General features: G+C 65.4%; 43 protein-coding genes (2 of these 43 only partly in view). 28 read left to right on the top strand and 15 right to left on the bottom strand.

Going from position 1 to position 57671, the window contains the following annotated elements; genetic code table 11:
• From FYJ68_RS03955 to rfbB, 3 genes are all read left to right on the top strand, one after another.
• Positions 1-810, top strand: the 3' end of a protein-coding gene (locus FYJ68_RS03955) for a glycosyltransferase family 2 protein (protein ID WP_154434173.1). The gene continues 1638 nt to the left of window position 1, outside the view; only the last 810 of its 2448 coding nucleotides appear in the window; its start codon lies beyond the left edge, outside the window; its stop codon occupies positions 808-810.
• A gap of 109 nt (positions 811-919) precedes the next feature.
• Positions 920-1822 carry a glucose-1-phosphate thymidylyltransferase RfbA gene (gene rfbA / locus FYJ68_RS03950; protein WP_154434171.1) on the top strand — a complete coding sequence of 301 codons (903 nt, stop codon included), beginning with the start codon at positions 920-922 and terminating at the stop codon, positions 1820-1822.
• A gap of 129 nt (positions 1823-1951) precedes the next feature.
• Positions 1952-3055 carry a dTDP-glucose 4,6-dehydratase gene (gene rfbB / locus FYJ68_RS03945; RefSeq protein WP_154434169.1) on the top strand — a complete coding sequence of 368 codons (1104 nt, stop codon included), beginning with the start codon at positions 1952-1954 and terminating at the stop codon, positions 3053-3055.
• Between the two features lie 730 nt (positions 3056-3785).
• Here rfbB and FYJ68_RS03940 read toward each other — a convergent pair.
• The gene (locus FYJ68_RS03940) at positions 3786-5837 is read right to left on the bottom strand and encodes a glycosyltransferase (RefSeq protein ID WP_154434167.1); all 2052 of its coding nucleotides are present in this window, start codon (positions 5835-5837) and stop codon (positions 3786-3788) included.
• A gap of 205 nt (positions 5838-6042) precedes the next feature.
• Here FYJ68_RS03940 and FYJ68_RS03935 point away from each other — a divergent pair, with 205 nt between their 5' ends.
• The 9 genes from FYJ68_RS03935 (at position 6043) to FYJ68_RS03895 (ending at position 17801) form a co-directional block, all read left to right on the top strand.
• A complete protein-coding gene (locus tag FYJ68_RS03935; RefSeq protein ID WP_154434165.1) occupies positions 6043-7938 on the top strand; it encodes a glycosyltransferase in 1896 nt (631 codons plus the stop codon).
• A gap of 104 nt (positions 7939-8042) precedes the next feature.
• A complete protein-coding gene (locus FYJ68_RS03930; RefSeq protein ID WP_154434163.1) occupies positions 8043-10073 on the top strand; it encodes a glycosyltransferase in 2031 nt (676 codons plus the stop codon).
• A gap of 122 nt (positions 10074-10195) precedes the next feature.
• A complete protein-coding gene (gene rfbC, locus FYJ68_RS03925) occupies positions 10196-10777 on the top strand; it encodes a dTDP-4-dehydrorhamnose 3,5-epimerase (protein ID WP_154434161.1) in 582 nt (193 codons plus the stop codon).
• A 53-nt stretch (positions 10778-10830) separates the two neighbouring features.
• Positions 10831-11736, top strand: coding sequence for a dTDP-4-dehydrorhamnose reductase (gene rfbD / locus FYJ68_RS03920; protein WP_154434159.1), 906 nt, complete (start codon positions 10831-10833; stop codon positions 11734-11736).
• A 107-nt stretch (positions 11737-11843) separates the two neighbouring features.
• Positions 11844-13373, top strand: a complete 1530-nt coding sequence (locus FYJ68_RS03915) for a DUF2142 domain-containing protein (RefSeq protein WP_154434157.1) — start codon at positions 11844-11846, stop codon at positions 13371-13373.
• A gap of 173 nt (positions 13374-13546) precedes the next feature.
• Positions 13547-13750, top strand: a complete 204-nt coding sequence (locus tag FYJ68_RS03910) for a cold-shock protein (protein ID WP_154434155.1) — start codon at positions 13547-13549, stop codon at positions 13748-13750.
• A 174-nt stretch (positions 13751-13924) separates the two neighbouring features.
• Positions 13925-14929, top strand: a complete 1005-nt coding sequence (locus FYJ68_RS03905) for a glycosyltransferase (protein WP_154434153.1) — start codon at positions 13925-13927, stop codon at positions 14927-14929.
• A 352-nt stretch (positions 14930-15281) separates the two neighbouring features.
• Positions 15282-16283: a glycosyltransferase family 2 protein gene (locus tag FYJ68_RS03900; protein ID WP_154434151.1), complete on the top strand. Its 1002-nt coding sequence runs from the start codon at positions 15282-15284 to the stop codon at positions 16281-16283.
• Positions 16284-16379: 96 nt separating this feature from the next.
• The gene (locus tag FYJ68_RS03895) at positions 16380-17801 is read left to right on the top strand and encodes a Sapep family Mn(2+)-dependent dipeptidase (protein WP_154434149.1); all 1422 of its coding nucleotides are present in this window, start codon (positions 16380-16382) and stop codon (positions 17799-17801) included.
• Between the two features lie 32 nt (positions 17802-17833).
• Here FYJ68_RS03895 and FYJ68_RS03890 read toward each other — a convergent pair whose 3' ends face one another.
• Positions 17834-18517: an HAD family hydrolase gene (locus tag FYJ68_RS03890; protein ID WP_154434148.1), complete on the bottom strand. Its 684-nt coding sequence runs from the start codon at positions 18515-18517 to the stop codon at positions 17834-17836.
• A 162-nt stretch (positions 18518-18679) separates the two neighbouring features.
• On the opposite strand from FYJ68_RS03890, the gene FYJ68_RS03885 reads away from it, so the two are divergent.
• The 3 genes from FYJ68_RS03885 (at position 18680) to FYJ68_RS03875 (ending at position 24212) form a co-directional block, all read left to right on the top strand.
• The gene (locus tag FYJ68_RS03885) at positions 18680-20092 is read left to right on the top strand and encodes a Sapep family Mn(2+)-dependent dipeptidase (protein ID WP_154434146.1); all 1413 of its coding nucleotides are present in this window, start codon (positions 18680-18682) and stop codon (positions 20090-20092) included.
• Between the two features lie 99 nt (positions 20093-20191).
• The gene (locus tag FYJ68_RS03880; RefSeq protein ID WP_154434144.1) at positions 20192-20608 is read left to right on the top strand and encodes a hypothetical protein; all 417 of its coding nucleotides are present in this window, start codon (positions 20192-20194) and stop codon (positions 20606-20608) included.
• 169 nt (positions 20609-20777) lie between these two features.
• A complete protein-coding gene (locus FYJ68_RS03875) occupies positions 20778-24212 on the top strand; it encodes a CotH kinase family protein (protein WP_154434142.1) in 3435 nt (1144 codons plus the stop codon).
• Between the two features lie 104 nt (positions 24213-24316).
• On the opposite strand, the gene FYJ68_RS03870 is transcribed toward FYJ68_RS03875, so the two are convergent.
• The 5 genes from FYJ68_RS03870 to serC form a co-directional block, all read right to left on the bottom strand.
• Positions 24317-26866 (bottom strand): tetratricopeptide repeat protein, encoded by a 2550-nt coding sequence (locus tag FYJ68_RS03870; RefSeq protein ID WP_154434140.1) that lies wholly within the window; start codon positions 26864-26866, stop codon positions 24317-24319.
• A 144-nt stretch (positions 26867-27010) separates the two neighbouring features.
• The gene (locus tag FYJ68_RS03865) at positions 27011-28384 is read right to left on the bottom strand and encodes a polysaccharide deacetylase family protein (protein WP_229771991.1); all 1374 of its coding nucleotides are present in this window, start codon (positions 28382-28384) and stop codon (positions 27011-27013) included.
• A gap of 1125 nt (positions 28385-29509) precedes the next feature.
• Positions 29510-30748, bottom strand: coding sequence for a DUF1015 domain-containing protein (locus FYJ68_RS03860; RefSeq protein WP_154434138.1), 1239 nt, complete (start codon positions 30746-30748; stop codon positions 29510-29512).
• Between the two features lie 103 nt (positions 30749-30851).
• Positions 30852-32039, bottom strand: a complete 1188-nt coding sequence (locus FYJ68_RS03855; RefSeq protein ID WP_154434136.1) for a phosphoglycerate dehydrogenase — start codon at positions 32037-32039, stop codon at positions 30852-30854.
• Between the two features lie 65 nt (positions 32040-32104).
• Positions 32105-33208, bottom strand: a complete 1104-nt coding sequence (gene serC, locus FYJ68_RS03850; protein ID WP_154434134.1) for a 3-phosphoserine/phosphohydroxythreonine transaminase — start codon at positions 33206-33208, stop codon at positions 32105-32107.
• Between the two features lie 197 nt (positions 33209-33405).
• Here serC and FYJ68_RS03845 point away from each other — a divergent pair, with 197 nt between their 5' ends.
• From FYJ68_RS03845 to FYJ68_RS03835, 3 genes are all read left to right on the top strand, one after another.
• On the top strand, positions 33406-34092 hold the full coding sequence (locus FYJ68_RS03845; protein WP_195837705.1) for an HAD hydrolase-like protein: 687 nt from the start codon (positions 33406-33408) through the stop codon (positions 34090-34092).
• 138 nt (positions 34093-34230) lie between these two features.
• On the top strand, positions 34231-34578 hold the full coding sequence (locus FYJ68_RS03840) for a hypothetical protein (protein WP_154434130.1): 348 nt from the start codon (positions 34231-34233) through the stop codon (positions 34576-34578).
• A gap of 15 nt (positions 34579-34593) precedes the next feature.
• On the top strand, positions 34594-36369 hold the full coding sequence (locus tag FYJ68_RS03835) for an ABC1 kinase family protein (RefSeq protein ID WP_326832213.1): 1776 nt from the start codon (positions 34594-34596) through the stop codon (positions 36367-36369).
• Between the two features lie 105 nt (positions 36370-36474).
• Here FYJ68_RS03835 and FYJ68_RS03830 read toward each other — a convergent pair whose 3' ends face one another.
• From FYJ68_RS03830 to FYJ68_RS03805, 6 genes are all read right to left on the bottom strand, one after another.
• Complete coding sequence (locus FYJ68_RS03830; RefSeq protein WP_154434128.1) at positions 36475-37602, bottom strand: GNAT family N-acetyltransferase; 1128 nt, start codon at positions 37600-37602, stop codon at positions 36475-36477.
• 65 nt (positions 37603-37667) lie between these two features.
• On the bottom strand, positions 37668-38774 hold the full coding sequence (locus tag FYJ68_RS03825) for an RlpA-like double-psi beta-barrel domain-containing protein (RefSeq protein ID WP_154434126.1): 1107 nt from the start codon (positions 38772-38774) through the stop codon (positions 37668-37670).
• Between the two features lie 20 nt (positions 38775-38794).
• Positions 38795-39475 carry a peptidylprolyl isomerase gene (locus FYJ68_RS03820; RefSeq protein WP_154434124.1) on the bottom strand — a complete coding sequence of 227 codons (681 nt, stop codon included), beginning with the start codon at positions 39473-39475 and terminating at the stop codon, positions 38795-38797.
• 348 nt (positions 39476-39823) lie between these two features.
• Positions 39824-41761 carry an ABC transporter ATP-binding protein gene (locus FYJ68_RS03815; protein ID WP_154434122.1) on the bottom strand — a complete coding sequence of 646 codons (1938 nt, stop codon included), beginning with the start codon at positions 41759-41761 and terminating at the stop codon, positions 39824-39826.
• A complete protein-coding gene (locus FYJ68_RS03810) occupies positions 41762-43576 on the bottom strand; it encodes an ABC transporter ATP-binding protein (RefSeq protein WP_326832212.1) in 1815 nt (604 codons plus the stop codon).
• Positions 43564-44055 carry a MarR family winged helix-turn-helix transcriptional regulator gene (locus FYJ68_RS03805; protein ID WP_229771990.1) on the bottom strand — a complete coding sequence of 164 codons (492 nt, stop codon included), beginning with the start codon at positions 44053-44055 and terminating at the stop codon, positions 43564-43566. Before FYJ68_RS03805 ends, FYJ68_RS03810 begins: the two co-directional genes overlap by 13 nt.
• Before the next feature lie 330 nt (positions 44056-44385).
• Here FYJ68_RS03805 and FYJ68_RS03800 point away from each other — a divergent pair, with 330 nt between their 5' ends.
• The 10 genes from FYJ68_RS03800 to FYJ68_RS09975 all read left to right on the top strand — a co-directional run bounded on the left by FYJ68_RS03800 (position 44386) and on the right by FYJ68_RS09975 (position 54238).
• Entirely contained in the window at positions 44386-45327 is a 942-nt protein-coding gene (locus FYJ68_RS03800; RefSeq protein ID WP_229771989.1) for a phosphate ABC transporter substrate-binding protein, read from the top strand.
• Positions 45328-45373: 46 nt separating this feature from the next.
• Positions 45374-46348, top strand: a complete 975-nt coding sequence (gene pstC, locus FYJ68_RS03795; protein WP_154434116.1) for a phosphate ABC transporter permease subunit PstC — start codon at positions 45374-45376, stop codon at positions 46346-46348.
• Positions 46341-47273, top strand: coding sequence for a phosphate ABC transporter permease PstA (gene pstA / locus FYJ68_RS03790; protein WP_154434114.1), 933 nt, complete (start codon positions 46341-46343; stop codon positions 47271-47273). Before pstC ends, pstA begins: the two co-directional genes overlap by 8 nt.
• Positions 47270-48037 (top strand): phosphate ABC transporter ATP-binding protein PstB, encoded by a 768-nt coding sequence (pstB, locus tag FYJ68_RS03785; protein WP_154434112.1) that lies wholly within the window; start codon positions 47270-47272, stop codon positions 48035-48037. The genes pstA and pstB (FYJ68_RS03785) overlap by 4 nt, the downstream gene beginning before the upstream one ends.
• A complete protein-coding gene (pstB, locus tag FYJ68_RS03780; RefSeq protein WP_154434110.1) occupies positions 48037-48789 on the top strand; it encodes a phosphate ABC transporter ATP-binding protein PstB in 753 nt (250 codons plus the stop codon). Before pstB (FYJ68_RS03785) ends, pstB (FYJ68_RS03780) begins: the two co-directional genes overlap by 1 nt.
• Entirely contained in the window at positions 48789-49460 is a 672-nt protein-coding gene (gene phoU, locus FYJ68_RS03775) for a phosphate signaling complex protein PhoU (RefSeq protein WP_154434108.1), read from the top strand. Before pstB (FYJ68_RS03780) ends, phoU begins: the two co-directional genes overlap by 1 nt.
• Positions 49461-49462: 2 nt before the next feature.
• Positions 49463-50140 (top strand): response regulator transcription factor, encoded by a 678-nt coding sequence (locus tag FYJ68_RS03770; RefSeq protein ID WP_154434106.1) that lies wholly within the window; start codon positions 49463-49465, stop codon positions 50138-50140.
• Positions 50141-50149: 9 nt separating this feature from the next.
• Positions 50150-51553 (top strand): sensor histidine kinase, encoded by a 1404-nt coding sequence (locus FYJ68_RS10455; RefSeq protein ID WP_154434104.1) that lies wholly within the window; start codon positions 50150-50152, stop codon positions 51551-51553.
• A gap of 134 nt (positions 51554-51687) precedes the next feature.
• Positions 51688-52164 carry a GtrA family protein gene (locus tag FYJ68_RS03760; protein ID WP_154434102.1) on the top strand — a complete coding sequence of 159 codons (477 nt, stop codon included), beginning with the start codon at positions 51688-51690 and terminating at the stop codon, positions 52162-52164.
• A gap of 787 nt (positions 52165-52951) precedes the next feature.
• Positions 52952-54238 (top strand): hypothetical protein, encoded by a 1287-nt coding sequence (locus FYJ68_RS09975; protein WP_195837704.1) that lies wholly within the window; start codon positions 52952-52954, stop codon positions 54236-54238.
• 217 nt (positions 54239-54455) lie between these two features.
• Here FYJ68_RS09975 and FYJ68_RS03750 read toward each other — a convergent pair whose 3' ends face one another.
• Positions 54456-55946 (bottom strand): alpha/beta fold hydrolase, encoded by a 1491-nt coding sequence (locus FYJ68_RS03750; protein ID WP_154434100.1) that lies wholly within the window; start codon positions 55944-55946, stop codon positions 54456-54458.
• 111 nt (positions 55947-56057) lie between these two features.
• Positions 56058-57671, bottom strand: the 3' portion of a protein-coding gene (locus tag FYJ68_RS03745) for a class I tRNA ligase family protein (protein WP_154434098.1). 423 nt of this gene lie beyond the right edge of the window; the window shows 1614 of its 2037 coding nt (coding positions 424-2037); its start codon lies beyond the right edge, outside the window; the stop codon is at positions 56058-56060.

Genomic DNA, 57671 nt, shown 5'->3' with positions numbered 1-57671 from the left:
CCCAACTATGAGATGAGGGACGTCCTGGGGCGCTGCATCGACTCCATCGTCCGGCGCACCACGTGGCCCAACTACGAGATCGTGGTGGTCGAGAACAACTCCAAGAGCGACGAGATATTCGAGTATTACCGCAAGCTCGAGAGGGACTCGCGCATCAGGGTCGTGACCTGCGACACCGAGGGAGAGTTCAACTTCTCGCGCCTGATAAACTTCGGCTTTGCCGCCGCCCGCGGCCAGTACCTGGTGATGCTCAACAACGACACCGAGGTCATCTCGCCCGATTGGGTAGAGCAGATGGTCGGTCCACTCATGTCGAGCGACATGGGTGCCGTGGGGGCCAAGCTGCTGTACCCCGACGGCTCGATACAGCATGCGGGCGTGCTCGTGGGAGGCTTCTCGGGACCCGTGGCGGCAAGCGTGAATCTACCGGGCAACGCCCCAGGGTACTACGAGTGGAACGTGCTCCCGCACAGGGCGAGCGCGGTCACCGGCGCCTGCCTCATGACCAAGCGCTCGGTCTACGACGAGGTCGGCGGGATGGACGAGCGCGAGTTCAAGGTCAACTACAACGACATCGACCTCTGCCTCAAGATCCAGGCCGCCGGCTACCACGTGCTACAGCAGAACTACGCCGTGCTCAGGCACTACGAGTCCATCTCGCGCCACGGCGGGGACTCGCGTCGCATCTCGTACAAGCTCTCGCGCGAGCTCATGGCGTTCGCTGGCCGTTGGGGCCAGGTCCTCTCCAAGCCCGACCCGTATTACAACCCCAACTTCAGGAGGGACAACTGGTACTGCGCGCTCTCGTAGGGTGCGCGTCCGTCCGCGGCGGAGAGGTGCCACAACTTCGCCCCCGCATAGGGCGTGCTGATACAATCTCTAACCGAAGCAAAGCCATCTGACCTCGGGAGGTCAAGACATGAAGGGAATCATCCTCGCTGGCGGCAGCGGGACCCGCCTGTACCCGCTCACCACCGTGACGTCGAAGCAGCTGCTCCCCGTCTACGACAAGCCCATGGTCTACTACCCGCTCTCCACGCTCATGCTCGCGGGCATCAAGGACATCCTCATCATCAGCACCCCGCACGACCTCCCCAACTTCAGGAGGCTGCTGGGCGACGGCTCCGACTACGGCGTGAGCCTCTCCTACGCCGAGCAGCCCGAGCCCAACGGCCTGGCGCAGGCCTTCGTGATCGGGCGCGAGTTCGTGGCGGGCGGCCCCTGCGCCCTGGTGCTGGGGGACAACATCTTCTACGGCAACGGCCTGGGCAGGCACCTGAGGCGTGCCGCCGCCTCCGCCGAGGCGGGCCGCGCCACCGTCTTCGGCTACCGCGTGGACGACCCCGAGCGCTTCGGCGTCGTGGAGTTCGACGCCGACTACAACGCCGTCTCCATCGAGGAGAAGCCGGAGCACCCCAAGAGCAACTACGCCGTCACGGGCCTCTACTTCTACGACTCGCGCGTGAGCGAGCTCGCCGCCGGGGTCGAGCCCTCCGCGCGAGGCGAGTACGAGATCACCGACCTCAACCGCATGTACCTGGAGGACCGCACCCTCGACGTGGTGACGCTCGGGCGCGGCTACGCCTGGCTCGACACCGGGACCATGGAGTCGCTCTACGAGGCGGGCGAGTTCGTGCGCACCGTGGAGAGGGCCCAGGACCTGCCCGTGTCCGTCCCCGAGGAGATCGCCTACGAGAACGGCTGGGTCTCCCGCGAGCGCCTGCTCGCCTGCGCCGAGCGCTACGGCAAGAGCGACTACGGCAGGCACCTGCGCATGGTCGCCGAGGGCGGCATCGTCCCCAGCGGGAAGTACGAGGACTAGGTCCCTCGAACCTCTCGGCTGACGGTGATTCCATCGAATTGCCCTGCGGCGGGGGAGGCGAGCCCCTCTCGCCCATAGACTGGTACCTGCGAAGCAATCCCAGACCCATCCCTTGGAGTGATGCATCACATGAAGACCTACCTCGTCACCGGCGGAGCCGGGTTCATTGGCTCTAACTTCGTGCTCTACATGCTGCGCAAGCACGACGACGTGAGGATCGTGAACGTCGACGCTCTGACCTATGCCGGCAACCTAGAGAACCTCACCTCCGTCCAGGACGACCCGCGCTACACCTTCGTGCACGCGGACATCCGTGACAAGGAGGCGATCTCCAAGGTCATCGCCGAGCACAAGCCGGACTACGTGATCAACTTTGCGGCCGAGAGCCACGTGGACCGTTCCATCGCCAACCCCGGCATCTTCGCGGACACCAACGTGATGGGCACGGTCAACATGCTCAACTGCTGCCGTGCCGCCTGGGACGACGGCAAGGGCGGCTTTGGCGACCACCGCTACCTGCAGGTCGGCACCGACGAGGTGTATGGCTCGCTCGCGATTCCCGACAAGGTCAACCCCGACGGGAGCCCCGCCGACCCCGAGCACACCGACTACTTCCGCGAGACCACGCCCCTCAACCCGCACAGCCCCTACAGTGCCTCCAAGACCTCCGCTGACCTCTTCGTGAAGGCCTACCACGACACCTACGGGTTCCCCGCGGTCATCACCCGCTGCTCCAACAACTACGGCCCGTACCAGTTCCCCGAGAAGCTCATCCCGCTCATGATCCACAACGCGCTGCAGCACAAGAAGCTCCCCGTGTACGGTGACGGGCTCAACGTGCGCGACTGGCTGTACGTGGATGACCACTGCAAGGCCATCGACATGGTCGCGACCGACGGCCGCCTGGGCGAGGTCTACAACGTGGGCGGGCACAACGAGCGCGCCAACATCTACATCGTCAAGACCATCATCGCCGAGGTCTCCAAGGTCACTGGCGACCCCGAGGTCAACGAGGGGCTCATCTCCCATGTGACCGACCGCAAGGGACACGACCGCCGCTACGGCATGGCCCCCGACAAGATCAAGGCCGAGCTGGGATGGTACCCCGAGACACCGTACGAGAAGGGCATCGTCAAGACCATCCGCTGGTACCTCGACAACCCCGAGTGGGTCGAGCACGTGACCTCGGGCGCCTACCAGGACTACTATCAGAAGATGTACGCCAACCGATAGCCGGTAAGGTGAGAAGAGCGACAACCGCGGGGGCGGGGCGAATCCACTGGGTTCGTCCCGCCCTTTGGTTGGCACGGGGTGCGCTCGCGGGGTCGTCGGGAATGGTTGCCTGGACGTACCGGCGCGTGGGGGACGAGGCCGAGGAGAATGGCTAAATAGGGGTCGAATTGCCAGGTGACCGGGGCTCCGGAGATGACCGCTCCCGGTTGTCTCCCAAGCGTCAGGGTCGGGAGGACTCTGCGGTACCCTCCGCTTGCCGTCAAGGTTGGAACCTTGACATGCTGCCGACTGGGCGAACGCTATCGGCCGGCGATGGGAACCGTGCGAAAGTGCTCATGGGATCGATTTGTCGCCAGTTGCCTCCACCCTCGGAGCAAGGTGGCAGCCAAAGCCCGACGTGAGCACATCCCCGTGGGAGGGAGGACGGTGCGGACCGATCCCACCCGACGTTTGACCAGGTAGGGTTTCGGATGTCTGGCTGGCATCTCGGGACGTGCCAACCTCCGCGTCATTGGGAGCCCGTACCGTTCCGAGGACCACGGAGGAGGCATCCCCCTAAGAGGGCAACCAACTGCGGAGACGCGGCTGCCTCCTCCTTCTTTGACAAATGGAAGTCCTCACATCCTGCGTTTGCGCTTGGGCATCCGGCGTGCTCGCAGGTGGTCGGCCCAATAAGCCTACATGGAAACTTCTGGCGCTTACCCGGGGACAGTCTCCCCGCGAGTCCTGCTCAGTCCTCGTCCCCGCGCAGGCGGAACAGGCCGTCCGAGGACCACGAGGCGCTGTAATACGGGTCGCGGGTGCGGAACTCCGTGGGGAACATCTTGAGCAGGCGCTCCTGCTGCCGTCCCCACGCCTTCGCCTCCTCGTCGTCGAAGGGGGCCGCAGCCGGGGGTAGGCACCGCGCCACGTGTGCCATGGGCGCTATGCAGGTGCCAAGCCCGAGCCTGCCCGCCTGGATGCAGAGGGCCACCGACCAGTTTGTCTCGTCCAGCCCGGAGACTGCGCCGCCAACGGTCTGGAAGACCTCTTGCCTAAACAGCACGCACTCTCCCGAGACCGCGCTGAGGTCGTGTGGGAGGGCTAGGTAGCCCTTGCCCGTGCCGTAGAACGACTCCAGGAAGCGCCCGATGGGAACCGCGCCCTCGCTCTGGAGGGTCATCCCCGCGCACTGGATCGTGCCGTCCGGGCAAAGGACCTTGGTTCCGGCGATGGCATGCCCCCTCCGCATGGCAAGGGAGAGGAGCTGCTCCACCAGGTCGGGGCTCTGAACCACCACGTCGCTCGCCACCACGAGGACATAGTCGCCCGTCGCCCGTGCAACGCCCTCGTTGACGCAGTCGGCATAGCCCTCTCCGAGGGTGCCGACCTGTGGGATGAGTTCCAGGTTTGGCCAGGTGAGGATGTCGCGCAACCCCTGTGCCCTGGCATCGGCAGCGGGTTGGTCCATACCCATCACGACGGCGGAGACGAGCGGGGGCTCGGGGAAGTCGAGCATGAAGCGATAGCAGTGCGGCATGGTGGGGATGCTCTCGACCTTTGCGGGGAGCCCGAGGTCGCCCAGGTGGTCCTCAATCGCAAGGCGACCAGCCTCGAACGACTCCGCCTTGGCAACCGCGGAATCCGCAGTGGAGCCGGGATGCGCGCGCCAGTGGTAGAGCACCTTGGGCACATGGCCCACGTGGCGCGCCTTGCTGCCCGCCACGAGCGTGAGGCGATGGTCCTGTGCCCCGTCGTAGCGGCTGTAGAAGCCGTCCACCAGCTCGCGTCGAATGGTCAGCATATGGCAGACGTAGTTGTTGGTCTCCTCCTGAACCAGAGACCAGTCGGACTTGAACGCGGGGCGGCGGTACGTGCCGTCCACGAGGAGGTCCTCGTCGCAGTAGATCATGTCGGTGGAGGGGTCCTCCCTCACGCGCATGGCGTACTCAAAGAGGATGTTGGGCTCCAGCACGTCGTCGTGGTCGAAGAACGCGATCCAGTCGCCCTTCGCGGCTTTGACCCCTGCCTCGGTGTTCTTGGAGATGCCCAGGTTGTGGTCAAGGGTCACGACGGTCACGCGCGCATCCGCAGCGGCGACCCTCGCGACCTCGCGGGACATGTCCGCGTCCTGGGGCGTCGAGTTGACCATCACGAGCTCCAGGCGCGGATAGGTCTGGCAAAGGACCGACTCGGCCATCTCGACCAGGTAGGGGACGGGCGTGTGATACAGCGGTACCACGATCGAGTAGAGCGGCCCGTCGTCCCAGCGGGCGGCCTCCCTCCGCTGGGCCTCAAGCTGTCGGGGGGTTGCCCGGTGAGAGCGGAACCAGGCGTCATATGCCGCGTCTGCCTCCGCCGGCGTGTAGCCCTCCAGGCTCTGGCGCGCGAGGCGCGTGAGCTCCGGCTCGCCCAGCGGAACGGACGTGCCAGGAAGGTGACCGGTCCTGTCTCCCACAACGAGAGCTCTGGGAATCCCGAGCGTGGGGGAGGGGAGCGAGAGGAGCGCGGTCAGCGAGCGCGTGCCGTCGTCCGCCTGGTCCAGGCGCATCCTCATCACCTCGGACGGGACCTCCTCGCGAAGCGAGCGGTCCGGGTACTCCAGGCGTGCGAAGGGGGCGAGGCCCGCGGGGTCCAGGTCACCGATGCCGGGGAAGCGCACCAGCACGTGCAGGTGCTCCGCCTCCAGGCTCACCGCCTGGACCGAGGCGACCTCGGGCTTTGGGTAGGCGTGCCTCCTCGCCCTGAGCACCACGCTTCTCGCCTGCCTGCCAAGTGCGGTTCCCTTGAGCCTCTGGAGCATGTGTCCCCCTCATCACGAACGCACATAACCCCCTCATCGTAGGGTGTCGCGGTTGCCGCGGCGCGCTCTTCCACCCTTGACCGCCAGATATCCATCCGCCGCCACCCTCGTTCCTACGGGGATTATTTCTTGAAAACGCCACCGCTGGGGACGAAGCCCGCCGGGCGCCTGTTAGGGTGTATGCCGAGATAACGAGGGGAGAGACATGATCAGGCACAAGCTCGCCAACATACTTCTGGACGACGCGACGCAGTTCCTCCAGCAGCCCACGCTGCTCCACAGGTCCACCTCCGCGGTCACCCGCGCCGAGGGTGACTCCTGGCTTCTGGGGCCGCATGGCACCCACGACTTCACCACCTTCTTCAACGCGCTCTCGGTGAGCAGGTGGAGGGAGTACACCATCGCACGCAACTTCCACCTCCACCTGGAGGTGCGCGGCGGCGCATTCACCCTGTCGCTCACGCATGCCAACGGCTTCAGCTGGGAGACGGAGCCGGTCGAGGGGAGCGAGCGCGAGGTACCGGCGTCGGACGAGTGGCATGCCATCGAGCTCGACCTTCCCAACGACCCCGACGACACCATCGAGGCGTTCGCAGTGTCCATCGAGGGCGACGAGGGCGTCCTTGTCCGCAACTCCTACTACTACGCCGAGGTGGACGAGGACCGGGTCCGCAATGTGGAGCTCGCCCTCTGCACCACGACCTTCAGGAAGGAGAGCTACATCAAGCGCAACGTCGACCTGGTGAAGCGGTACGTCCTGGGCTCCAAGGAGCCGGTCGCTGCTCACTTCACCCAGCACGTGGTCGACAACGGCAGGACGCTCGACGTCGAGGCGCTCCAGACCGACCGGGTGCGCATCCACCCCAATGACAACGTGGGCGGCTCGGGGGGCTATGCCCGCGGGATGATCGAGGCGCTGCGCCAGGAGCCCAGGGCCACCCACGTGCTCCTGATGGACGACGACGTGCTCGTCTCCCCCGAGAGCATCATCCGCACCTACGCGCTGCTGCAGATCGTGGACGACGAGCACGCCGACCGGTTCGTCGAGGGTGCGATGATGGACCTCTTCGAGCCCGACGTGAGGTGGGAGGACATTGGATACGTCACCTACTACGGTGACTGCGTCCCCCTCAAGCCGTCCGCCCACATGGGACAGGTGCACTCCGTTGCCACGAACGAGATGGACCAGGCACGCCCCAGCCTCCCCGGCCACGGCGACCAGGCCCAACAGTACGGCGGGTGGTGGTACTGCGTCATCCCCGTCTCGGCAATCGAGGAGAACGGCCTTCCCCTGCCCCTGTTCGTGCGATACGACGACATCGAGTACGCACTCCGCTGCAAGGCACGGTTCATGACCATGAACGGGATCTGCCTGTGGCACCCCTCGTTCGTGCGTCGCTACAGCGCCGCCGTCGAGCGCTACCAGGTCACCAGGAACGCGCTCGTGGCGCAGTACACCACTGGCGTGGCGCCCATGGCGGACTTCGTGGACCACATGCTCCACCTGGTCCAGCTGGAGCTCAAGAAGTTCAACTACACCAACGCCGAGCTCGTCCTGGACGGGTTCGAGGACTTCCTCAAGGGGCCCGCGTTCCTGGAGCAGCCCGGCAACGCCGAGCGAGCCTTCATGGCGGCGAACAGACGGGCGGAGAAGCTCGTCCCCTTTGCCGAGCTGCGCAGGCAGTGCGAGGAGCAGGGCATCGACCTCAGCGCGATCTACGAGGTCGACGGCATGAAGCGGGCCGACGCGATAGAGAGGAGGTCGTTCCCGCAGCGCCTGGAGGACTACCTGAGCTTCAACGGCCAGCGGGTCGACCTGGGGTACGTGCAGAAGGGGACCGCCGCGATCATCGACGTCGCCGGCTGGCTGTATCCCGCCGACCTCATCAGGCGCAAGGACACCATCGTCGCCGTGGACCTCGAGAACCAGCGCGGCGTCATCCGGCACCTCGACAGGGACCGCTTCAAGGCCGTCTGGGGCCGCTGGCAGGAGGACCTCAAGCGCCTCAAGGCAAACGAGGCACAGCTGCGCGAGGCGTACTCCGCCGCCGCACCGCGCATGACCTCCCGCGAGTTCTGGGAGTCCTACCTCGGGATCTAACCACGCTGCGCTTGCGGACGAGCCTGGGCGGGGCGTGTTCCGCGACGTCCCGCCCAGGCGCTATGATGTGCTTTGAACAGCCCACGTGACCCTTGGAGAACCCGATGAAGCAGCTTTCCCTCGCCGGCTACCTTGCCGAGAACCCCCTCACCGACGACGAGCTGAGGGCGGGCCACGCGCTCAGGGTGGTCACCTGCCTGAGGAGCGGAGAGGGTGCCTTCGAGGACGGTCCCAAGTCGCATTCGTGGCTCGTGCTCTCGTGCGCGCGCGGGAAGCGCCCCGCCAAGCCGGGGTGCGAGGCAATCGCCGGCGAGTCGCGCCGGGTGCGCGGCGTCGCCCACGTTCCCATGGAGCTCATGGGGACCCATTCCGTCACGGTGGGCGAGGCGGGCGGTCCCGTCACGTGGCAGGCCTGGGAGTACGTGGCCACGACCCCCCTGACCCAGGGGCGACTCCTCTTCCACGCCGGTGGGAGGTTCGCCTTCGTGGGGGGCGAGGAGCTCAGGCGCAGCATCTCCGCCTATGGGGACCTCATCGCCAACGCCTCGGTTGACCCCAGCTACCCAGACTGGCTCAAGCGTCAGCGCTCCCTGCGCGCCATGGACGAGGCACCGCAGGACGGCCCTCTCATGAGCATCGTTCTCCCCGCGTACAAGACGCCCCCCGCGCTGCTGGGGGAGGCGCTGCAGAGCGTCCTCGACCAGACGTACCAGAACTGGGAGCTCGTGGTGGTCAACGCCAGCCCGGACGACGAGGGGGTTCGGGAGGCGCTGGGCAAGGTGGACGACCCGCGCGTCCGCGTTTTGGAACAGGACAACGACGGCATCGCGGGCAACACCAACCGCGGCATCGCCGAGGCGACGGGCGACTACGTCTGCTTCCTCGACCACGACGACACGCTCGAGGCGGACGCGCTCGCCCAGTACGCGCGCGCCATCGCCGACTCCGCGGGTGAGGCGGGCCTGCTCTACTGCGACGAGGACAACATCGACGAGGACGGGACGCCACAGCTCCCCCTGCTCAAGCCCGACTACAACCCCGACCTCCTGCTGGACGACAACTACATGGTCCACTGGCTGTGCGTGCGCCGCGACTTCCTGGACGCCACCGACCGCTCCGAGGCCAGGATGGAGGGTGCCCAGGACTACGACCTGGCCCTCTCGGCGATCGACGCAGGTGCGCGTGTGGTGCACGTGCCCTACGTCCTGTACCACTGGCGCATTACGGGTGGGTCCTCCGCAAAGGACCCGCTGAGCAAGCCGTATGCGCAAGACGCGGGCGCCGAGGCCATCCGCGCCCACCTCGCCAGGCGCGGCCTGAGCGGGTCCGTCTCGCGCGGCGAGCACTTCTTCACCTACCGCGTGAACCTGGACGACCCGTCGCCCTGGCCCTCCCTCGCAGTGGTGGGCAAGAACGGGGCGTCCCGGGTCACCAAGGACGCCCTCCACGCGTACGCCCGCAATACCGGCGCCTCGGTGTGGGTGGTCGACCGAGGCGTCGAGGGGCCAGGCTACGTCCAGCGCCTGCTGGGGGAGAGGAACGGCGACCTCGTGCTGTTCGTCTCCAATCAGGTGGACCTCGCCGTCGATGACCTCAAGTCCCTCGTGCGCCTGTTCCAGCGCGAGGAGGTCTTTGCGGCGAGCCCTCGCGTGAACAGGGCGGATGGCCTCATCGACTATGCGGGCATCAAGGTCCATCCCGACGGCACCCTGGGCCACAGGTTCCGCCTTCTCCCCAAGGGGGACGGCGGGTACGTGGGGCGCACCGAGCGGCCCTACGACTGCGTCGCCCTCGACGCGGAGTGCTGCCTGGTCCGCTCCTCCGCGCTCGAGGAGCTGGGGATGAGCGACGTCTTCCTCACCATGCGCTACGCGCTCGCCGACTGCTGCGCCCGCGCGCGCGACCTGGGGCTCGTCAACGTCTACTATCCCTATGCCACCGCCACGCTCAACGTCCCCCGCCAGATGATGTGGGACGAGGGCGCCCGTGCGGAGCACGACCGTGCGTTCTTCATGGGCATGCACGGCGAGCTGCAGGACGGCGACCCGACCCAGAACCCCTCGTTCGACCCCTGGAACCTCTACGGGAGTCTCGACTGGGGCGGTGGGGCAGGCGGGTCCTGGTCCCGCGCGTAGCGGCTTGGCCTCCTTCTGGCACTGTGTTCAGTTCTTGGGGTGTCCTGGCACCTAGACGTTATGGCATAGAATGACCCTTGGCTCGCACCTGGGTCTTACGACATCAAACGTTTGGAGGACGCATGTCCCAGCCGATCACATCCGGCAACTTCACCTTCACTCCCACCTCCATCGAGGGGGTGACCATCGTGGACGTCAAGAGCTACGGCGACGCCCGCGGGTACTTCATGGAGACCTACAAGCGCCCGGACTTCGTTGCCGGTGGCATCGACGTGGACTTCGTGCAGGACAACCAGAGCGCAAGCACCCAGGGCGTGCTGCGCGGCCTTCACTTCCAGATCGAGCACCCGCAGTCCAAGCTCGTCCGCGTGGTGGAGGGCGAGGTCTTCGACGTCTGCGTTGACCTGCGTCCCGGCAGCGCCACCTTCGGCAAGTGGGAGGGTGTGACCCTCTCCGCCGAGAACCACCGACAGTTCTTCATCCCGCAAGGCTTTGCCCATGGCTTCTACGTGCTGAGCCCGACCGCGGTGTTCTGCTACAAGTGCGACGACGTGTACCACCCCAACGACGAGGGCGGCCTCATGTGGAACGATCCCAGCATCGGGGTGGAGTGGCCGCTCGTCGAGGGCGTTGAGCTCAACCTCTCCGACAAGGACACCAAGCACCCCTCCTTCGAGGAGTGGCGCAAGTCTGCCGGCCTGTAGGGCTTGCCTGGACGACAGCACGCAAGGAAAGCGGGAGAAGGGGAGACCGTCTCATGAGGATTCTTGTCACTGGTTCGCGCGGGCAGCTCGGCAACGAGCTGAGGAGGCTCATCGAGGGCGGGACCGCCGAGATCGGCCCCATTCCCGAGGGGTATCGCGACGCGCAGGTCGACTACATCGACATCGACTCGCTCGACATCTCGGACGCCGCCGCGGTCGACGCGTGGTTTGACGAGCACGGCCCCTACGACCTCGCCATCAACTGCGCGGCGTTCACCAACGTGGATGGCTGCGAGGCAAACTGGACCGGCGCGTTCAGCGCCAACGCGCTCGGCCCCATGAACCTCGCGCGCTCCTGCGCCCGCCAGGGGGCAAAGCTCGTGCACGTCTCCACCGACTACGTATTCCCTGGCAACGTGGAGGGCGAGAGGCTCGAGTCCGACGTCCCCGCGCCCATCAGCGCCTACGGTCGCACCAAGCTTGCCGGCGAGGGCCTCGCGCTCGCGAGCAACCCGCGCACCTTTGTGATGCGCACCGCGTGGCTCTATGGCTACGTGGGCAAGAACTTCGTCAAGACCATGCTGCGCCTGGCACAGAGTCACGAGTCCGTGACGGTCGTGGACGACCAGGTGGGCAACCCCACCAGCGCCAACGACCTCGCGTACGAGATCCTGACGGTCGCTGCCACGGCTGACTACGGCATCTACCACTGCACCAACGAGGGCATCTGCTCGTGGGCCGACTTCGCCGAGGCGATCTTCCGCGAGTTTGGAACCGGCACAAAGGTTGTCCGCTGCACGAGCGAGGAGTACAAGGAGATGAACCCCGCCTCCGCCGACCGCCCGCACTTCAGCGCACTCAAGAACGCGCACCTGGAGTCAGGCGTGGGCAACCGCATGAGGCCCTGGCAGGAGGCGCTCGCGAGCTATCGGGCAAACTTCGACTCGCTCGCAAACTAGGCATCACATACAATCAACTTTAAGGTTGGTGAGACCCACGGGTACGAGCACGTGGGTCTCTTCGTTGTCTGGGGGTGAACCGATTGTCGGAGTCGGAGGGTGATCACATGAGGAGAGGCGCGAGCCTCGCACAGAGGGTTGCCGAGAGCCCCGAATGGGCCTTCCTGGTCCTCTTCCTCATCGGGTCGATGTTCTGCGCCCTCGTTACTCCCGTCGGAGCTGCCTTCGACGAGCCGAGCCACATCGGACGAGTAGAGCAGATTGCCGCGGGAGATATCCTCCCGCAACGTCTTCCCGAGGAGTACCTGGGGCAGACGTTCGCGAACCCGCATCGCAGGGACTACGACTCGTACGGCGGGCTGGAGTCTCAGCACGTGCTGGAAATCGTCTTTGGCAACACGTCCAAGTTCCTGGGGACCAGTGACCCCTACACGCCCGAGGAGCTCTCCCAGCTGGGTGGCAGCGCACCATATGGAGAAGGACAAAGGATTCCCTTCCTCTTCTCCAACTCCTCCGTGAACAATCCCGTGGTCTACCTTCCCCAGCTTCTGGGCTTCCTCGTCGGCCGTGCCCTGGGGAGCGTTCGCAGCGTGGTCCTTGGCATGCGGTTTGGCGGGATTGCGTTCTTCGCCCTCGGGATGTTCCTGCTCATCAGGAATGCGCCCATGGGAAAGTGGGTGCTCTTCTACTTTGGCCTGGTTCCCGCGAATGTGGTCGCCTCGTCGACGGTCACAGCAGACACCATCACGATCCTCTGCTGCACCGCCTTCCTCGCGGCCCTGCTCTGGACCGTCTTTGCGGACGATCGGAGAAGGTCCACCCTCGCGCTTCTCTGCACCTGCACCATTATTCTTGGGCTTCTCAAGGTGACGTCGATACTGCTCCTCCTTCTGCTGCTCCTCCTCGTTCCGGGAAGGGCCGCTCGCCCCAAGCGCGACAGGATGCTCATAGCCGCAAGCGTCCTTTTGTGCCTGGTCCTCTTCGCGCTCTGGATGCGGGTGGTCTCGGGCATCAACACGGGGGTCATGTACAAGGAGGGGGTTGACCCCAAGGCGCAAATGGCATGGATCATCGCGCATCCGCTCAACTTCCTCTGGCTCAACGTAAAGAGCTTCGTGGACATGGCCTCCTTCGACTTTGGCGACCTCATCCACCTCAGTGCGCGTGCGGGAAGCGGCGACAAGTTCTTCTGCGTGATTGGCCTTTTCCTCGCGCTCTCGGCGGAGGCAATCGCATGCCGCTGCATCGCCTCCTCCCACCGCAGGGAGGCCACCTGGCTTGCCATCGCCTCTCTCGTCCTCTTCATCCTCTACTTCGGGATGACCAACACGGCCCTCTACCTGCAGTACACCGACGTGGGCGAGGGGACGATCCGCGGAGTCCAGCCCCGCTACTTCCTTCCCGTGCTGACCATGGTCCTGTACCCCATCCTGCTCCTGGTCTCCCGTGCCCTTCCCGGCGGAGGCGCACGTCCCGCGAGCGGGGATGAGGGGGAGCTCGCCCCCGAGGACGAGGGGCATGTCTCCGAGCGCGCCTACGACATGGGGTCCGGTGCGTCTCTCGCCATCGTGGGCATGGTTCTGGTCGCGGTCGGGATGGTCGAAAACGGCCTGGTCATTCTCGCTTCCATCTTCTAGACGGTGGTTCCGACGACTCCGCCATTGGCCCCAAATGCCCCTTCAGCGGATTGTTGGGCAGAAGGCTATGGCGATGGGGTAAGATAGAACACGTGACTTGGGAGCACCAAGTTACAACGTATCGCGCGCAAGCGCAGTGTTTCGCCCGATGGGCAAGAAAGAAAGGCACGTTCATGGCACAGGGTACTGTTAAGTGGTTCAACCCCGACAAGGGCTATGGCTTCATCTCTCGCGAGGATGGTGACGACCTGTTCGTCCACTACAGCGAGATCCAGATGGACGGCTTCAAGACTCTGGACGAGGGCCAGGCTGTCGAGTTCGACATCACTACCGGCCAGAATGGCAAGCTCCAGGCTTCCAACGTTCGTAAGATCTAACTAAGCGCTTGCGTGGACCCATTTGGGACTAAGCAAAACTGCTGGCCTCGCCCCTCTCGCAGGGGCGGGGCTTTTTTCTTGCCTGCAGTTATCTGATGATGATGGATCGCTTGTCCGACAGTGCAGATATACTGTTCTAGGCTTGTCAACCTGCATTTCGTCACTTGGAGAGACATGGACCAGAGCGCATCGAGGGACTACTCAAACGTCGCCGTGCTTGTCCCCTGCTATAACGAGGCGGTCACCATCGCCAAGGTCGTGGACGACTTCAGGCGCGTCCTCCCCGGTGCGACCGTATGGGTCTACGACAACAACTCCAAGGACGGCACGGGGGACATCGCGCGCGCCCACGGCGCCCGCGTGGTGCTGGAGCCGCGCCAGGGCAAGGGCAACGTCGTGAGGCAGATGTTCCGCGACATCGACGCCGACTGCTACCTCATGGTCGACGGCGACGACACCTACGAGCCCGAGGCCGCGCCCAAGCTCGTGGAGCCCATCCTCAACGGCTCCGCCGACCACGTGGTGGGCGATCGTCTCTCCAACGGCACCTATGGGGAGGAAAACGACCGCGCCTTCCACGGCTTTGGCAACAACCTGGTCCGCTGGCTCATCAAGGTGCTGTACGGCTTCGAATACACCGACGTCATGACCGGCTACCGAGCCATGTCCCGCGCGTTCGTCAAGACGTTTCCGGTCCTCTCCCCGGGCTTCGAGATCGAGACCGAGCTTTCCATCCATGCGGTGGACAAGCGTTGGCGCATCGTTCAGATCCCCATCGTGTACCGCGACCGCCCCGAGGGTTCGGAGTCAAAGCTCTCGACCTTCTCCGACGGTGCCAAGGTGCTGGGCATGATCGCGACGCTCTTCAAGGACTACAAGCCCCTCCCGTTCTTCTCCATCCTCGCTCTGATCTCGCTCGTCATCTGCCTATGCATCGGCATCCCAGTCATTGCCGAGTTCCAGGCCACGGGGCTTGTTCAGCGCTTTCCCTCCGCCTTCCTCGCGATGGCGTTTGGGATCCTTGCCGTCCTCCTCTTCTGCTGCGGACTCATCCTGGATACCGTGAACAAGGGCAACCGCCGCGACTGGGAGCTCAGGGTCGTGGGGGAGTACGAGCGCAGCGAGGCCCGGGCTCAACGAGGTGGCGAGGCGCCTGCAAACGCAGGTGCGAACGCTTGACCAGGACAATAGCCCGTTCACGCCGTCCATCACGGTGTGCTGGAAAGGGACGCCAGGGAGGGTGTGCCCGTCTGCTTCCTTGGCGTGGGGGCCAACCTTGGAGACGGCTCCGTGCTCGGAAACGGGCATCTCCTTCCTGGAGCTAGATACCTAACATCGCCCCCGGAACTGACTCCAGCATGATGGTCGCACAGGACATGCACACTCGGGGTCTTGGGATTTTGGCCCCTATGGATGGGCGGCGAGGCGAGGCGGATCGCATCTCCCTTGGCAAGGGCATGCGGTCGCCGTCAGGCTGGATTGGCGTTTGGGAAGGTATCTTCGCGATGCTTCCCCAACTGATTGGATTGAGATGGGCGGGAGAACGCAGACGGACGACCATACCCGGTTGGGTGGCGAGCGACAGAAGGGGCTCCTGAGCGTCATCGTCCCCTGCTTCAACGAGGAGAAGGCCCTCCCGTACTTCTACGCCGAGGCAACAAAGGTGCTCTCGGAGATGCCCGTGAGGTACGAGATCGTGCTCGTGGACGACGGCTCCAGGGATGGGACGCTCAGGCTGGCCAAGGAGCTCTCTGGGAGGGACCGTCACGTGAGGTACCTCTCCTTCTCCAGGAACTTCGGGAAGGAGGCGGCGATGTACGCGGGCTTCTGCAACGTTCACGGGGACTACGTCGTTGTGATGGACGCCGACCTGCAGGATCCGCCGTCGCTTCTCCCCAAGATGCTGCGAATCATACAAGGGGGGGAGTACGACAGCGTCGCTACCCGTCGCGAGAACCGCGAGGGCGAGCCTCCGGTTCGTAGCTTCTGCGCGCGCCTGTTCTATCGCATCGTCAATAGGATCTCGGACGCGGACATCGTGGACGGGGCGCGCGACTTCCGACTGATGACACGCGACATGGTCGACGCGATCGTGGCCATGGGCGAGTACAACCGGTTCTCGAAGGGAATCTTCGGGTGGGTGGGCTTCCGCACCTACTGGCTGGCATACGAGAACGTCGAGCGCGTGGCAGGGGAGACGAAGTGGAGCTTCTGGAAGCTGCTCCGCTATGCGTTGGACGGCATCATCAACTTCTCGCAGGCGCCCCTGAGCGCCGTCTCTTGGTTTGGCATCGTAATGACCTTTCTGGCAGTCATCGTCCTCATCGTGCTCGTGGTGAGGCGCCTGGTCTGGGGAGACCCCGTCGCGGGATGGGCCTCGCTTGCCTGCATCATCATCTTCATCGGAGGGCTGGAACTGTTCTGCCTGGGCATCATCGGCCAGTACGTCTCGCGCATCTTCCTCGAGACCAAGCACCGCCCGCACTTTATCGTCGAGGACTCCAACGTTGAGGACGTCAAGAAGATTCGTTAGGGCAAGAGTGGCCCTTGGCGTGGCGGGCGAGCTTTGACGAGGGGCGTCCCACCACCGAACGCAAATTATCCCTACTGGTGCTTTGGAGGTACTTACATGGGTGACGAGGAGCTCAAGCGCGAGGTCGACGACTATGTCGATGAGGTGTGGGAGGACGTGGTTGCGGACATCAGGTCCCTGGTCCGCATCCGGTCCGTGGAGGACCTCTCCCATGCTGCCCCGGGGATGCCCTGGGGGCCAAAGAGCCACGAGGCTCTCGCTCTGGGGCTCTCCATCGCCTCAAGGCTCGGCCTCGATGCCCATGACTGCGAGGGTTACCTGGGCTACGCGGACCTTGTTGGAGAGTCTGCGGGCCAGATCGCGACCATCGCGCACACGGATGTGGTTCCCGAGGGGCTTGGCTGGACCGTCGACCCCTTTGACGTGACGCGCCGCGAGGGCTTCCTGATGGGGCGCGGCGTCCTGGACGACAAGGGTCCGTTCGTCCTCTCGCTCTATGCTGCTCACTTCTTCGCCCGCCGGGTCCAGAGGACGGGGAAGAGGCTCCCCTACACGTTGCGGGTCCTCGTCGGCAACGACGAGGAGACGACCATGGGCGACGTGACCTGGTACCTCTCTCACTACGAGCAGCCCCTCTTCTGCTTCAGCCCCGATGCGGACTTCCCGCTGATCTGTGGCGAGAAGGGCGTGTTCCACGGAAGGTTCCGCCGCGAGCACGGGACGGACGGGCGCATCGTCTCGCTGGAGGGTGGCACGGTCGTGAACGCCATCCCCGGCCTTGCTACGGCGACGGTCCGCACCGATGCGAGCACCCTGCCCGCCTCCGAGGGGATCGACGTGGAGGCAATGGGCGGGGGTCTTGCCAAGCTGACCGCACACGGCAAGGGAGGCCACGCGTCCCTCCCCGAGGGGACGGTCAACGCCATCGGCATGCTTGCCACCTACCTGCTGCAGAACGGGATCTGCGACGAGGGGGAGCGAGAGTTCCTCGAGCTCGAGCGGCTGGTGTGCGCGAGCGGCCACGACGGCGACGCACTGGGGATCGCCTGCTCCAACGAGCGCTTTGGCGCCCTCACCGCCATCGGCGGGACGGTTAGTGACTCGGACGGCTTCCTGGAGCAGACCATCGACTGTCGTTACCCCGACGCGACGACGGGCGAGGGGATTGCCGCGCGCCTCTCCTCCGTCGCCGCCGACCACGGGGCGTCGTTCGAGGTCATCCAGGACAAGGTGCCCTTCTACGAGGATCCCGCCTCACCCGAGATCAGCACGCTCCTCTCAACATACGAGGAGTACTCGGGTCGCAAGACGGAGCCCCTGGTGATTGGCGGAGGCACCTACGCGCGCAAGTTCCGCAACGCCTGCGCCTTTGGGCCCCACGAGCCCGCGGAGGATGTCCCCTCCTGGGTGGGGATGGAGCACGGGCCCGACGAGGCGGTGAGCGAGGAGTCGCTCAGGCGTGCGCTCAAGATCTACATCGTGAGCATCGCGCGCCTGATGAGGCTCGACCTGGCGTAGGGGCCGTGGGCCGTGACGGGGAGAGGGGGCGCTCACCCCTCCCCGTCACCCACTGCGATATCGCGCCAGTCCTCCAGCCACAGGTCCGCCTCGCGCCGGATCTGGGCCTCGTGCTGGATGCCGTCCCCCGTGCGGACCGCGCAGGTGAGGAAGCCCGCCCCGCGCGCGGAGCGGATGCCGGGGACGATGTCCTCGAACACGATGCACGAGCCCGGCTGGTGCCCCAGGCGGTCGGCGCAGGTGAGGTAGATGTCCGGCCGATCCTTGGGGACCGGGCACTCGCGGTTTGTCACCACCACGTCAAAGAGTCGGTCCACGTGGATTGAGCGCATGGAGCGGAGCACGTCGGGGTCGTTGGTCGTGGCGAGCCCAATCGGGATCCCCCGGTCCCGCAGCGCTCGCAGGTAGGCCTCCGCCCCCGGCCTGAGCGTGGCCTGGGTCTCGTAGAGCGCGCGGCCCATGCGGTTCCACTCAAGGCAGATGTCCTCGGGCCTCTCGTCCAGGCCGTACCTGCGGACCGTGTACTCGGCCCCCGCGGCAAAGCCGAGCGTGCTCATGGCGCGCGAGTACTCGGCGTCGGGGGTCAGCCCGCGCTGCGCGAGGAATATGCGGTCGACCTGCTTCCACAGCGCCGAGGTGTCGCTCAGCGTGCCGTCAAAGTCAAACACCGCGGCCCCAAACCTGGGGGGCCATAGCCCGTCCGGTGCCTGTGCCATGCGCTTGCTCCCTTCGACGTGTACCCTCCATGGTAGGCGAGAGGGACGCCATCCGCTGCCTCTGTGCTACCTGTCGGCGGAAGGGGGAGCGCCATTTGTTTCTGGCGTGTTAACCTGTGTCCGTTTCAATAAACTACCCCATCTATGCGAAGGGAGCGTTTCATGGCAGACGAGGAGCTCAAGGCGCGCGTGCACGAGTACGTGGAGTCGGTGTGGGAGGACGTGGTCGACGACATCAGCACGCTGGTTGCCATCAGGTCCGTCGAGGACATGGGTGCAGCCCAGCCCGGCATGCCCTATGGCCCGGAGCCCTACCGTGCACTCGATGCCGCGGTCAAGATCGCGGCGAGGCTTGGCCTGGACGCGCATAACTGTGAGGGTCACATTGGGTACGCGGACGTCCCCGGTGAGTCCCCCAAGCAGATCGCCACGATCGGTCACACGGACATCGTGCCCGAGGGGACCGGCTGGCACTTCGACCCCTTCAAGGTGACGCGCAAGGACGGCTACATGATCGGTCGCGGCGTGCTCGACGACAAGGGCCCCACGGTCCTCTCGCTGTATGCCGCCAAGTTCTTTGCCGACGAGGTCGCCCGCACCGGCAAGAGGCTTCCCTACACGATCCGCTGCATCCTCGGCAACAACGAGGAGACGGACATGCGCGACGTGGAGTGGTACCTGGAGCACTACGAGCAGCCCGAGTTCCTGTTCTCGCCCGACGCGGACTTCCCGCTGATCTGCGGCGAGAAGGGCGGCTACTCTGCGACCATCACCAGCGACAGGGTCAGCGACCGCATCGTGGAGTTTGACGGAGGCACCGTGGGCAACGCGGTCGCCGGCGAGGCCTATGCCATCGTGCGTGCGGACGCGTCCGACCTGGAGAGCACCAACCGCATCGACGTCGCAGACGAGGGAGATGGCCGTGTGCGCCTGACCGCGCACGGCATTGGTGCACACGCCTCCACGCCCGAGGGCTCCATCAACGCCATCGGCCTTCTGGTCGACTACCTGTTGGAGCACGACCTGTGCGGGGAGGGCGAGCGCGACTTCCTCGTGCTTGAGAGGCATGTCTTTGGCTCCACGGACGGCTCGACGCTGGGCATTGCGGCGACGGACGATCTGTTTGACCCGCTTACCTGCATCGGCGGGACCATCCGTACCAAGGACGGCCGCTTTGAGCAGACGATCGACGCCCGCTACCCCAAGTCGATCACGTCCCAGACGATCACCCAGAGGGTGCAGGAGCTGTGCGACGCGCACCACTGCACGCTCCACGTTGACCTGGACATGGTCCCGTTCTACACGGACCCCAACGCCGAGACCATCCAGACGCTGGTGAGGACCTACAACGAGTACACGGGTCGCAACGACAAGCCCTACACCATCGGCGGTGGCACCTATGCCCGCCACTTCAAGGCCGGCGGTGCGTTTGGCCCCAACGACCCGCACTTCCCGATGCCCGACTGGGTGGGCGCGGAGCACAGCGCTGACGAGGGCTTTGAGGAGGCGCAGTTCAAGCGCGCGCTCGAGATCTATATCGTGAGCATCGCCCGTCTGATGAGGCTCAGCCTCTAGTAGGCGGGGGAGAGAGGCAGGGGGAGCCGGGCAGCCGACCGTTCGCGGTGGCGCCCGGCTCCCCTCCTCTTGCCATGCGATTAGCACGTGTTCCATAGAATGAGACGAAAATGCAATTGGATGACAATCACTTTTCAAAACTTGCCACCCGCCAGGGCGTGCCTCGGGCGTGTTCTCCGGGGCACGAGCGCCCCTGTGTTTGCCGTCGGAAGCTACCTGCTCTACTTCGTACTCTCGATCCTCATCCCCGGCACGTCGAGCATGTCCACGATCTCCATGTCCATCATGGGGCCGCTGTCCATGTCACTCGGCTTCAACCCCGCCGTCATGATCAACGTCTTCTCGGCGGCGAGCGGTGTCGTGAACTACTTCACCCCCTGCAACGGTGCCATCATGGGCGGCCTCGCACTGGCGAGGATCGAGTACCCCACCTGGATCAAGTTCGTGATGAAGGTCGTTGCCATTACCGCGGTCGTCAACATGGTCGTGCTTGCCATCGCGATGATGGTGTGCTGATGTCCCTTGCTCGATAATCCCGGCGACGAGTCGAGATGCAAGCTCCGCGGACGGTCCCTGACCGTCCGCGGATTGCGTTGTGCCGTGCCTGGAAATTCATGCACCTGCAGCTTTGGGCTGAGTTAAGTTTGTTCATTACATCTGAATGCGTCCCACGGAGGTGCCCCTCATGAAACTTCGTAGTAGTCGCGCGGCTGCCGCCGCAGGTGCTGGCCTAGCCTTCGCGCTCTCGCTCTCCGCCGCTCCCGTTGTCTCGTGGGCACAGGAGCGGCCGCTGATCGTGAGTGACTCGGTCGCCTCGACCGAGGAAGCTGTTGCGGCGGAGTCCAGCCTCGTTGTCGCAAACGACGGGGGAGCCGATTCCTCGGCGTCGGTCACGGAATCCCAAGCACCCTCTACCGGTGTGCCCAGCGCTTCGGAGGGGGCGGACGGGGTGAACTCTGGTGCCGCCTCGGGCCCTGCTTCCAACGAGAGCGACGCTCTTCTCCCCGACACCACTGAGGACGAGGGGATAACGAACCAGGGGACAGAGGCGCCTGACGTGCAGGCAGGCGAGAAGGGCGTGACTCCCAACGCCCCGAGCGTCCCCGACGGCGCCGAGGGAGACCCCACCTCGGATGCCACCACCTCAACGGAGCAGGGTGCCGACGAGTCGGCGGGCACCACCAACACGGATGAGGGTGAGACGAACCTCGGTGGGGGCGCCGTGGCCTCCGTTCCGTCGGAGACATCGGCCACGCAGCCCGATGCCTCCGGCGAGAAGGCGCAGACAGTCCAGTCCGAAAAGTCCGATGTCTCCAGGTACCAGAACCTCTATCGCCTGTACAACCCAAACAGCGGGGAGCACTTCTACACCTCCTCGCTGAGCGAGATGCTCTACCTCGCGGGGTGCGGATGGCGCTACGAGGGCGTGGGCTGGGTCGCTCCCGTGACGTCGGGGACGCCCGTCTACCGCATGTACAACCCCAATGCCGGCGACCACCACTACACCACCAACGCCGCGGAGCGGGACATGCTCCGCAACGCGGGGTGGAAGTACGAGGGCATCGGCTGGTACTCCGATGGCAGCTCGGGCACGGCGGTGTTCCGTCAGTACAACCCCAACGCGGCGTCCGGGTCGCACAACTTCACGACTTCGGCCGCGGAGCGCGGCAACCTCGTCAAGGTCGGGTGGAGCGACGAGGGAATTGCCTGGTACGGGTCTAACCATGCGACCGTCCGCTTGAGCCAGGGCAGGTGGATCGTGACCTCCGCCTGGGGCTCCCTTCAGCGGTACTGGCTCGGGCAGGACGCGACCATCGCGCGCTCGAGGCTCGTTGACCCCTCGGAGGGCTCCGGCTGGTACGCGCGCGCAACCTCGGACGGCAGCGTGGTCCGCGGAAAGTACGTGGATCGCGGCACCGGCTTCGTGTACCTTGCGAACAACGACGGAAGGCTGGAGGGGCCCGGCAGGGTGACGACCTCCGCCTACGACGGCGGCGCGCGCCACAGCTACCTCATCGACGAGACGGCCCATGCCGCCATCCCCGGCCTGCATGCCCTGGGCGACGGGACCTCTCTCACCCTGTCGGGGAGCGGTTGGCTGCTCCAGGGTGGCAGCGGCAGCTGGAACGATCAGACCTACCTGGCAGACGCCAACGCGGTGCTGGCCCCCAACCTTACCGCCACCTTCGCCACGCAGAAGGGGAAGCAGCCTCAGACCGTCCGCTCCTTCGCTGCCAACGGAAGGCTCTACGTCTTTCTCCCCTCGTACGCGTCTCTCTCTAACGTGACGCTTGGAGCCTTGCTGCAGGACGGGAGCCCCGTGAACGCCCTCGTTCGTGGCAACGGTGACTTCGTCGCCCTCGATGGGTCCGCGATCGACCTCGCAACGCTCTGCGGCGTTGACCCGTCGTCCAAGAGTGTCACGCTCTCGCTTGCGCGGGAGGGGTACGACTCGGTGTTCCAGGTCGTGGTGATGCGCTCGAGCGGCGTGGAGACGATCTTCCTCAACAGTGAGGACCCGGACGACAAGGGGCGCGCCTTCGTGGAGGCAGACCCGCATCACAACACCAAGGCAAACGTGGAGGTCGTCGCCATCGCGGACGACGGAACGGTCGTCTACTCCAAGGACAATCCTGACAAGGGCAAGTTCTCGACCGTGAAGGGCCGCGGCAACTCCACTTGGGGCGGCAAGAAGAAGCCCTACCAGATCAGCCTGAACAAGAAGGCCGACCTCCTCCAGACGGGCGAGAAGGACAACGCCCAGAAGAAGTGGATTCTCCTCGCCAACGCCAACGACGCAAGTCAGCTCCACAGCACCATCGCCTACAACCTGGCCCTGGAGCTTGGCATGGTGGGCGTGGAGTGCCGTCCCGTGGACCTCTATTACGACGGGGAGTATCGCGGGTCGTACCTCCTGACCGAGAAGGTCGAGATCAAGCCCGGTCGCGTGGACATCGACAGCCTGGAGGATCGCATCGAGGAGGCAAATCCCGACGTGGACCTGGGTTCCCTCCCCACCCGCACGGCTACCAACAAGTACGGCTACACCTACCAGTACGTGGAGGGCGTGAAGGACCCGGACGACATCTCGGGCGGGTATCTCCTAGAGATCGATAACGCCTGGTACAAGGGGGAGACCTGCTGGTTCCAGAACTCCGACCGCGTGGTCGTGGTGAAGAGCCCCGAGGTCGCCTCGAAGGATGCCATCCGCCGCATCAGCGAGGCGTACGAGGAGGCTCTGCGGAACGCGCGGGCGAACCGCTTCAACCTCAGTGGTTCCTACTCTATGGACCTCGACAGCCTGAGCAAGACCTGGCTGCTGAGCGAGTTCTGCAAGAACATCGATGCCTTCAACACCTCGACCTACCTGTACCTGGACTCTGGCAGCAAGACTTTCATGGCGCAGCCGGTGTGGGACTTCGACGGCTCCATGGGCGTCCGCACCGACTGGCCCAACTCCGACTTCAGCCGGTACGAGGACATCGTGATTCCAACCGGCAGGTGGGTGATAGGCATCCCCTCGGTCCAGCGTCGTGCGAAGGCGATCTATCGGAACGAGCTGTCCAAGCTCGTGGGCAACGTGCTTCTCTCCAACAGCGAGGATGCCGTGGGCGACGCCGGGCATCTCCACTCCCTGGCGTACTACCGTAGCCAGGTGAGCGACTCCCAGGCCATGGACAAGGTCATGTGGGGCATCTCGGTCATGCGCAACGAGGTCACGCCGTTCCACACCTGGGGACAGAACGTGGACTACCTGGCTCACTGGCTCTCGGCCCGCAACGCCTGGTTTGGGACGAACGTCTCGCACCTCGGCGACTTCAATTCCACCAACCGCACCTTCACATACGCCGGCTTTGACTATGGCCTGGTGTACGACTACGACTACTACCTGCAGATGAACCCCGACGTCGCGGCGGCGTTCCACGGCGACCCCGAGCTCACCCTCAGGCACTTCGTCGAGCACGGCATGGCGGAGGGCAGGGCCTCGAGCAGGATGTTCGACCTCGCCACGTACAAGGCCAACAACCCCGACGTGGTCGCCGCATTCGGTAGCAGGACGGCCGAGTACTACCGCCACTACTGCACCTATGGCTTCAAGGAGGCGAGAGTGGCAGTGTAGGAGGGCCCACATCACCGCGTTGGGTGAAAGGGCGCCGCCCCTGCCCGGGGATGCGGGCGGGGGCGGCGTTAGTAGCCCTTCTCTCCTTGCGCCGGCGTCGGGCCCTACTCGTCAGGCTCTCCCTCCATGGACCGGATGATGCCCATGAGGATGTCGTTGGGGGCAAACGACGCGAGGACGTGCACGAAGTTGCGCGCGACGGGGAAGACCTCCGCATCCAGCGAGGCCCGGACGCAGTCGTAGAAGACCGACGACACCCGCTCCGTGGGAGCCATGGGGATCTGGTACGACTCGAGGACCGTCTGTATCTCCTCCGCCGTCATCTCCTCGCGCAGGGTGCCATTTCCCTGTGCGGAGAGGGCGATGAGCTCCATGGCAATGACTGGGATGGCGTTGGGGAGGTAGTTCATCGCGAGCGCGTAGCACGCCTGTGCGGCCGTGACGTCGCCGTCCTGCCACATGAAGTAGCCCATGCGGTAGTAGGCGATCCCCAGGGTCTCGGGGTCGTGGGCCAGGTCGAGCATCTCCCTGAGCTGGTCCTCGGCCTCGGGCCTCTTCGAGGCGCCCTCAAGGCAGCGGACGAGGAGGAGACGTGCGTTGCGGTCGAGGGGCGCGAGCTCGCAGAGCCGGCGGGCGACATGGAGTGCCTCGTCGCCCTGGCCGCTCGCGAGCAGGCACATGGCGAGCGCGATGTTGCATTCGTAGTAGGCGTCGGGGACGAGCATAGTCGAGGCACCCGTGGGCTCCAGCAGGCGGTTGTACATGGCGCGGTCTACGTAGCTGCCAAAGTAGCGCCACACCACGGTGGGCGTGTCGCGGTAGTCCCCACGGGCGTCGATGGGCGAGAGCGCCTCGCGTGTGATGCGCGCGCCCTCGGCGTAGTCGTTCCTCTGGAGGGCCGTGCGTGCAGCCTGTGCGGCGCGGTCCAGCGCGTCTCCCACCACGAACTCCTCGCCGACCTGCTCGGCGTCCTCGATCTCGCCCGAGACCAGCTTGGCGACGCACCTCTCGGCCGCCCCGCGCACGGTCGGGTCGGGGTCATCCCCCGCGACGCTCAGGATGGTCCGCACGTTCTTCTGCGTGGCCTCCGCGTCGTCCTTGGGGGCGAACCTGCTCATGATGTCCGCCGCAACGAGCGCGCGCTTCTCGGCCTCCTCGATGGAGAGTCCGTACACTCGCTCGGTGCCCAGGGCCTTTGCCTGAGCTGCGGGAAGGCGCTTGGACGAGAGCGACACGGGGACGTATCGGTCTGGGGGACAGAAGCGGGGCTCCGAGAGCGAGAAGCCCTGGGCAACGGGGCGGAGGATGCCCTCCTCAAGGCGCATCTGGGGCACGAATGAGCGGTAGATGCTCGCGAGGTCGCGCGTGTTGGAGAGGTCGAGGCGCTCGAACCTGCCGCGGTCGAAGTCGACCGAGAGGTAGCAGCGGTGCCTGGTCGCCGTGTCGATCGTCCCCGCGACCCAGACGTGACGGATCTTCTCCGAGCTCCTGAATGCGACGGAGGCCAGAAGCAGGGCGACCCTGAGCGCATATGCGGAGGCTGCCTTGCGGCGCATCTCGCGCGAGCTCGTCACCAGGCCGACGCCGGGGACGAACATGGACGAGGGCCACACGGCCTCGGGCGTCAGCGCGACCTCGAAGGCGACGTTGCCATACGAGACGTTGGCGCGCCACTTGGCGGCGAGCCGGTAGGGGAGCTGCACCGTCTCGAGCGCGGTCGAGATCGCGCGGCGAACCGCCCACTCGCCGTCGGGCTCGTCACCGTCCTGCGTGGGAGATACCTGCGCGATGGGTGGGAGCTGCGCGCAGATGGACGCCGCGACCTCCTGGTTGAGCTTGTAGCAGTCCTCGACCGTGACCGTGGGGAGGTCGTCGTCTAAGTAGCTTGCCACGAACTGGATGGCGGTGAGTGCCGCCTCGAGCTTGAGGACCCTCAGGCGGGCGAGGTAGGGTAGCTCGCGCTGGGTCACCCTGAGGTAGGGCAGCCCGGAGGTGCTCAGGCGCACGCACCGCATGGAGGGGAGGTCCACGTCGTTGGAGAACAGGGCCGCCTCCTCAAGCACGCGGGCGGCGTAGAGCTCAGCACCCGACGGCATGGATTGGCCGTCCTTGGCGGCCTCGTCCGTCTTCCCCGTGTCTTCCGTGGGGGTGGCGGCGCGCTCGCGCGCACGCACGTCTCCCGCGAACAGCCGAAGCTCGGCGACGGGGTCCGCGGTCGAGACGAGCTTGGTCATCAGCGCGTCGAAGTCGAGCGCGGAGGGAGTGACGTCAGTGCTTGTGGCGTCGTCCCGCTCCTCCGCGGGTGCCTCGTCGTCCTTCGCGTCGGCGGGGGAGAGGGGCGTGGCCTCGTGCTTGGGGGACACCACCCGCGTGGCATCGTTGCCAGCCGTAGCCGATGCGTTGTTCGCGAACCCATCGGGACGGGGTGGGACCGCGGTGCTGTCCTTCTCCCCATCCCTCGCGCGATTGTGGCGACCGGTCGCCGCAACGCACCCGGCAGCACCGCAGGCGACCGCCAGCGCGACCGTGACCGCCTCCACGCCAAGCGCGGCAAACGCCGCCACACCCGCTATTCCACATGCCGCGGCAACCTTTGCCGCAAGGCCTATGGCCCTCTTGTGCGGGGCCCTTTCGTCGTCGTGCTCAGAACCCATGAAAACCCAATCTGCGCCATGGCTGGCGCCAGCATCTCTCGTTCTAGGTGCTTATACCCAGCATCCAGCGAGCATCGGGCGAGACAAGCCCGCCCCCGGGCTTTCGTCTGGGGGCGGGCTGCCTCACTGCCATGTCGCCTGTGGCTACTCCTCCATCTGGGTGGGCCAGACGCTGCCCTCCGGCATCGTGGCGTTGCCGCTGGCGATGTCGCTGGGGATGGAGCTGTCAGACGCCAGGAGCTCGTTCATGGTGACGAAGGTGTAGCCCTGGTCGGTGAGGGTCTGCAGGATCTTGGGGAGGGCCTCCACGTCCTGGTCGCGGTTGCCGCCGCCGTCGTGCATGAGGATGATGTCGCCCGAGGTCACACCGGTGGTGCAGTTGGAGACGATCGCGTCCACGCCCGGCCTGCGCCAGTCCTCGGAGTCCAGGTTCCAGATGATCGAGGCGGATACCAGGCCACCGGACTTGAGCCAGGTGCTCTCCTTGAACTCGCCGTAGGGCGGGCGGAAGATGGTCGTGTCGACCCCGTCGGCATCCTTGATCGACTTGAAGGTGTTGGTGAACTCCTGCTGCAGGCTCTCTGCGTCGAGGGCCGGGAGCTCCTGGTGCTTGTCGGTGTGGCTCGCGACCTGGCACCCCGCGTCCACGATCGCCTTCGACAGCTTGGGGTACTCGCGGATCTGGCTGCCCAGGTTGAAGAAGGTCGCCTTGGCGTTGTACTGGGCTAGGATCTTGAGGTACTGCTCGGTGTAGGTGCTGGGACCGTCGTCAAAGGTCAGCGCCACGAGCTTCTTCCCGTTGTCGGGCTTCACGTTGTGCAGGGTGATCACAACGTCCTGGGGCTCCTGGGTCACGGTCTCCTTCGTCTCTCCCGAGACCTTGCCCGTGGTCACGTTCTTCTTGCCCATCTTTCCCCACTGCGACACGTAGGCTACGGCGCCGTAGTCGCCCTTCATCGTGAGCTTGGGCTCGGCGTCCTCCGAGGTGGTGGTGGAGTCCTCGACCTTGTCCGCCCCATCCGAGACCTGGATGGAGTCGCCGGACTTTGCGTGGTACGAGGATATCTGATCCTGAGACAGGTCGCTTCCGTTGACCTTTGCGGAGAAGGCGCTGCCCTCGCCCTGCTTGATCACGTTCCCGTTGATCGAGACCAGGTTACCCGCCTTGGGCGAGAGGCCCTTCTGTTCGATTATCTGCTCGAGAGTGGAGCCGTTCTTGGTTTGGTACGTCTCGCCGTCGAGGGTGACCTGCACCGAGCGGTTGTGCCACATCCACGCTCCGCCCGCCGCGAGCGCGACGACGGCGGCTATCGCGATGACCGTTGCCCTGCCGCCGTGGCGCCGCGGCCGATGCGCCTTGCCCCTCGGTTCAACGGGGACGATTCTCTCTGCCCCCTGGTGCGCCTCGTGGTGAGTGGCGTGCGCATGGGAGGAGTTTGGCCCCGTCTCGCGCGGAGTCCCGCCCCGTGGCGTCCCCTTGGTCCTGTGCGTCGCTCGGGTGTCTCCGTTATGGTTCATGGGGCCCCGTTGGGTGCCCCCGTGGGAATAACCCTTCTGCATCTCTGTCCAACCTGTCGCCATTGGTGACGTGTCATGGCCGCGCATGGTCCGCAGCCTCCTGGGCATGCGCAGACGATATCCCATGGGGCAGCGGCGGACAAGGCATTTGTATGCCATCCGCCGAATCGCGCCAAAACTAACTTAAAAGTGACGGGTGCCAGTGAGCCTTTGACCGGGGGTTCCCGCCTCGGGACCGCCGCCTGCCTTCCCCGGGGGAGAGGAGCCGTCCATCTGGGCTGATGGCGTCGTTGCCACGGGCGAGGGGTGGCTTGTCGGGCGAGCTTAACCCTCAGCAGCAAAGGTGGCGATGCTCTCCCGCTGCTTGGGATGGGCCCCAAAGTCAAGGAAGGGGAGAGGGGCGGTCGATCCGGGTTCGTGGCAAACCGTCTGGTGCTGCCCCCTCCCGGGGTGGCCCACTTGCGCGGGGGCCTGGGGCCCGTGCGGTGACTCGGAGGTAAGGTCATTACAGTCTAGGAAGGGGAGCGAGCTTTCATCAGGCTTCGGCGTGCTTCGTTACATGTTGCCGTTTCTGGACCCTCTGGGGCGGGCGGGAGACCGCGTCGGCGCCTTGTCCGTGCCAGAAAGTGTGTCCTGCGTGTACTCATGGCGTGAGGTCTCTGGCATCGGGTTTGTGCAGCCGGTGCGTTTCCCCTGTTGGAAGGATGCAAAGGCCTCACGCTGCCAAAAAGTCCACCCTGTGTGTACACACGGTACGGACTTATTGGAAATGGTCATATACATGATGCTAACGCTGCTGTTGGAAAGGCAGGCTCTGAGGAGGTGGAACCCCTCCGATGCCTTCCAACAGCATGGACGCTCCCGAATGTGCTGATTCGCGGAGATATAGCTCGGCTCCATCCTCATCCCCTGTCCCGTCGTGCGTGTCCCCTCTTGGGGATTAGCCAAAGGGGATAGCCGCCCGAAGTGCCATGGGTGTCGCTATCCTTTCCGAAGCAATGCGGTCGGGCGGGAGAAGTATCAAGATGCGAAGTATGGCAGAGGAATGCCTGCGTGAGCACTCACGTCGGGAGTTTCTTGCCATTCGACCCCTGTCCTTACCGGCGTGAACTAGTTCTCGAACTCCTACTTCAGCCTGCGGATGAAGAGGCCGCTGCGCAGCTTGGGCTCGAACCATGTGGACTTGGGCGGCATCAGCTCCCCTGCGTCGCTCACCGCCATGAGCTCGTTCACCGACGTGGGGAAGAGCGAGAACGCGACGCCGTCGTCTCCCGACAGCTCCTGGAGCCTCCCGAGGCCCTCGATCCCTCCAACAAAGCGGATGCGCTCCGACGTTCGGGGGTCGTCGATTCCCAGGATGGGGGAGAGGACTCGCTCCTGCAGGATCGAGGCGTCCAGCGCGGAGACGGGGTCGCCGTCCTCGGGCAGCTCCGCGGTCAGGCGAACCGGATGCCAGGCACCACCGACGAACATGCCGAACTCGTGCCGCCCGGCGGGGGAGACGGGCTCGTCCTGCGCGGGCCCCACCTCGAACCCTGCGGCTTCGACGTCCCCTACCAGCTCGTCAACCGACCTGCCGCCGCGGTCCAGCACCACGCGGTTGTAGGCCATCACGTGGAGCTGGCTCGCGGGGAACAGTACCGCGAGGAAGGTGTCCCAGGGCCTCTCGCCTTCCTTGCCCCCATCCTTCTCCCTCAGCTCCTGGCACACACGGACGGCCGATGCCGCGCGATGGTGCCCGTCTGCGATGTAGGCGCAGGGAATCGTGGAGAAGGTCGCCCTCAGGGCCTCGACGGCGGCGGGGCGAGAGACGCGCCACACGGTCTGGCGCACGTCCTCGGCGTCGGTGAAGTCGTACAGCGGGGTCGCGGAAGAGGCCGCACCCACCAGCACGTCGATGGCGTAGTTGTCGCGGTAGGTGAGGAAGATGGGGCCGGTCTGGGCGCCCGTCGCGCGGATGTGGCGGACGCGGTCCTCCTCCTTTGTGGCGGTGGTGTTCTCGTGGCGGCGGATGGTGCCGTCCAGGTACTCGTCCACGGAGCAGGCGCACGCGATGCCGGTCTGGGCGTGACCGTCCTGCTCAAGCCGGTAGATGTAGTAGGAGGGCGTCTCGTCGTGGACGAGCGTGCCGTCGGTCGCGCGCTCGCGCATGAGGTCCGCCGCCCGCTGGTACACGTCCGGCGCGTACATGTCGTGGTCTGGCGGGAACGAGGTCTCGGGGCGGTCGATGGCGAGGAAGCTCCGGGGGTGTGCCGCAACGTAGGCCCGCGCCCCCTCGCGGTCGAACACGTCGTAGGGAAGCGAGGCAAACTCCTCCGCCCTTTCGGGCGCAGGACGCCAGCACGTCATGGGCTCTGCTCTCATGGTCTCTCCTTTGCTCGTCAGGAAGAGAGGGGACGGCGCCCGTGGTGGGCAGCCGTCCCCAATGGTAGCCAATCCTCGCGGGTGGCAGGGTGATGCGGGCCGCCTAGGCTCGGGCGGGCTTGATGACCCTGATGCGGTAGATGCCCGGGATCGAGCGCAGGCGGGCCAGAGTGCCCTCGTCCAGGGCGGAGTCGGTGTCGACCAGGGTGTAGGCGTTCTCTCCCATGGCCTCGTTGCTCATGCGCTGGATGTTGGCGCTGGAGTCCGCGAGCGCGGTCGAGATCTGGCCGATCATGTTGGGGACGTTGGCGTGGAGCGCCGCGAAGCGCCCGCCGGTCTTGCAGGGGCCCAGGTCGCAGTTGGGGTAGTTGACCGAGTTGCGGATGGTTCCGCGCTCCAGGTACTCCTTCATCTGGCTCACTGCCATGGTCGCGCAGTTCTCCTCCGCCTCGTTGGTGCAGGCGCCCATGTGGGGCGTGATGAGGGTGTGGGGCATCGTGGTGGTGCCGGGCGTAGCGAAGTCGGTGACAAAGCAGCCGAGCTTGCCCGACTCAAGGGCGGCCTTGACGTCGGCCTCGTCCACGATGTCGGCGCGCGCGTAGTTGAGGAGCATGGCGCCGTCGTTGAGGAGGGCGAGCTCCTTGGCGTTGACCATGTGGCGCGTGTCGTCCTTGGAGGGCACGTGGACCGTGAGGTAGTCGGCGCCCTTGCACAGCTCCTCCATGCTGTCCACGCGCTTGACCGCGCGGTCGAGCTGCCACGCGTGCTCGACGGAGAGGAACGGGTCGTAGCCGTAGACGTCAAGGCCCAGGTAGATGAGGGCGTTCGCGACCTTGGAGCCCACGGCGCCCAGGCCCACCACGCCGACCTTGCGGCCGATGGCCTCGTGTCCGACGAAGGCCTTCTTGTTCCTCTCGGCCCCCTTAACGATGTCCGGGTCGCCGGCGTTGGCGCGGACCCACTCCATGCCGCCCAGCGTTCCGCGCGAGTTGGCGAGCATCATGCCCACCACGAGCTCCTTCACGGCGTTGGAGTTGCCTCCGGGGGTGTTGCACACCACCACGCCGCGACGTGCGCACTCCTCGATGGGGATGTTGTTGTACCCCGCGCCCGAGCGGGCGATGATGCGGACGTTGGGCCCCAGGTCCAGGCCGTGGATGTCGGTCGCGCGCACGAGGACGGCGTCCGCCTTGTTGATGTCGTCGGTCTTCTCGTATCCCTCGCCAAGCTCGGCGATCCCGTCGCGGGTGATGGTCTTGCAGATGTTGTCCAGAACCTTGACGTAGCGCATGGCTACCTCCCTGGTGTCGTGATGTGGCTTAGTGTCTAGGTTGTGATGGGGCCGGCCTCGACCGGCTACCTAGATCGCGGGGCCACGGGGTGTGACGCCTCGAAGTCGGCCATGTAGGAGAGGAGAGCGTCCACTGCCTCGGGAGGCACCGCGTTGTAGCAGCTGGCGCGCATGCCACCGACCAGGCGGTGGCCCTTCACGTTGACGATGCCGCGCTCGGCGGCACCCTCCACGAACTCAGCGTCCAGCTCGGGCGACGGGGTTCGGAAGGTGACGTTTGCGATGGACCTGTCCGCAGGAACGACCGTGCCGTGGAAGAGCGAGCTGCCGTCCAGGTAGTCGTAGAGGGGACGCACCTTGGCCCGGTTCCTCTCCTCCATCGCCTGGAGCCCGCCCGTGTCCTCGATCCAATGGAACACCTTGCCGCACACGTAGATGGCCCAGCAGTTGGGGGTGTTGAGCATGGAGCCCTTGTCCGCCTCCACGCGGTAGTCAAGGTAGGTGGGGCAGATGTCGGCGTGGGCGGGGCCGTCCGCGATGAGGTCGTCGCGCACGATCACGATGGTGAGGCCGGCGGGGCCGGCGTTCTTCTGCACGCCAGCATAGACCAAGCCAAACCTGCTCACGTCGAGCGGAGCCGAGAGGAAGCAGCTCGAGACGTCCGCCACCAGGGGGACGCCGCCCGTCTGGGGGAACTCGCGCATCATGTTGCCAAAGACGGTCTCGTTCTGGCACACGTACACGTAGTCGAGGTCCTGGTCCACCGATGCAGGGAAGGTGGGCACGCGGTCGAACGACGTGTCCTCGCTCGATGCGATGACCACCGCATCTCCGTACTTCTTTGCCTCGCGCTGGGCCTTCTGCGACCAGTTGCCGCTCACCACGTAGCCGGCGCGCCCGTTGCGCATGAGGTTGAGGGGAATCGCCGCAAACTGCAGCGTGGCGCCACCCATGAAGAACAGCACCCGATAGTTGTCGGGGATGCCCATGAGGCGGCGGAGCGTTGCCTCGGTGTCGTCGATGATCTTCTTGAAGGGGGCGGAGCGGTGGCTCATCTCCATTACGGACATGCCCGTCCCGCGGTAGTCGAGCATCTCCGCCGCGCATTCCCTCAGCACGGTCTCGGGGAGTGCGGCCGGGCCGGCCGAGAAGTTATAGACGCGGGACATGAACCCCTCCTGAATCCGTATTATTTTTCAATCTAATACGCTATCGCTCCGATGGGATTTTCAGCCGCTCGGTAATCCGCTGTTTCTCCTCCCGTAACCTTTGCGACTCAAAGTGCTGCGGTATGGTAGCCATGCGATAGCGTATGAGAGTAGCGTATTGGGCGCCACGCGTGGCGCGCGGCGAGTGGGGAGGACGCATGTCGGGAGAGGGAACTGGGTCCGTAGTCAAGGACATCCGTGCGAGGAGGTTCGTCCTCTTCGACCTTGACGGGACGGTGACCGACACCCTCGACGGCATCGTGAGGACCGCCCGGTCAGTCCTGCGCGACTACGGGCTTCCCGAGGAGCGCCTGGTTGACGCCCCCAAGCTCGTGGGGCCTCCCTTCCCGCAGGCGTTCTCGATGGTGTTTGGCCTCTCGGAGGAGGACGCCCGCGAGGTCACCCGAAGGTACCGCGACATCTACGACAACCTGGGACCCGCCGCGTGGCCGGCGTTCCAGGGCATAGGTCAGCTCGCGAGGGACCTGCGTGCCGCTGGGCGCGTGGTTGCCACGGCGAGTTCCAAGCGCCAGGCGATGGTGGGGCACTGTCTTGCCGACAACGGTCTGGACGATGCGTTCGACCTGGTGGTGGGGCGCGTGAGCGACGGGGGAGAGACGAAGGCGCAGACCATTGCCCGCGCCCTCGACGCGCTGGGTGCCGAGCCCTCGCAGGCGGTCATGGTTGGCGACCGCTACTTCGACGTGGACGGGGCCCGTGCCAACGACGTCCCGTGCGTGGGCGTGACCTACGGGCACACGGCGCCCCGCTCGGAACTGGAGCAGGCGGGAGCCGTCGCCATCGCCGGGAGCGTCGACGAGCTGCGCCGCATCCTCCTGGGGTAAGGGTTGCGGTCACCTCGCCGCTGGCAGCGACCGGTCGGGGGCTTTGCCGCCCGGGTGCGAATCCAGCTGCGTGGGGTGGGGTACAGTAGCCCAAAGGGCAAGTCTCGCTTGCCAACGGTCTGCGAAAGGGGTTCCACCATGGCTGCAATCGATGATCTTACCGAGGGCGCGCGCAAGGCATTCCTGCTGGGCGTGGGCGCCGTCGCAATGGGCGCCGAGAAGACCCAGGGCGTGGTAAACGACCTCGTCAAGAAGGGCGAGATGACGGTCGAGCAAGGCAAGGCCATCAACGAGGAGCTCCACCGCAAGGTCTCGGAGGCCGCGGCGGACAGCTCCGACGCCGCCCTGAAGGAGAAGCTCAGGGGCATGACGCCCGAGGAGCGTGCCGCATGGGTCAAGAAGGCCCAGCAGTACGCTGACGACCTGGACGCCGAGACCGTCGAGGTCGAGGTCGACGAGACGGACGACGAGCACGCCAAGGCGTAGCCGTCTCGGAGCGCAGTGACCTTGGGAATCGGGATCGACAGGAACCCATCCGACGAGAGGGAGGAGGGGGCATCCACCGGCAGCGGGGACGCTCCCTCCCCTGACCCCTGGGCTGGTGTCCGGTTGGACGACTCCCTGGAGTGGCAGGACACCATCGGCATCTTCGGGCGTCACTCGGGAGACGACCGGGAGTACGGCATCTCGCGCAAGAGCAAGATCGCGCGCATGCGCGAGATCCTCTCCATCGCGAGCCACTACGACGTGTTCCGCGGCCTCACCCCCGTCAACTTCCGCGAGCTGCTGGAGGAGCTTGGACCAACCTTCGTGAAGGCGGGGCAGATCCTCTCCATGAGGTCAGAGATACTGCCCGAGAGCTTCTGCCAGGAGCTGACCAAGCTCAGGGCGGACGTGGAGCCCATGAGCCGCGACGTGGTGCTCGATACCCTGCGCGCGGAGTATCCCATCCCCATCGAGGACATCTTCGACGCCATCGACGACGTCCCGCTTGGGTCTGCCTCGGTCGCCCAGGTGCACAAGGCGCGCCTGATCACCGGCGAGACCGTTGCGGTGAAGGTCCAGCGCCCGCACGTGCAGGAGATCATGGCGCAGGACATCTCCATCATGATGTCGCTCGCCCGGCGTGCCCAGCGCTTTGTGGGGGACGAGCAGTTCCTTGACCTGCAGTCGGTGGTCGACGAGCTGTGGCAGTCGTTCAAGGAGGAGACGGACTTCCTGGTCGAGGCAAGGAGTCTGAAGGAGTTCCGTCGCAACAACGCCGGCTGCGCCTTCATCGACTGCCCCAAGCCCTACCCACGCTGGTGTACCCGTCATGTAGTGGTGATGGACTACGTGGAGGGCATCCCCATCGGTAACACCGCCGAGCTTCTCTCCCAGGGATACGACCTCGCAGAGATAGGCACCAAGCTGGTGGACAACTACGCCCAGCAGATGCTGGACGACGGGTTCTTCCATGCCGACCCGCACCCGGGCAACCTGGTGATTCGTGACGGGAAGATCGTGTATCTCGACCTTGGTCTGATGGGCAGGCTGTCATCACACGACCGTGCGGCGATGCGAGACATGGTGGTCGCCGTCGCCCGGCACGATTCCGCTGGGTTGGAGGCGGGGCTCCTCCGCTTCTCGGTCTCGGACGTGCGAGAGGTCGACCACGCGAGCCTACTGGCCGACCTGGACTCCATCATCGACGACTTTGGCGAGGCCGACCTGGGCGACCTGGACGTGGGAGCGTTCCTCAACTCCCTCATCAACATGGCGCGCAAGAACGGGATCGAGCTGCCGGGGACCGTCACCATGCTCGCCCGCTCGCTGGTGACGCTCGAGGGCGTGGTGGACGAGTTTCTCCCCGGCGTCTCGATCGTCCAGATCCTGCGCGACCACATCCGCGCGCACCTGACGCCCAAGGACATGGCGCGCAGCGAGGTGCGCAAGCTCGGGCGCGAGGGCTACACCGCCTCGCACTCGCTTCTCAGGGCCGCCTCGCAGGCGGACACCGCCATGAGCATGCTCACGCGCGGCCAGCTTAGGGTGGGAGTCGACCTTCCTGGCACCCGCGACCCCATGGGCGACGTGGCGCGCGCGGCAGACCGCCTGACCATGGGCATCATCGTCGCGGGCCTCTTCATTGGGTCGTCGGTTGTCTACTATGCCCGCATCGAGCCCGTCCTGTTTGGCATCCCCGTCATCGGCTTTTTGGGCTACCTCATCGCGCTGGTCCTGGGGCTCACGATCGTTCACCAGATCATGAGGGAGTCCAGGCACCGCAGGCGCTAGGGTCGCGCAGCCCTCGGCAAATAAGCGCAAGGCCGGGAAGAGCTTGGCCCCCCGGTACAACATTCGCGTGCCTGCGGGCGATTTGCCTGCGCTGCCGGATCCCCGCTAGTCTCCCCAGCCGCAGAGCCGGAGCACCGCGTCGACCGTGTTGCGCGTCTCGCGATAGATGCCTGGCAGCTTGGACTCGCGCGGGCCGGCGACGTTGAGGGTGAGCCCGGTCCCGATGCCGTCGAGCCAGTCTGCCACCGTCCCCGCCTCGGACGCTCCGCGTACCACCAGGCACGGTCGCCCGTAGGCGCGGGCAAAGCGCTCGGTCATCTCCGTGCCGCTCTTGGGCTCGAGGCCGGCGGGCGCCACGATGAGCGTCGCGTGGGAGTCCCGCACGTTCCAGGCGGTTCGCTCCACGTACCCCTCGGAGGGGCTGGGACGGAGCTCCGGATAGAGCGCCATGACGCCAGGAGCCTGGGGATAGTCCTCGGCGAGCCCGTTGGGTGGGCACCATCCGCAGATTGGCGTGCCCAGCTCGCGCGCGGCGTCGAGGCCACCGCGGTCTGCACCCGTCTGGCCGCCGGACCTGATTCGCGCGACGCGTCGGATGCCCTCTACGAGGGTTCCCGCCTGGCGCTGCTGGCGCTCGATCTCGTCGGGGCTCTGGGGGTCGGCCGCCTGGGTCTGCTCCCACTCGGACCGCGTGATGCGCTGGACGTTCTCGTCCCTCACGTTCCCCGCGGCGTCGGTCACGCCCTCGTTGCGGTGGTGAGGGGAGAGGCCCAGCCTGTCCTGCACCCTCCGGCTTCGCTCGTTGCCCTCATAGTAGGCGGCCCATACGGCGGCGAGGCCGAGCGACCTAAAGCCATAGGAGAGGACCGCGCGGCACGCCTCGGTGGCGTACCCCTCGCCCCAGAGGGGCCTTCCCAGCCAGTAGCCCAGGTCCGCCTCGTCGTCATGGATGCCGAGGGACGAGGCGTTGCCCACCCTGAGGGCTATGGCGCCGACCGGGCCTGCGTAGGGGTTTGAGCCAAGTAGAGTGATGGCCCAGCTGTTGGGGACGGCGAGGATGTCGCGGATGACGCGCCTGCTGTCCTCGGGGCTCTGGTGCGGAGGGAACCCCGCGCCCTCGCACACCATGGGGTCGCGGGCAAACCGGTACAGCGCGTCCGCGTCCTCCTCTCCCCAGGGCCTGAGGCGAAGGCGCGTGGTCTCGAGGACGGGCGTGCTGGTCTCCTGTGACATGGTCGCTCCCAACGTAAATGGCCCGCCGCAGCTGCGACGGGCCGATGCCTGGTATGTGCGTGCCGCTAGCTCACCACGCGGTAGCCGACGGTGCCCACGCCGTCAAAGCCGAGTGCGTGCGCGACGGCGGGCTGCAGGTCGATCTGCCTGTTTCCCGCATACGGCCCGCGGTCGTTCACCACCGCGCGCACGGTCCTGCCGTTGTAGGTGATCTCGATGACCGTGCCGAGGGGCATGGTCTTCATCGCGACGCCCATCGAGGTGGGGGTCACGGTGTCGCCCGAGGCGGTGGTCCCGTACATGAAGCCGTCGCCCTCGCCGTACATTGACGCCTGCACGTACTTGTAGCTCGCCGAGCTGCTTGACGAGGAGGACGAGCCACTCCCCTTGGACGAGCTCCCCGAGCTGCTGCTGGACGAACCCTTGCTGCTGCTTGACGACGAGGAGCTGCCGTTGCCGCTTGACGTGGAGGTAGAGCTGCTGGAGGACGACGAGTCGGACGAGGTGTCGGCGCTCTTGCTCGCGGCAGCCTGGAGTGCGGCGTTGGTGTCGCTGTCCTGCGTGCCCTGCGCCACGGCGGCCTCGTATGCCGCCTGCTTGGCTGCCTGGTCCTCCTTGGCCTTCTCCTCGGCGGCGGATGCGGTCTGGTCCGCCTCCTCCTTGGCCTGCTGGGTCACGCTCACCTGGGCGTCCGCCGCGGCCTTCTCGGACTCCAGGTCCTGCTTGGTCTGCTCCAGCTCCTTCTCCATGCTGTCGAGCTGCTCGATCTCGTCCAGGTTTGAGGAGGTGATGGTGGTGAAGTACTGTGCGGTGGAGAGGAACTCGCTGAACGAGTCGGACGTGAGCAGCAGCGAGATGAGGTTGGCCTGGTCCTGCTGGAACTTGTAGTGGCTGCGAATCGCCGCCGCCGCCTTCTGCTTCTGCTCGGGGAGCTGGGCCTCGAGCTCGCTGATGCGCTGGTCGTTCTCGTCGATCTTGCCCTGGAGCTCATTCGACTTGTCGACCGCCGCCTGGTAGTCCTCGCCTGCCTTGATGGCGGCGTTCTGCAGGCTCTCCAGGTCTGCCGCGTGGGCGGTCGCCGGGACGGACCAGAGCGAGAGGGCGAGCGCCGTCGCCGCTCCGATTGCTCCTGCGGCTCGCATGCCCCTTCTTGCACCCTTGTTCGCTGTCATGGCTCTCCTTGCCTTCCGCCCTAGTCCACGAGGGCAATTTTTGTGATGACGGGCTGGTCCGCCTTTGCCACGAGGCCGCTCGAGTCCTGCGGCTTCACCTTTGAGCAGATGGAGTCGACGACCTCCATGCCGCTGGTGACGCGACCAAAGGCGGCGTAGGTTCCGTCGAGGTCGGTGTCCTGCTGCTGCATGATGAAGAACTGCGAGCTGGCGGAGTCGTAGTCAGTCGCGCGCGCCATGCTGACGACGCCACGCTTGTGGAGGATGGAGTTGGCGATCCCGTTTGCGGTGAACTCGCCCTTGATCCTGCGTCCAGACCCTCCCGTGCCGTCCCCGTTGGGGTCACCGCCCTGGATCATGAAGCCGCTCACGACCCGGTGGAAGGTGAGCCCGTCGTAGAATCCGCGCTGCACGAGGTCGCAGAAGTTGCTCACCGTGATGGGCGCGGAGTCGGCGTAGAGCTCAACGTCCATGGAGCCATAGCCGCTGACCTCGATGGTGACGTGGTGCGTTCCGGACGAGAACCCGTTGTCGAGCGCCTGCGAGAGCACCTCGCCGGATGAGGGGTCCGAGGTGGAGTCCTCGCTCGCGCTGTCGATGGTGTCTGGGAATGCGGGCTCGCACGCGGCGAGCGCCAGGGTCGAGGTGGCCGCCATGGCCGCCAGGAAGGCGCGTCGTGTGATCGCTGGGCCCTGCTCCATGCATCATTCCTAACGTCGGGGACCGTAAGAGAATAAACTAACCTCGTGAAGCTCTCGTGGACTTATGCGTCTTGGCTGATCCAAGGGCCGCTCGCTGATGCTTTGATGCCTTCTGTCGAATAGACGGAGGCTTTCTATCCAATAGGTTGTTTGGGGCTCCCGTTTGGGTGCCTGGTGAAGCCGCGCCCGTCTGCACGGGGAGGGCTGGTCTCGACCCATCGCATGAGGCGCTTCCCCAAACGGGCGATGGCCGAGGGGCAGGGGAGAGACGCGCTACAAGCTGGAGCCCCCACCCCCGCGGTGTGGGGATGGGGGCTCCGTCGCCACGGGTCTCTCCGCTAGACTTTCCTACTCGAGCTCGAACGCTCCCGTGTAGAGCTGGTAGTACGTGCCCCTCTGGGCGATGAGCTCGTCGTGCGTGCCGCGCTCGATGATGCGGCCGTGGTCCAGGACGATGATCACGTTGGCGTTGCGCACGGTCGAGAGCCTGTGCGCGATCACGAACGTGGTCCTGCCATACATGAGGGCGTCCATGCCCTTCTGCACGATCTGCTCGGTGCGCGTGTCGATGCTCGAGGTCGCCTCGTCCAGGATCATGACGGGCGGGTCGGCAACGGCGGCGCGGGCGATGGAGATGAGCTGCCTCTGCCCTTGCGAGAGCTGCGCCGCGTTGTCGGTGAGCATCGTCTGGTAGCCGTCGGGCAGGCGCCTGATGAAGCTGTCCGCGCCCGCGAGCTTCGCGGCGCCGATGCACTCCTCGTCGGTCGCGTCGAGTCGGCCGTAGCGAATGTTGTCCATGACCGTGCCGGTGAAGAGGTTGGTGTCCTGCAGCACGATGCCGAGGGAGCGACGAAGGTCTGGCTTGCGGATCTTCTCGATGTTGATGCCGTCGTAGCGGATCTTGCCGTCCTCGATGTCGTAGAAGCGGTTGAGGAGGTTGGTGATGGTCGTCTTGCCCGCGCCCGTCGCGCCGACGAACGCCACCTTCTGGCCAGGCTTCGCGAACAGCGAGATGTCGTGCAGGATGGTGTGGCCGGGGTTGTAGGAGAAGTCGACGTCCACCAGGCGCACGTCCCCGGCGAGCGGGGTGTAGGTGACGGTGCCGTCGTGGTGGGGGTGCTTCCACGCCCAGCTCTCGGTGCGCTCGGGGCACTCCTCGATGTTGCCGTCAGCGCCCTTCCTCACGTTGACCAGGGTGACGTACCCCTCGTCGTGCTCAACGTCCTCGCCAAGCAGCGTGAAGATGCGCTCGGCGCCGGCGAGGCCCATGACCACGAAGTTGATCTGCTGCGAGACCTGGCCGATGGAGCCGGCGAAGCGCTTGGTGAGGCTCAGGAACGGCACCACGATGTCGATGGTGAGCGCGAGCCCGCCCAGAGAAGGGTTGGGGACCGAGTAGAGCATGAAGATGCCGCAGCAGAGGGCGATGACCACGTAGGCGAGGTTGCCCAGGTTCATGAGGATCGGGCCGAGGATGTTGCCGTACGTGTTGGCGTTGCGGGATGCCTCGAAGAGCTCCTCGTTGACGCGGTCGAACTCCTCCTGCATCTGGCGCTCGTGCGTGAAGACCTTGACGACCTTCTGGCCAGACATGGACTCCTCCGCAAAGCCCTCGGTGTGCGCCAGGGCGACCTGCTGCGCGAGGAAGTAGCGGGCGGACTTGCCGCCGATGACCCTGACCAGCCATGCCATGAAGAAGACGATGAGCATGACGACCGCCGACAGGGGCACGGAATACCACAGCATGACCACGAAGGTGGAGGCCATCTGGATTGCCATGGCGAGCAGGTTGGGAAGCGCCTGCCCGATGAGCTGCCTCAGCGAGTCGACGTCGTTGGTGTAGTACGACATGATGTCGCCGTGCTTGTTGGTGTCAAAGTACCTGATGGGCAGGTCCTCCATGTGACCGAACATCTTGTTGCGGGTCTTCATGAGGGTGCCCTGGGTCACGACTGCCGTGAGCTGGCCTTGCACTACGTTGGCGGCGACGGCGATCACGCACACGACGACCAGCCCCTGCACGATGGGGGCAATCTCCGTCAGCGCCGTGGACCAGTTGCCCGATTGCCAGTAGCGCGCCACGACGGCGAGTGCCTGCTGCATGAAGATCGCGGGCAGCGACGTGAGAATGGCCGCCGCGACGATGCAGACGATGATCACCGTGGTCATGACGGGATAGAACTCGAAGGTGAGGCCGATCGTCCTCTTGAGAACCGCCATGGGGTGTGCCGGGCCCTTGCCGCGGGTGTCCCTACCGGGGCGCCTCTCCTCTGTCTCCTTACTCATCTATTCGCCCTCCCTTCCGTTGTTTGCTTCGTTTCCGGACATCTGGACCATCTTGACGTCGTGGGACTGCTTGTTCTGGGTGATGTAGGTCTCCCGGTAGATTGCGCTCGTGCGAAGGAGCTCGTCGTGCGTCCCGATTGCGCTGATCTCGCCGCCGTCCATGACCACGATGCGGTCCGCGTCCTCGATGGAGCTGGTACGCTGGGCGATGATGATCTTGGTGGTCTCGGGGATGTAGCTGCGGAAGCCCGCCCTGATGAGCTTGTCAGTCTTGGTGTCGACGGCGCTCGTGGAGTCGTCCAGGATGAGGACCTTGGGGCGCTTCAGGAGTGCGCGGGCGATGCAGAGCCTCTGCTTCTGGCCACCCGAGACGTTGGTGCCGCCCTGCTCAATATAGGTGTCGTACTTGTCGGGCATCAGCTGGATGAACTCGTCCGCCTGCGCCAGCTTGCACGCCTCCACGAGTTCCTCGTCCGTCGCGTTCTCGTTACCCCAGCGGAGGTTCTCCTTGATGGTTCCCGAGAAGAGGACGTTGCGCTGGAGGACCATCGCCACCTGGTTGCGGAGCGTGTCGAGGTCGTACTCGCGCACGTCGTGGCCACCCACGCTCACGCTTCCCTCGGTGACGTCGTACAGGCGGTCGATGAGCTGAACGAGCGTGGACTTGGAGGAGCCGGTGCCACCGATGATGCCGATGACCTCGCCGCTCTTGATGTGCAGGTCCACGTCCTTGAGCGCCATGCGCTCTGCGTGCGAGGAGTACTCAAAGCTCACGTGGTCGAAGTCGACCGAGCCGTCGGGGACGGTGGTGAGGGGGTTCTGGGGGTTGTGGAGGTCGGGCGTCTCGACCAGCACCTCGCAGATGCGTCGCGCGCTCTCCTCAGACATGGTGATCATCACGAACACCATCGAGAACATCATGAGGCTCATGAGCATGGCGAAGCTGTAGGTGATGAGGGCGGACATCTGACCGACGTTCATGAGGGCACCGCGCGAGGTGACGATCATCTGGGAGCCAAAGTAGACGATGAACACGTACACCACGTCGATGGCGAAGGACATGAGCGGCAGGTTGAGGCCGAGGATGCGCTCGATGTGCACGAAGTCGTGGTAGAGCGTCCCCGAGGCCTTGTCGAACTTGTCCTTCTCGTAGTCCTCGCGCACGAAGGACTTGACCACGCGGATGCCGCCCACGTTTTCCTCGACCGTGTCGTTGAGGCGGTCGTACTTCTTGAAGACCGCACGGAACATGGGCATGACCTTGATGCTGATGTAGAACAGCGCGGAACCCAGCACCAGTGACGTGACGAGATAGACGAAGCCCATGGAGCCGCCGGTTATGAACGCCATGACGATGGCGAAGATGATCATCAGCGGGGCGCGGATGGCCGTTCGAATGATGGTCATGTACGACTGCTGAACGTTGTTGGTGTCGGTCGTGAGGCGGGTGACGAGCGAGCTCACGCTGAAGCGGTCGATGTTGGAAAACGAGAAGCGCTGGATCGTCTCGAACAGGTCGTGCCTCAGGTTGCGCGCGAAGCCCGTCGCCGCCACCGAGCAGGTGATGCCGGCGAGCGTCCCGCAGACGAGCGAGGCGATCGCAAGCAGTACGAGGATGATGCTGTAGTGGATGATGACGTCCATCCCCGCGCCCATCTGCAGCTGGTCGATGAACTGCGCGGTGATGAACGGGATGATGCACTCGATCGCCACCTCGCCAATGACCAGCACGGGCGTGAGCAGCGACGTCCGCTTGAACTCCCTGAGGCTCTTGCCCAGGGTCGAGACAATCTGCCTGTAGGTCAGTTCCTGCACCTCTTGCCTCCCGTCTCCTCCTGTTCGATGTGCACCCAGTGCTCGACCAGTCGGTCGAGGGTGTGGGCAAGGTCCCTCTTCTCGTCCTCGCCGAGGACCGAGAGCATGCGGCTCTCGAAGGCTTCTTTCCTGCGCGCGCATTCGATTGCCGTCTGCTTCCCCTCGGGGGTGAGCGTGACGTTGAGCTGTCGCCGATCCTGATCGGACCTCGCCCTGCTGATCAGGCCTTGGCCCTCGAGCTTAGAGAGCACCTCCGACAGCGACGCCGAGCTTATTGGCACCGTCTCCTGAAGGTAGCGCTGGGATATGGTGCCCCCGGCGCGGTAGAGCTTCACGAGAATGTTCTGCTTGCCTGCCCTGCCACCCACGTTTACGTGCAGGTAGTGGCCAAAGTAGCCAAGGTCGCTGAGAATGCGCTGATCTACAGTCTTGGATGCCTCGCGTTCGAGCAGATGCCCGCGTGACGAGTCGTTGTCCAAGTCGTCCTCCTCCCTTCCAATCGTATATAGCGCGGAAAACATTAGGTACCTAGCAATTAGATGTCAAGGTACCTTGCGAAATTGATAGTTGGATGCGCGTGGGTTGACGCTTCCCTTGCAACGGAGTCGAAACCTCATGGAGTTGCCCAAGAAATGTCACGGGAACGTAAGGTGCAGTCATGCATCGGTAAAGGACGGCCAAAGGGGCAGATGTGCCTGCGACGGCAGGATACATTGCATGCTGACACAGGGGCGTGGCTCATAAGCCGTGCAATTAAGACGAATCGCGTCCCTTCACCCTCTGAAAGGAGAACAATGTCTGGTCACAGCATGTCACGTCGTAGCTTCGTCCTGGTTGGCGCAACCCTTGCCTCGACGCTTGGTCTTGGCCTCGTTGGATGCGGCGGGAGCGGCTCCACCTCTACATCCACCGATTCCAGCGCGTCCTCTGACTCCTCCGCCTCAAGCGCAAACCTCTCCGGCAGCGTGACCGCCGTTGGCTCCACCGCACTTCAGCCGCTCGTCGAGGCTGCCGCCGAGCAGTTCATGGAGAAGAACCCCGGCGTCCAGGTGACCGTCCAGGGCGGCGGTTCCGGCCAGGGCATCACGCAGATCGCTGCGGGCTCCGTCCAGATCGGCGACTCCGACGTGTTCGCCGAGTCCAAGCTCGACAACCCGGACGACGCCAAGAAGCTCAAGGACAACCAGGTGTGCGTCGTGGGAATGGGCCCCATCGTCAACCCCGACGTCACGGTTGACGACCTCACCCTCGACCAGCTCAAGAGCATCTTCACCGGCGAGGTCACCAACTGGAAGGACCTTGGCGGCAGCGACGAGGACATCACGGTGATCAACCGCGCCTCCGGCTCCGGCACCAGGGCGACCTTCGAGGATGCCGTCCTCGGCGACACCAAGGTTCCCGACTCCTTCAAGCCCCAGGAGCAGGACTCCTCGGGTACCGTCGTCAAGATGGTCGCCTCCACGAAGGGCGCAATCTCCTACGTTGCCTTCTCCTATTACGACGAAACCACCAAGGCCCTCAAGGTGGGCGGCGTCGAGCCCAAGGAGGAGAACGTCGAGACCAACGACTGGACCATCTGGGCCTATGAGCACATGTACACCTCCACCAGCCCCGATGACGCGACCAAGGCGTTCATCGACTACATGCTCTCCGACGACGTCCAGGGATCCCTTGTCGAGCAGACGGGCTACATCCCCATCACCGGCATGAAGGTCACCCGCGACGCCGACGGCAACGTAACCAACAAGTAGCGTTCCGCCGGTAGTGAAACTGGAAGCCAACGTAACGGGAAGTCGAATGAACAAAGAACTCGACGAAAGGGAGGAAGTCGCCCAGGCGGCTTCCTCCGCCCATGGCGGGGGACGGCAGCCCAGGGTGAGGTCAAAGCACTCCATCGAGCGCGGCGGCCTCGTCTTCACAGGCGTCTGCGTGGGACTGGTCGTCATCCTCGTCGTGATGCTCATCTTCATGGTCTGCTCGAGGGGCATTGCCACCTTCGTGCACGACGGCATCTCGCTGGGGGCGTTCCTCTCCGGCACCACCTGGAATCCCCACACCAACGGTCCGGACGGCCAGCCCCTCATGGGGGCGCTGCCCATGATTTGCGGCTCGTTCGCGGTGACGCTCCTCTCCTGCGTCATCTCGCTGCCCTTCGCCCTTGGCGCCTCGATCTTTGTGGTTGAGGTCCAGCCGACCTTTGGACAGAAGGTGTTCCGCCCCATGGTGGAGCTCCTCACGGGCATCCCCTCGGTCGTCTACGGACTGGTGGGCCTGTCCATCGTGGTCAAGTGGACCAGCGGCTGGGCGGGTGGCACGGGATACGGCATCTTCTCGGGGTCGATCGTGCTCGCGCTGATGATTCTGCCTACCGTGACATCGCTCGCGACCGATGCCATCGCAGCCGTGCCCGACAGCTATCGCGACGGCTCGTACGGCCTTGGGTGCACCCGCTGGCAGACTATCCTGCACGTGGTGCTTCCCTCCGCTATGCCCGGCATCGTGACCGCGGTGATCATGGGCATGACGCGTGCCTTTGGAGAGGCACTCGCGGTCCAGATGGTCATCGGAAACGCGGCGAAGATGCCTACCGGGCTATTCACGCCCGCCTCGACCCTCACCTCGGTCCTGACCATGGGTATGGGCAACGAGGCGATGGGGACTGTGTTCAACGACGTCCTTTGGTCGCTTGCCATGGTCCTGCTGCTGATGTCGCTCGTGTTCATCCTCATCGTGCATCTCATCGGAAGGAAGGGGGCGGCGAAGAATGGCTAGCGAAGAGTCCAGGGACGGCGGCATCTCCGACGTCACGAAGCGCCTCCGCGCGGAGGACCATGTTGCGACGGGCGTGCTCACCGCAATCGTCGTCGCCATCCTCGTGGCGTTGGTTGCCGTCATCGGCTATATTCTCGTGTCCGGGGCAGGTAAGGCCTTTGACCTGCACTTCCTCACCTCAAAGCCCGAGTCGTTCAAGGCGGGCGGCGGCATTGGGCCCGAGCTGTTCAACTCCTTCTACCTGCTCGTGCTGACGCTGCTCATCTCCCTGCCCATCTCGCTTGGCGCGGCGATCTTCCTCACGCAGTACGCGCCGGAGGGACCCGTCACCAACATCGCGAAGACGGCAATCGAGACCCTCTCGAGCCTCCCATCCATCGTTGTAGGCCTGTTTGGCATGCTCATCTTCGTGCTTGGCGCTGGCTGGGGGTTCAGCATCATATCGGGGGCGCTCGCACTCACGATGTTCAACATCCCCATCCTCGTTCGCGTGATCCAACAGGCGCTCGAAGCCGTTCCCCGCGACCAGCGTGACGCCGCGCTTGCGCTCGGCCTCACCCGCTGGGAGGCAACCGTCCACGTCTTGGTGCCAGCGGCAATGCCCGCGATCGTGACCGGCGTGATCCTCTCCGCGGGACGTGTCTTTGGCGAGGCAGCAGCGCTGATCTACACCGCCGGTCAGAGTGCTCCCGCGCTCGACTTCACCAACCTCAACCTGGCGAGCCCGAGCTGCCCCTGGAACATTTTCCGCCCCGCAGAGACCCTTGCGGTCCACATCTGGAAGATCAACTCCGAGGGCGTCGTCCCCGACCTCGCCGCGGTATCGGCGGGCACCGCCGCCGTCCTCATGATCTGCATCCTGCTGTTCAACGTCCTCGCCCGCATCGCCGGGCGTGCCATCGAGAGGAGGCTGACCGCAGAATGACCAGCACGACTCCGCTCCTCGCAACCGAGGACGTGACCGTCTCGTACTCCGGCAAGGAGGCGCTCCACGCGACGTCCCTCTCTTTTGAGAGGGGAAGCGTCACCGCGCTCATCGGTCCATCTGGCTGTGGCAAGTCCACCTTCCTGCGTTCCCTCAACCTCATGAACCGCGAGATCCCTGGGTGCCGCATCGGCGGGTCGATCCTGTACCACGGCAAGGACGTGAACACGCGCGGCGTGGACACCTACCAGCTGCGCAAGCAGATTGGCATGGTCTTTCAGCAGCCAAACCCCTTCAGGAAGTCGATTCGCGAGAACATCGCGTTCGCGCCCAAGAGGCACGGCCTCTCCGGCAAGGCGAACATCGACGCCCTGGTGGAGGAGAGCCTTCGCGCCGCAGCCCTGTGGGACGAGGTCAAGGACAAGCTGGACCAGTCCGCCTATGCGCTCTCGGGTGGACAGCAGCAGCGCCTCTGCATTGCCAGGACGCTCGCCATGCATCCCGACGTGGTGCTTATGGACGAGCCCTGCTCCGCCCTTGACCCCATCGCGACCTACTCCATCGAGGAGACGATTCGCGACATGGCAAAGAGGGGCATCTGCGTGGTCATCGTGACGCACAACATGGAGCAGGCGGCGCGCGTGAGCGACAAGACCGCCTTCTTCCTCCTGGGCGACATGGTCGAGTTTGGGCCCACCCCCGAGCTCTTCTCCCGCCCCAAGGACAAGCGTCTGGACGACTACCTCACGGGGAGGTTTGGATAATGGCACTACCCATGAGCGTGGAGCACCTGAACCTTCACTACGGAAGCTTCCACGCGCTCAAGGACGTCTCGCTCCAGATGCCCGCAGGGCAGGTGACGGCCTTCATCGGGCCGTCCGGCTGTGGCAAGTCTACGCTCCTGCGCTGCCTCAACCGCATGAACGACCGCATCGCCGACTGCAAGGTCGACGGCAAGGTCCTGCTGGGCGACACGGACGTATACCGCGACGTGGACGTCTACACCCTCAGGCGCCACGTGGGGATGGTGTTCCAGAAGCCCAACCCGTTCCCCATCTCGATTTTTGACAATGTGACGTACGGTCTGCGGATGGCGGGGCATCCCAAGCGCTCCGAGCTCGAGGAGATCGTGGAGAGGACGCTCACCGAGGTCGGCCTCTGGAACGAGGTGAAGGACAAGCTCGACCACTCAGGCCTGTCCCTCTCCGGTGGCCAGGCGCAGCGTCTCTGCATCGCCCGAGCACTCGCCGTCGACCCCGACGTGCTCCTCATGGACGAGCCCACGAGTGCCCTGGACCCCATCTCTACCGGCCTTGTGGAGGAGCTTGCCACCAAGATCGCCGAGCGACACACCGTGGTCATCGTCACGCACAACATGCAGCAGGCAACGCGCATCTCGAACACCTGCGCCTTCTTTTACCTGGGCGAGCTGGTGGAGGTTGCCCCTACGGCGCAGCTCTTCTCCGACCCCAAGGACAAGCGCACCGAGGACTACCTCACGGGAAGGTTTGGATAATGATTACCAGAAGCTCTTACACAAAGCAGCTCGAGCAGCTGGACGGTCACGTCAAGGCGATCTCGCGGGCCGTCGTGGAGGACGTTCGCGCCACGGGCAGGGCGCTTGCCGAGGAGGACGAGGAGGCGGCAAGCGAGGTCATCGACGGACACGACGTCGCCATCCGTCTGGAGCGCTCGGTGGAGGACTCCTGCATGGGCCTGATGCTCCTGCAGCAGCCCCTCGCTCGCGACCTGCGCCTGGTCACCGCCGCGTTCCGCGCCATCACCGACCTCTCTCGCATCGAGCAGATGGCCTACGAGACCGCGTTGCTTGCGCGCGAGATGGACATCCACAAGGCCCATCCCCTCGCCAACGACCTGCTCCTGATGTCCAACCGTGCCGCAGCCATGGTGGAGGCAGCCATGGACTCGTTCGAGACGGGCGACGTGGCGAAGGCGGAGGACGTCTTCCCCATGGACGACTCGCTCGACGACCTGTACGAGCGCGTTCGCGGGGAGGTCGTGGACGTGCTGAAAAGCGACTCCGACGCAGCGTCCGAGGCGCCCGAGGTCCTCACCATCGCCAAGTACTACGAACGCATGGGAGACCATGCGCAGAGCCTGGCGGATTGGGCTATCTTTAGGGCTACCGGCACCTATCGCGGCCATGCCATGGGGGACAAGGAGTAGCCTTGGTCTACTACGTCGAGGACGACACGAACATTCGAGAGCTCACGGTCTATGCGCTCTCGCAGGCGGGAATCGATGCCGTTGGCTTTGCGAACGACGTTGAGTTCAGGGCGGCGTGCGCGGATAGGGTCCCCGACGCCGTGCTCCTCGACATCATGCTTCCCGACACCGATGGCATCGCCATTCTCCGCCGCATCCGCCGCACGCCCGGCCTTTCCCGGGTCCCGGTGATGATGCTCACCGCGAAGGACGGGGAGCTTGACACCGTTCGCGCCCTCGATGCGGGGGCTGACGACTACCTCTCCAAGCCCTTCGGCATGATGGAGATGGTGAGCCGCGTGCGCGCCCTCCTCAGGAGGACCGCCCGACAGTCCGAGGACGTCGAGCAGGACCTCCTGAGCGTGGGGCCGCTCAAGCTTTGGCCGTCGCGTCGCGAGGTCACCCTGGACGGGCGCGAGCTCAAGCTGACCATGCGCGAGTTCGACCTGCTTCAGTTCCTCATGCGCTCTCCCGGAGACGTCTTCTCGCGAGAGGTGCTCCTCCAGCGCGTGTGGGGATGGGACTTCGATGGCGGCTCGCGCACCGTGGACGTCCACGTTCAGCAGATCCGCTCCAAGCTCGGGGAGCACGCAGACCTCATCGAGACGGTGAGGGGCGTCGGCTACCGGCTTAAGGGCTAGGCGGTGTGCGTGAGGTCCAGAGCCCGCAGGAAGGAGGAGCCGCGCTCGCTCCGCAGGAGCGTCTTCGTCGCCCTCGTCGCCACCGCGGTGGGGGCGGCCGTCGTTGCGACGCTTGCCTCGGCGATCATCTTCCAACAGTCGCTCCTCTCCGAGGCCCATACCGAGCTCAGGAGCATGTGCGATTCCGTCGCCAGTCGCCTCTCGGATGGCAGCGACGAGGTGAGCACCCTCTCGACCATCGACTTCAATGGCATGCGTGCCACGCTGATCGCCAAGGACGGCTCCGTGCTGTACGACAACCAGTACTCCGCGGCGAGCCTTCCGAACCACGGCGACAGGGAGGAGGTCGTGGAGGCGCGCAGCAGGGGCGAGGCTGAGTCGGAGCGCAGGAGCACGACCTCGGGGTACGTGAGCATCTACTGCGCAAAGCTGCTCGACAACGGCAGCGTGCTCAGGCTCTCGGAGGACCGCGCGAGCGTCACGAGCATCCTCGCACGGGACCTCGTCCCCCTCGTCGCGGTCATCGCGGTTCTGGTCGTCGCCAGCTGGTTCGTGTCCACGTACCTCTCCCGCATCATCGTGCGGCCCATCGTCGCCATCGATCCATCCAGCGCCGACGCCGCGGGGGACGCCCCCTATCGCGAGCTTGAGCCTCTCACCAAGAGGCTGCGCGAACAGCAGGGCGAGCTCAGGGACCAGATGGAGAAAATCCGCGACACCGCTGACATGCGCACGGAGTTCACGGCGAACGTGACGCACGAGCTCAAGACGCCCATCGCCTCGATCAGCGGTGCGGCGGAGCTTATCCGCGACGGGATCGCGCGACCGGAGGACATCCCAGACTTTGCGGGGAGGATCTACTCGGACGCACAGCGCCTCTCCAACCTCGTGAGCGACATCCTCACCCTGAGCAAGCTGGACGAGTCGGAGCGCTCCGCCGACGACGCGCTGTTTGGCGCAGCAGAGATGGTCGACCTCTACGACGTGGCGCGCTCCGTCGTCGCGCGCATGGAGCCGCGCGCGAAGGATGCCGGGGTCAAGATCCGGCTGGACGGGGCGTCCTCACTCGTCCGGGGCTACCCTCGGCTCCTCGACGAGCTGGTCGGCAACCTCTGCGAGAACGCCATCCGCTACAACAAGCCTGGCGGAAAGGTCATGGTCTTCGTGTACCCGCGCGACGGAAAGCCCTCCGTGCGGGTCGCCGATACTGGCGTGGGGATTCCCGAGGAGGCACAGTCCAAGGTGTTCGAGCGCTTCTATCGCGTGGACAAGTCGCGCTCCCGCGCCGGCGGCGGCACGGGCCTCGGTCTCGCTATCGTGAAGCACGCCGCGCTGCTCCACCATGCGACCATCTCCCTCAACAGCCAGGTGGGGGAGGGGACCACCTTCGAGGTGACGTTTCCCGCCCAGTAGGGGCTGCTTCGGTGACGCAAGTCGTGACCCCGACGTCACGCCCCTTGCTGCGTCGTTTTTCGTGCCTCTCCCATGGCAGCGCCCTCCGTAGGCTATATTTTTGACGGAAGGTAGAAACTGGGGAAGAGGTTGCGTTGGCGAGGGGCATCAAAGGGAAGATCAGCAGGCGGTTCATACTGTTCACCTGTTCTTCGCTGGTGAGCACCCTGCTCGACCAGGCCATCGCCTGGACGTTGTTCGACGTGCTGCGCAAGCCGTTCGCGAACAGCGACTACGCGCGCATCCTCGTCTCGTCGATCGTCGCCCGCGTTTGCTCCGTGGCGCTGAACTATGCCATCAACTCGCGTCTGGTGTTCCAGGACCGGCAGGCGGGTGCCTCCGAGGGCGAGATCGAGCAGGAGGAGAGCGAGGGCGGCATCCCCACCAAGAGGAGCCTGCCCAGGTTCATCGCGACTGCGGCGCTGGTACTGTTCCTCTCAAGCCTGGGCGTGTTCTTCCTTCACACCGAGTTCGGCGTGCACGAGGGCATCGCCAAGATCTGCTGCGACCTTGCGCTGTTCTTCCTCAACTACGCCCTGCAGCGCGTGTGGGTCTTCGCCGACGGCAGGTAGGCGGGGGCCAAGGGCTTCGGCGACGTTTGGAAGCCGACCGTGGCGTGTGCCGGGGCTCCCGTGGCAGGCGAGAGGAACGTTGCTACCAACGTGCTTGTTAGTGAGACGTGACCCCTGGCTTCTATCCCCTTGCGCCCCGGCCAGACGGGCAAAGAATGGGTGGCCGGTTTTTCTCTCGGGCTGGGAAGCTTTCCCAGCGACGTGAGCCGGTATTCCACCCCTCGAGGAAACGAAGCCCCAAGGGATTCAGTGGAGATAAGGCGTCGAAGGCAAAGAAGGGGAGCCAACGTCCCCATGTGCGCGCCTGCCGCGTGATTTCCGGCATGGCCCTCGCGCCTCGGCGCGTTCCCCCCGTTGAAGGTACGTCAACGCCCCAACTTTGCACGAGCGGAGGAGCGTCCAGGGGAGAGAGGGCCATTTGAGCATCAATGATCAACGGCGGCTTTCCGCGTTTGGAGGGACAGACGGGGCAGGATGGTGAACGAGCGTCCCTTTCTCAGACTATTGATTCCCCCGTCGTGGGTGGAGCGGCTTGGTAGCCCGAAGTTCCCGCACGTTGGGGGCAACTCGACGGAAGAAACCCCCGTGTTGACAACGCGAACCCATCCGATTCTCGCGCTTCTGCCTCCCTCTTCTGCGGCTGCTTGCGGGCTCCCGCCCAGAACGCAGGCGATCGCGCTGCAAGGCTCCCGGGGCGCCCCAATCGCCGAAAGTTAGCACCCAACCTCACGACCAAGGGCTAGCCTCCTACCTGAAGGCATCCCAAGACCAAGGGAAGTGACCCACCATGCATGGAGAGAGACCCGTGCACAAGCTGCTCGCAAAGGCGCTCCTCGCGTCGGCAGCAAGCCTGCTCCTGCTTGCGACTCCCGCGATGGCAAAGGACTCCGGCGCCGTTCGCATGCAGAGGCTGTACAACCCCAACAGCGGGGAGCACTTCTACACCGCAAACACCAACGAGCGCGACCACCTGGTTAACCTTGGCTGGAGCTACGAGGGCGTGGGCTGGGTCGCCCCCAGCAAGTCGGGGATTCCCGTCTACCGGCTGTACAACCCCAATGCCGGTGATCACCACTACACGATGAACGCCGGCGAGAGGGACATGCTGGTTGGGGTTGGCTGGAAATACGAGGGCATCGGCTGGTACTCAAGCGAGGCGCAGACCGTTTCCCTGTACCGCCAGTACAACCCCAACGCAAAGACGGGGACGCACAACTACACCACGAGTGGCGGCGAGCGCAACTACCTGGTGAAGGTCGGCTGGCGCGACGAGGGCATCGGCTGGTACGGCGTCGACCCGTCGCTGGCGCCCGTTGACGACTTTGACCACGACACCGGCTACGCGGTCATCGAGGCTCGCATGACGCTCAGGGGCAGTGGCACCGGCTACCACGCCAAGGTCGACATCGCCTGTAACGGGCACCCGGGCGTCGCCTCCTTTGGCATCCAGTACGAGCACAACATGCGCTACGCCCACAAGGGCCCTGGCGGCACCAACAGCACGGCCTTCCTGCTCGAGAACGTGATGGACCACGCCGCGGAGGCGGGGCTGGAGGGCAAGAGCTACACCTTCATCCAGAACGCCCAGCTTGGGCAGTCCTACCTCATCAGGCTCTCGTGGCACAAGGACACCAACACGCTCCACTGCTACGTTAACAATGAGGAGGTCTTCTCGCAGAAGACGACCTTCCAGTCCCCGTTTACGTTTGCCGTCGAGGGGAGCGTCGAGAGGAACGGGGATTCCATCTCCGCCAGCTTTGACCACGTTAAGGTGAAGGCGGGAGACGGAAAGCAAGCCTATGGGTATCAGACGGATGACTTTGGCACGATTGGGTATTGGAACGACAGCAACGACTTCTTCGGTCTCCAGGCTAAGCTGACGAACCCGGGCTATGCCGTGAACGTGGACGGCCCCACGCGCTCCAACGCGTTCGACGCGTCGATGACCGTGACCGGGACGGCGCGTCTCGACCCGCGTTACGACTGGGACACCTGCTTCCAGCTCGTTGAGCCCACCACGGGTTCCAAGAACCGCCCGCTCTCCGGGATGGTCAACATCGCCCAGACGCAATAGGGCGCAAGGCAGGGGAGAAGGACAAACGCCAGGGGGCGTGGCCAGTGGTGGCCTCGCCCCCTGGCGCCTTTGTCGCCAACGATCTCGTTGGTAGCCAGTGCGTCTGGGGCATAGCTGCCGGCGATGCGCCCCATCGTTCAGGACGACGAGCCCCTGGCACCCCCCTTACGAGACTCACCTGGCCCACTCGACAGGTCCTCTCGCCCGGGCAACGCCCCTACAGCTCGAGTTCCCAGAGGTTGGTCCACCCGCACAGCGGGAGCCCGGGATAGGGGTTCCAGATGGGGCGATGCAGGCTAAAGCCGCAGCGGTGGTAGAGAACGTTGGCGGGAACGTTCTCCGGTGCCGTGTTGATGCGGATCACCTTGCAGCCGCGGAGGCGCGCCTCGTCAACTGCGACCGACACGAGCGTCTCGCCCACGTGCCTGCCCCTGGCGGCAGGGTCCACCGCCAATAGGTGCATGGTGAGGGAGGCCCCAGAGGGCAGCGCGGGCCAGTCCGCCCCCGTCCCGTCCAGGGCGTCGTCGAGGTCGAGCGACACCGCGCCAAGCGGACGTGCCCCCGGGCGAGGCGTCCCGTCCCTCTCCACGTCACCCTCGTCAAAGGCGCACCAGGTCAGGCCCTCCCGGGCGTAGCGCGCGGCGAGCCCCTCGGGCGGCCAGACGCCGCGGACCCATCCCGACGTCCCCGTTCGCTCCTCCGCGTCGTCCACGCGGCCGTACAGCGCCTCGAGGGCAGGGACCCAGCTCCCGTCGACGCGCGCCATTCGGACTCCCATTGACGGTCGCGCGGGGCCCGCGACGGGGAAGCGCAGGTCGTTCTGCGCCACGGTCTGCAGCAGGACGTTAGTGCACCAGAGCGGCTCGTGCTTGGGGATGGTGTGGTCGCAGCCGGGGACGGTCACCTGGCGCACGCGGTCGTTGCCGCCCGAGCGCAGCCCCGCGACGATCTGGCGCGTCTGCCATGGCCTGATGCAGTCGAACTCGCCCACCACGATGGTCGCGGGACAGCGCACCAACGAGAGGGACGCGGGGTCGATGTGCGGCTCGTCCACCATCAGCTGCAGCAGCTCGGCGTTCGCGCGCGCGGCGGTGGCGTCCGGCACGAGGAGCGTCGGGTCCACGGGCCCGCCTTCCTCGAGCGAGTCGAGCCAGTCCGCCCACGTGCGGAGCGACCGTGCCGTCCCCGCAACGTCCCAGTCGCCGTCGTCCACGCCCTCGGGGCACAGGTTGGCCCCCATGGCCACGAGGCTCAGCACGCGCTCCGGGCAGTCGCGAGCCAGGATGAGCGCCTCGATGCCACCGTCCGAGAAGCCCAGCACGTGGAAGAGCGTGACCCCCAGGCGGGCGAGAACCGCGAGGGCATCCGACGCCATGAGCTCGTAGGTCAGTGGTGCCGTCCCGCGGGTCGACCGGCCCTGGGCGCGCGAGTCGATGGCGACGACGGAGCGGCCTGTCGCGACCACGGCGTCAATAGTGGGGCCAAAGATGCCGTGCTCCTCTCCGTTGCCGTGGAGCAGGACCACGGGTGGCACGCTGCGGTCGATCGCAAAGGGCGTGCCGGGCTCGTCCCGCACGCCGTCGGGGGCGTAGACGAAGGCGGCGATCTGCGCCCCGTCAGACGCGGGCACGCGCAGAGCCGCGGCGGGCGCGGCGTGGGGCCGTTCGTAGGGGCTGGGAAAGTGGAGGCTTGGGGGCACGGGTGCCATGGCCGCTCCTTTCGGGATGGCAGGCGAGAGGCGCGGCACGTCTCGCCTGAAAATCGCAGGAGGGGGACGGGGCTCACTCGCCCGTCCCCCTCCGTCAGATGCTCCTTGGCGCTACCTTCCCTCGGGATGCTTGGGGAAGAAGTCAAAGCGCGGCGGCAGCTCCACCAGCGCGTGCTCCGCGGGATCCTCGCCGAGGGCGCGGGAGAGCTGCGTGGGGTTCTGGAACGCGTGGTCCCAGCTGAAGAAGTCGTCCTTGGAGAAGGCCAGGTGCTCGCAGATGGCCTCGCAGCCAAAGGGGGCGGCGGGGTGCATGAGGAGCGTAGTGGTCCTCAGCGCCGCGAACGCGTTGGCCAGCGCCGCCTCGTAGACGTCGTCGTCACCCTTGGCTGCCTTGGACTCGTCGCCCCAGCGCTTGTTGGCGTCGCGCGCGAACGCCTCCGCAACGGCGAGGGCGCCGTGGGCGTCGAAGTCGTGGGCAAAGCGCTCGTACTTCAGGGTCGCCCTCTCGCACGCCTCCATCACGTCGTCGGCGGCGTCGCAGGTGGGAAGGTGACCTCCGCAGGCGTTCTGGGCGCCATAGAAGCAGCTGCGCGCCAGGCGATTGAAGATGTTGGAGAGGAACGCGGACTCCTTGAGCGCGGGGTCCACCACACGCGGGTCGTCCTTCACCAACACCTCCTCGCCGGTCTTCTTGTCGCGGTGGCTCACGCTGGTGTCGTAGGGCTTGGGCGAGAAGGACACGGCCTTCTGGTCAAGGCCAAGGCTCAGCCAGTGGCAGCGCAGCTGCTCGGGCGTGTAGTGCTCCAGCAGCTCGGCGGCCATGGGCGGCTTGATCTTGCCCGAGCTCGAGGCCTTCTTGTTCATGAAGAGGATGTGGTAGTTGGCGATGGGGGTGTCCTGGAACAGGCCCCAGTCGAGCGCCTCCCACAGCGCGGGCTGCGCCACGCAGTAGAAGTAGATGTTGTCCTGGCCTATGAACTGGTACACCTTGGCGTCGTCGGAGCACCACCAGTCGCGCCAGTCGTGGGACGAGAAGCGCGTGCCGCTGCCCTGCTCGTCCAGCGCGAGCGCGGTCTGGACAAAGCTGATGGGTGCCCACAGGCTCTCAGGCCAGCACCACACCGTGAGCCCGCTCGTGCCCTCGAGCTCGGGAGCGGGGACCCCCCACGAGATGTTGCCCGTGATGCGGAAGGGCAGCAGCGTCTTGCCCGTGCGGAAGCGCACGCCGGCGCCCTCCAGCTGGTCGCGTGCGCGGTCGCGTGCCTCCCAGTCCTCGAACTCCACGGAGAAGGACTGCTGGTTGCCCGTTGCCTCGCGCAGGGTGTGGGCGGGGAGGCTCTCCTCCACGGCGTCAAACGCCTCGCGGAACTTGTTCTGCACGTAGATGATGGGCGCAGCCAGGGACTCCCGCACCGTCTTGGTGACGATGGGGCGAACTTGCGGGTCCACGTCCCACTCGTCCATCAGCGACTCCAGGGTGTCCTTGAAGCCCGGGAGGTCAAAGTACCAGTTGTCGACCGGCCTGAGCTCGGGGCGCGTGCCCGTGAGCTGCGAGACGGGGTCGATGAGCTCCTCGGGGTCAAACTGGTGGCCCAGGTCGCACTCGTCGGCATAGGCCTTCTCGCTCTTGCACCCCTTGACGGGGCAGCGGCCGATGACCTGCCTGCCGTTGAGGAACTGGCCCGCCTCCACGTCATAGAACTGCTTGGTCGACATCTTGTGCAG

Source organism: Olsenella porci (assembly GCF_009695875.1).
Classification (GTDB): domain Bacteria; phylum Actinomycetota; class Coriobacteriia; order Coriobacteriales; family Atopobiaceae; genus Olsenella_H; species Olsenella_H porci.
This window is presented reverse-complemented; position numbering and strand designations above follow the sequence as displayed.

What these genes read in the sequence shown, in the direction of transcription:
- rfbA (WP_154434171.1), top strand. Translation starts at nt 920, where the DNA reads ATGAAGGGAATCATCCTCGCTGGCGGCAGCGGGACCCGCCTGTACCCG.
- rfbB (WP_154434169.1), top strand. Translation starts at nt 1,952, where the DNA reads ATGAAGACCTACCTCGTCACCGGCGGAGCCGGGTTCATTGGCTCTAAC.
- FYJ68_RS03940 (WP_154434167.1), bottom strand. Translation starts at nt 5,837, where the DNA reads ATGCTCCAGAGGCTCAAGGGAACCGCACTTGGCAGGCAGGCGAGAAGC.
- FYJ68_RS03935 (WP_154434165.1), top strand. Translation starts at nt 6,043, where the DNA reads ATGATCAGGCACAAGCTCGCCAACATACTTCTGGACGACGCGACGCAG.
- FYJ68_RS03930 (WP_154434163.1), top strand. Translation starts at nt 8,043, where the DNA reads ATGAAGCAGCTTTCCCTCGCCGGCTACCTTGCCGAGAACCCCCTCACC.
- rfbC (WP_154434161.1), top strand. Translation starts at nt 10,196, where the DNA reads ATGTCCCAGCCGATCACATCCGGCAACTTCACCTTCACTCCCACCTCC.
- rfbD (WP_154434159.1), top strand. Translation starts at nt 10,831, where the DNA reads ATGAGGATTCTTGTCACTGGTTCGCGCGGGCAGCTCGGCAACGAGCTG.
- FYJ68_RS03915 (WP_154434157.1), top strand. Translation starts at nt 11,844, where the DNA reads ATGAGGAGAGGCGCGAGCCTCGCACAGAGGGTTGCCGAGAGCCCCGAA.
- FYJ68_RS03910 (WP_154434155.1), top strand. Translation starts at nt 13,547, where the DNA reads ATGGCACAGGGTACTGTTAAGTGGTTCAACCCCGACAAGGGCTATGGC.
- FYJ68_RS03905 (WP_154434153.1), top strand. Translation starts at nt 13,925, where the DNA reads ATGGACCAGAGCGCATCGAGGGACTACTCAAACGTCGCCGTGCTTGTC.
- FYJ68_RS03900 (WP_154434151.1), top strand. Translation starts at nt 15,282, where the DNA reads ATGGGCGGGAGAACGCAGACGGACGACCATACCCGGTTGGGTGGCGAG.
- FYJ68_RS03895 (WP_154434149.1), top strand. Translation starts at nt 16,380, where the DNA reads ATGGGTGACGAGGAGCTCAAGCGCGAGGTCGACGACTATGTCGATGAG.
- FYJ68_RS03890 (WP_154434148.1), bottom strand. Translation starts at nt 18,517, where the DNA reads ATGGCACAGGCACCGGACGGGCTATGGCCCCCCAGGTTTGGGGCCGCG.
- FYJ68_RS03885 (WP_154434146.1), top strand. Translation starts at nt 18,680, where the DNA reads ATGGCAGACGAGGAGCTCAAGGCGCGCGTGCACGAGTACGTGGAGTCG.
- FYJ68_RS03880 (WP_154434144.1), top strand. Translation starts at nt 20,192, where the DNA reads ATGAGACGAAAATGCAATTGGATGACAATCACTTTTCAAAACTTGCCA.
- FYJ68_RS03875 (WP_154434142.1), top strand. Translation starts at nt 20,778, where the DNA reads ATGAAACTTCGTAGTAGTCGCGCGGCTGCCGCCGCAGGTGCTGGCCTA.
- FYJ68_RS03870 (WP_154434140.1), bottom strand. Translation starts at nt 26,866, where the DNA reads ATGGGTTCTGAGCACGACGACGAAAGGGCCCCGCACAAGAGGGCCATA.
- FYJ68_RS03865 (WP_229771991.1), bottom strand. Translation starts at nt 28,384, where the DNA reads ATGAACCATAACGGAGACACCCGAGCGACGCACAGGACCAAGGGGACG.
- FYJ68_RS03860 (WP_154434138.1), bottom strand. Translation starts at nt 30,748, where the DNA reads ATGAGAGCAGAGCCCATGACGTGCTGGCGTCCTGCGCCCGAAAGGGCG.
- FYJ68_RS03855 (WP_154434136.1), bottom strand. Translation starts at nt 32,039, where the DNA reads ATGCGCTACGTCAAGGTTCTGGACAACATCTGCAAGACCATCACCCGC.
- serC (WP_154434134.1), bottom strand. Translation starts at nt 33,208, where the DNA reads ATGTCCCGCGTCTATAACTTCTCGGCCGGCCCGGCCGCACTCCCCGAG.
- FYJ68_RS03845 (WP_195837705.1), top strand. Translation starts at nt 33,406, where the DNA reads ATGTCGGGAGAGGGAACTGGGTCCGTAGTCAAGGACATCCGTGCGAGG.
- FYJ68_RS03840 (WP_154434130.1), top strand. Translation starts at nt 34,231, where the DNA reads ATGGCTGCAATCGATGATCTTACCGAGGGCGCGCGCAAGGCATTCCTG.
- FYJ68_RS03830 (WP_154434128.1), bottom strand. Translation starts at nt 37,602, where the DNA reads ATGTCACAGGAGACCAGCACGCCCGTCCTCGAGACCACGCGCCTTCGC.
- FYJ68_RS03825 (WP_154434126.1), bottom strand. Translation starts at nt 38,774, where the DNA reads ATGACAGCGAACAAGGGTGCAAGAAGGGGCATGCGAGCCGCAGGAGCA.
- FYJ68_RS03820 (WP_154434124.1), bottom strand. Translation starts at nt 39,475, where the DNA reads ATGGAGCAGGGCCCAGCGATCACACGACGCGCCTTCCTGGCGGCCATG.
- FYJ68_RS03815 (WP_154434122.1), bottom strand. Translation starts at nt 41,761, where the DNA reads ATGAGTAAGGAGACAGAGGAGAGGCGCCCCGGTAGGGACACCCGCGGC.
- FYJ68_RS03800 (WP_229771989.1), top strand. Translation starts at nt 44,386, where the DNA reads ATGTCACGTCGTAGCTTCGTCCTGGTTGGCGCAACCCTTGCCTCGACG.
- pstC (WP_154434116.1), top strand. Translation starts at nt 45,374, where the DNA reads ATGAACAAAGAACTCGACGAAAGGGAGGAAGTCGCCCAGGCGGCTTCC.
- pstA (WP_154434114.1), top strand. Translation starts at nt 46,341, where the DNA reads ATGGCTAGCGAAGAGTCCAGGGACGGCGGCATCTCCGACGTCACGAAG.
- pstB (WP_154434112.1), top strand. Translation starts at nt 47,270, where the DNA reads ATGACCAGCACGACTCCGCTCCTCGCAACCGAGGACGTGACCGTCTCG.
- pstB (WP_154434110.1), top strand. Translation starts at nt 48,037, where the DNA reads ATGGCACTACCCATGAGCGTGGAGCACCTGAACCTTCACTACGGAAGC.
- phoU (WP_154434108.1), top strand. Translation starts at nt 48,789, where the DNA reads ATGATTACCAGAAGCTCTTACACAAAGCAGCTCGAGCAGCTGGACGGT.
- FYJ68_RS09975 (WP_195837704.1), top strand. Translation starts at nt 52,952, where the DNA reads ATGCATGGAGAGAGACCCGTGCACAAGCTGCTCGCAAAGGCGCTCCTC.
- FYJ68_RS03750 (WP_154434100.1), bottom strand. Translation starts at nt 55,946, where the DNA reads ATGGCACCCGTGCCCCCAAGCCTCCACTTTCCCAGCCCCTACGAACGG.